This window comes from Ruegeria sp. SAZD011 (assembly GCF_059612545.1).
This window is the reverse complement of sequence record NZ_JBXWQU010000022.1, coordinates 1-54,303: the sequence shown is the minus strand read 5'-3', so window position 1 is coordinate 54,303 and position 54,303 is coordinate 1. Positions and strand designations below refer to the sequence as shown.

At 65.1% G+C, this 54,303-nt stretch carries 59 protein-coding genes and 1 pseudogene (1 of these 60 only partly in view); 38 read left to right on the top strand and 22 right to left on the bottom strand.

Annotated features, from left to right (window positions below; all coding sequences use genetic code 11):
- The 4 genes from AC2FLM_RS08915 to AC2FLM_RS08900 all read left to right on the top strand — a co-directional run.
- Window positions 1–515 carry the 3' portion of a F0F1 ATP synthase subunit gamma gene (locus tag AC2FLM_RS08915; protein ID WP_496857330.1) on the top strand. Its footprint begins 361 nt before the window's first position, so only the last 515 of its 876 coding nucleotides appear in the window; its start codon lies beyond the left edge, outside the window; the stop codon is at window positions 513–515.
- A gap of 19 nt (window positions 516–534) precedes the next feature.
- Window positions 535–1,959 (top strand): F0F1 ATP synthase subunit beta, encoded by a 1,425-nt coding sequence (gene atpD / locus AC2FLM_RS08910; RefSeq protein ID WP_234139803.1) that lies wholly within the window; start codon window positions 535–537, stop codon window positions 1,957–1,959.
- A gap of 12 nt (window positions 1,960–1,971) precedes the next feature.
- Entirely contained in the window at window positions 1,972–2,382 is a 411-nt protein-coding gene (locus AC2FLM_RS08905; RefSeq protein ID WP_234142965.1) for a F0F1 ATP synthase subunit epsilon, read from the top strand.
- A gap of 130 nt (window positions 2,383–2,512) precedes the next feature.
- Entirely contained in the window at window positions 2,513–2,863 is a 351-nt protein-coding gene (locus tag AC2FLM_RS08900) for an H-type lectin domain-containing protein (RefSeq protein WP_234142966.1), read from the top strand.
- Window positions 2,864–2,945: 82 nt separating this feature from the next.
- Here AC2FLM_RS08900 and AC2FLM_RS08895 read toward each other — a convergent pair whose 3' ends face one another.
- Window positions 2,946–3,965 (bottom strand): ribose-phosphate pyrophosphokinase, encoded by a 1,020-nt coding sequence (locus AC2FLM_RS08895; protein ID WP_234142967.1) that lies wholly within the window; start codon window positions 3,963–3,965, stop codon window positions 2,946–2,948.
- A 107-nt stretch (window positions 3,966–4,072) separates the two neighbouring features.
- On the opposite strand from AC2FLM_RS08895, the gene AC2FLM_RS08890 reads away from it, so the two are divergent.
- On the top strand, window positions 4,073–4,675 hold the full coding sequence (locus AC2FLM_RS08890) for a 2-hydroxychromene-2-carboxylate isomerase (RefSeq protein WP_496857327.1): 603 nt from the start codon (window positions 4,073–4,075) through the stop codon (window positions 4,673–4,675).
- Window positions 4,672–5,490 carry an alpha/beta fold hydrolase gene (locus tag AC2FLM_RS08885; protein WP_496857325.1) on the top strand — a complete coding sequence of 273 codons (819 nt, stop codon included), beginning with the start codon at window positions 4,672–4,674 and terminating at the stop codon, window positions 5,488–5,490. The genes AC2FLM_RS08890 and AC2FLM_RS08885 overlap by 4 nt, the downstream gene beginning before the upstream one ends.
- A gap of 89 nt (window positions 5,491–5,579) precedes the next feature.
- Here AC2FLM_RS08885 and AC2FLM_RS08880 read toward each other — a convergent pair whose 3' ends face one another.
- From AC2FLM_RS08880 to AC2FLM_RS08870, 3 genes are read right to left on the bottom strand one after another with little or no spacing between them, the layout of a single operon-like run.
- Window positions 5,580–6,617 (bottom strand): threonine aldolase family protein, encoded by a 1,038-nt coding sequence (locus AC2FLM_RS08880; protein WP_496857323.1) that lies wholly within the window; start codon window positions 6,615–6,617, stop codon window positions 5,580–5,582.
- Window positions 6,617–7,087 (bottom strand): YcgN family cysteine cluster protein, encoded by a 471-nt coding sequence (locus tag AC2FLM_RS08875; RefSeq protein ID WP_496857321.1) that lies wholly within the window; start codon window positions 7,085–7,087, stop codon window positions 6,617–6,619. The genes AC2FLM_RS08880 and AC2FLM_RS08875 overlap by 1 nt, the downstream gene beginning before the upstream one ends.
- Window positions 7,084–8,016: a bifunctional riboflavin kinase/FAD synthetase gene (locus AC2FLM_RS08870; RefSeq protein WP_496857319.1), complete on the bottom strand. Its 933-nt coding sequence runs from the start codon at window positions 8,014–8,016 to the stop codon at window positions 7,084–7,086. Before AC2FLM_RS08870 ends, AC2FLM_RS08875 begins: the two co-directional genes overlap by 4 nt.
- A 122-nt stretch (window positions 8,017–8,138) precedes the next feature.
- Between AC2FLM_RS08870 and AC2FLM_RS08865 the strand changes: the two genes are divergently transcribed.
- Entirely contained in the window at window positions 8,139–8,921 is a 783-nt protein-coding gene (locus AC2FLM_RS08865; RefSeq protein WP_496857317.1) for a bestrophin-like domain, read from the top strand.
- A gap of 70 nt (window positions 8,922–8,991) precedes the next feature.
- Here the strand turns inward: AC2FLM_RS08865 and AC2FLM_RS08860 are convergent, their stop codons facing one another.
- The 3 genes from AC2FLM_RS08860 to AC2FLM_RS08850 form a co-directional block, all read right to left on the bottom strand.
- Window positions 8,992–9,435 carry a MaoC family dehydratase gene (locus tag AC2FLM_RS08860; RefSeq protein WP_044028673.1) on the bottom strand — a complete coding sequence of 148 codons (444 nt, stop codon included), beginning with the start codon at window positions 9,433–9,435 and terminating at the stop codon, window positions 8,992–8,994.
- A gap of 102 nt (window positions 9,436–9,537) precedes the next feature.
- A complete protein-coding gene (locus AC2FLM_RS08855; RefSeq protein ID WP_496857315.1) occupies window positions 9,538–10,413 on the bottom strand; it encodes a TIGR01459 family HAD-type hydrolase in 876 nt (291 codons plus the stop codon).
- Window positions 10,414–10,492: 79 nt separating this feature from the next.
- Window positions 10,493–11,410, bottom strand: coding sequence for a GlxA family transcriptional regulator (locus AC2FLM_RS08850; RefSeq protein ID WP_496857313.1), 918 nt, complete (start codon window positions 11,408–11,410; stop codon window positions 10,493–10,495).
- Between the two features lie 102 nt (window positions 11,411–11,512).
- On the opposite strand from AC2FLM_RS08850, the gene AC2FLM_RS08845 reads away from it, so the two are divergent.
- On the top strand, window positions 11,513–11,920 hold the full coding sequence (locus tag AC2FLM_RS08845; RefSeq protein ID WP_496857311.1) for a GFA family protein: 408 nt from the start codon (window positions 11,513–11,515) through the stop codon (window positions 11,918–11,920).
- 56 nt (window positions 11,921–11,976) lie between these two features.
- Here the strand turns inward: AC2FLM_RS08845 and AC2FLM_RS08840 are convergent, their stop codons facing one another.
- The 3 genes from AC2FLM_RS08840 to AC2FLM_RS08830 all read right to left on the bottom strand — a co-directional run bounded on the left by AC2FLM_RS08840 (window position 11,977) and on the right by AC2FLM_RS08830 (window position 14,982).
- On the bottom strand, window positions 11,977–12,897 hold the full coding sequence (locus tag AC2FLM_RS08840) for a manganese-dependent inorganic pyrophosphatase (RefSeq protein WP_496857309.1): 921 nt from the start codon (window positions 12,895–12,897) through the stop codon (window positions 11,977–11,979).
- Between the two features lie 102 nt (window positions 12,898–12,999).
- Window positions 13,000–13,980 (bottom strand): TraB/GumN family protein, encoded by a 981-nt coding sequence (locus AC2FLM_RS08835; protein WP_496857307.1) that lies wholly within the window; start codon window positions 13,978–13,980, stop codon window positions 13,000–13,002.
- A gap of 18 nt (window positions 13,981–13,998) precedes the next feature.
- The gene (locus AC2FLM_RS08830) at window positions 13,999–14,982 is read right to left on the bottom strand and encodes a TraB/GumN family protein (RefSeq protein WP_234139787.1); all 984 of its coding nucleotides are present in this window, start codon (window positions 14,980–14,982) and stop codon (window positions 13,999–14,001) included.
- 115 nt (window positions 14,983–15,097) lie between these two features.
- Here AC2FLM_RS08830 and AC2FLM_RS08825 point away from each other — a divergent pair, with 115 nt between their 5' ends.
- Window positions 15,098–15,808 carry a DUF2161 domain-containing phosphodiesterase gene (locus AC2FLM_RS08825; protein ID WP_496857305.1) on the top strand — a complete coding sequence of 237 codons (711 nt, stop codon included), beginning with the start codon at window positions 15,098–15,100 and terminating at the stop codon, window positions 15,806–15,808.
- On the opposite strand, the gene truA is transcribed toward AC2FLM_RS08825, so the two are convergent.
- The gene (truA, locus tag AC2FLM_RS08820) at window positions 15,760–16,551 is read right to left on the bottom strand and encodes a tRNA pseudouridine(38-40) synthase TruA (protein WP_496857303.1); all 792 of its coding nucleotides are present in this window, start codon (window positions 16,549–16,551) and stop codon (window positions 15,760–15,762) included. The genes AC2FLM_RS08825 and truA overlap by 49 nt on opposite strands.
- A 233-nt stretch (window positions 16,552–16,784) precedes the next feature.
- Between truA and AC2FLM_RS08815 the strand changes: the two genes are divergently transcribed.
- From AC2FLM_RS08815 to AC2FLM_RS08805, 3 genes are read left to right on the top strand one after another with little or no spacing between them, the layout of a single operon-like run.
- A complete protein-coding gene (locus AC2FLM_RS08815; RefSeq protein WP_496857301.1) occupies window positions 16,785–18,200 on the top strand; it encodes a YcjX family GTP-binding protein in 1,416 nt (471 codons plus the stop codon).
- Window positions 18,197–18,637: a GNAT family N-acetyltransferase gene (locus tag AC2FLM_RS08810; protein WP_496857299.1), complete on the top strand. Its 441-nt coding sequence runs from the start codon at window positions 18,197–18,199 to the stop codon at window positions 18,635–18,637. Before AC2FLM_RS08815 ends, AC2FLM_RS08810 begins: the two co-directional genes overlap by 4 nt.
- On the top strand, window positions 18,634–19,632 hold the full coding sequence (locus tag AC2FLM_RS08805; protein ID WP_496857297.1) for a YcjF family protein: 999 nt from the start codon (window positions 18,634–18,636) through the stop codon (window positions 19,630–19,632). The genes AC2FLM_RS08810 and AC2FLM_RS08805 overlap by 4 nt, the downstream gene beginning before the upstream one ends.
- Window positions 19,633–19,725: 93 nt before the next feature.
- Here AC2FLM_RS08805 and AC2FLM_RS08800 read toward each other — a convergent pair whose 3' ends face one another.
- Window positions 19,726–20,133 carry a group III truncated hemoglobin gene (locus AC2FLM_RS08800; RefSeq protein ID WP_234216912.1) on the bottom strand — a complete coding sequence of 136 codons (408 nt, stop codon included), beginning with the start codon at window positions 20,131–20,133 and terminating at the stop codon, window positions 19,726–19,728.
- A 125-nt stretch (window positions 20,134–20,258) separates the two neighbouring features.
- Between AC2FLM_RS08800 and AC2FLM_RS08795 the strand changes: the two genes are divergently transcribed.
- A complete protein-coding gene (locus tag AC2FLM_RS08795) occupies window positions 20,259–20,969 on the top strand; it encodes a VIT1/CCC1 transporter family protein (RefSeq protein WP_234165875.1) in 711 nt (236 codons plus the stop codon).
- A gap of 17 nt (window positions 20,970–20,986) precedes the next feature.
- Here AC2FLM_RS08795 and AC2FLM_RS08790 read toward each other — a convergent pair whose 3' ends face one another.
- Complete coding sequence (locus AC2FLM_RS08790) at window positions 20,987–21,511, bottom strand: hypothetical protein (RefSeq protein ID WP_496857294.1); 525 nt, start codon at window positions 21,509–21,511, stop codon at window positions 20,987–20,989.
- Window positions 21,512–21,812: 301 nt separating this feature from the next.
- On the opposite strand from AC2FLM_RS08790, the gene ileS reads away from it, so the two are divergent.
- The 5 genes and pseudogenes from ileS to AC2FLM_RS08765 all read left to right on the top strand — a co-directional run bounded on the left by ileS (window position 21,813) and on the right by AC2FLM_RS08765 (window position 27,479).
- Window positions 21,813–24,776, top strand: coding sequence for an isoleucine--tRNA ligase (ileS, locus tag AC2FLM_RS08785; protein WP_496857292.1), 2,964 nt, complete (start codon window positions 21,813–21,815; stop codon window positions 24,774–24,776).
- Between the two features lies 1 nt (window position 24,777).
- On the top strand, window positions 24,778–25,740 hold the full coding sequence (locus tag AC2FLM_RS08780) for a P1 family peptidase (protein WP_496857290.1): 963 nt from the start codon (window positions 24,778–24,780) through the stop codon (window positions 25,738–25,740).
- A 140-nt stretch (window positions 25,741–25,880) separates the two neighbouring features.
- Window positions 25,881–26,333: pseudogene (locus AC2FLM_RS08775) on the top strand (methylated-DNA--[protein]-cysteine S-methyltransferase).
- A gap of 67 nt (window positions 26,334–26,400) precedes the next feature.
- Window positions 26,401–26,859 carry a hypothetical protein gene (locus AC2FLM_RS08770; RefSeq protein WP_496857288.1) on the top strand — a complete coding sequence of 153 codons (459 nt, stop codon included), beginning with the start codon at window positions 26,401–26,403 and terminating at the stop codon, window positions 26,857–26,859.
- Window positions 26,856–27,479 (top strand): class I SAM-dependent methyltransferase, encoded by a 624-nt coding sequence (locus tag AC2FLM_RS08765; protein WP_496857286.1) that lies wholly within the window; start codon window positions 26,856–26,858, stop codon window positions 27,477–27,479. The genes AC2FLM_RS08770 and AC2FLM_RS08765 overlap by 4 nt, the downstream gene beginning before the upstream one ends.
- On the opposite strand, the gene AC2FLM_RS08760 is transcribed toward AC2FLM_RS08765, so the two are convergent.
- The 4 genes from AC2FLM_RS08760 to fsa form a co-directional block, all read right to left on the bottom strand.
- Entirely contained in the window at window positions 27,445–28,152 is a 708-nt protein-coding gene (locus AC2FLM_RS08760) for a CDP-alcohol phosphatidyltransferase family protein (protein WP_234139774.1), read from the bottom strand. The two genes, AC2FLM_RS08765 and AC2FLM_RS08760, sit on opposite strands and share 35 nt — an antisense overlap.
- A 69-nt stretch (window positions 28,153–28,221) precedes the next feature.
- Window positions 28,222–29,142, bottom strand: coding sequence for a tyrosine recombinase XerC (locus AC2FLM_RS08755; protein WP_234142991.1), 921 nt, complete (start codon window positions 29,140–29,142; stop codon window positions 28,222–28,224).
- The gene (locus AC2FLM_RS08750; RefSeq protein WP_234139772.1) at window positions 29,139–29,846 is read right to left on the bottom strand and encodes a DUF484 family protein; all 708 of its coding nucleotides are present in this window, start codon (window positions 29,844–29,846) and stop codon (window positions 29,139–29,141) included. Before AC2FLM_RS08750 ends, AC2FLM_RS08755 begins: the two co-directional genes overlap by 4 nt.
- A gap of 215 nt (window positions 29,847–30,061) precedes the next feature.
- Window positions 30,062–30,715, bottom strand: a complete 654-nt coding sequence (fsa, locus tag AC2FLM_RS08745; protein ID WP_234139771.1) for a fructose-6-phosphate aldolase — start codon at window positions 30,713–30,715, stop codon at window positions 30,062–30,064.
- Between the two features lie 118 nt (window positions 30,716–30,833).
- On the opposite strand from fsa, the gene AC2FLM_RS08740 reads away from it, so the two are divergent.
- Window positions 30,834–33,044: a primosomal protein N' gene (locus tag AC2FLM_RS08740; RefSeq protein ID WP_496857283.1), complete on the top strand. Its 2,211-nt coding sequence runs from the start codon at window positions 30,834–30,836 to the stop codon at window positions 33,042–33,044.
- A gap of 149 nt (window positions 33,045–33,193) precedes the next feature.
- On the opposite strand, the gene AC2FLM_RS08735 is transcribed toward AC2FLM_RS08740, so the two are convergent.
- The 4 genes from AC2FLM_RS08735 to AC2FLM_RS08720 all read right to left on the bottom strand — a co-directional run bounded on the left by AC2FLM_RS08735 (window position 33,194) and on the right by AC2FLM_RS08720 (window position 36,027).
- On the bottom strand, window positions 33,194–33,949 hold the full coding sequence (locus AC2FLM_RS08735) for an anti-sigma factor family protein (RefSeq protein WP_496857281.1): 756 nt from the start codon (window positions 33,947–33,949) through the stop codon (window positions 33,194–33,196).
- The gene (locus AC2FLM_RS08730) at window positions 33,946–34,464 is read right to left on the bottom strand and encodes a sigma-70 family RNA polymerase sigma factor (protein ID WP_496857279.1); all 519 of its coding nucleotides are present in this window, start codon (window positions 34,462–34,464) and stop codon (window positions 33,946–33,948) included. The genes AC2FLM_RS08735 and AC2FLM_RS08730 overlap by 4 nt, the downstream gene beginning before the upstream one ends.
- 15 nt (window positions 34,465–34,479) lie before the next feature.
- Window positions 34,480–34,860: a COG4315 family predicted lipoprotein gene (locus AC2FLM_RS08725; protein WP_496857277.1), complete on the bottom strand. Its 381-nt coding sequence runs from the start codon at window positions 34,858–34,860 to the stop codon at window positions 34,480–34,482.
- A gap of 102 nt (window positions 34,861–34,962) precedes the next feature.
- The gene (locus tag AC2FLM_RS08720) at window positions 34,963–36,027 is read right to left on the bottom strand and encodes a YeeE/YedE family protein (protein ID WP_496857275.1); all 1,065 of its coding nucleotides are present in this window, start codon (window positions 36,025–36,027) and stop codon (window positions 34,963–34,965) included.
- A 169-nt stretch (window positions 36,028–36,196) separates the two neighbouring features.
- Between AC2FLM_RS08720 and AC2FLM_RS08715 the strand changes: the two genes are divergently transcribed.
- From AC2FLM_RS08715 to AC2FLM_RS08700, 4 genes are all read left to right on the top strand, one after another.
- The gene (locus AC2FLM_RS08715; RefSeq protein WP_234139766.1) at window positions 36,197–37,432 is read left to right on the top strand and encodes an MFS transporter; all 1,236 of its coding nucleotides are present in this window, start codon (window positions 36,197–36,199) and stop codon (window positions 37,430–37,432) included.
- A gap of 4 nt (window positions 37,433–37,436) precedes the next feature.
- The gene (locus AC2FLM_RS08710; protein WP_234184259.1) at window positions 37,437–38,831 is read left to right on the top strand and encodes an MATE family efflux transporter; all 1,395 of its coding nucleotides are present in this window, start codon (window positions 37,437–37,439) and stop codon (window positions 38,829–38,831) included.
- A complete protein-coding gene (locus AC2FLM_RS08705; RefSeq protein ID WP_496857272.1) occupies window positions 38,831–39,709 on the top strand; it encodes a 50S ribosomal protein L11 methyltransferase in 879 nt (292 codons plus the stop codon). Before AC2FLM_RS08710 ends, AC2FLM_RS08705 begins: the two co-directional genes overlap by 1 nt.
- Window positions 39,710–39,808: 99 nt before the next feature.
- On the top strand, window positions 39,809–40,153 hold the full coding sequence (locus AC2FLM_RS08700) for a hypothetical protein (protein ID WP_234220543.1): 345 nt from the start codon (window positions 39,809–39,811) through the stop codon (window positions 40,151–40,153).
- Between the two features lie 82 nt (window positions 40,154–40,235).
- Here AC2FLM_RS08700 and AC2FLM_RS08695 read toward each other — a convergent pair whose 3' ends face one another.
- A complete protein-coding gene (locus AC2FLM_RS08695) occupies window positions 40,236–40,454 on the bottom strand; it encodes a DUF1127 domain-containing protein (RefSeq protein ID WP_234172618.1) in 219 nt (72 codons plus the stop codon).
- Window positions 40,455–40,785: 331 nt separating this feature from the next.
- On the opposite strand from AC2FLM_RS08695, the gene ruvC reads away from it, so the two are divergent.
- From ruvC to AC2FLM_RS08620, 15 genes are all read left to right on the top strand, one after another.
- A complete protein-coding gene (ruvC, locus tag AC2FLM_RS08690; RefSeq protein ID WP_234139761.1) occupies window positions 40,786–41,283 on the top strand; it encodes a crossover junction endodeoxyribonuclease RuvC in 498 nt (165 codons plus the stop codon).
- A complete protein-coding gene (gene ruvA, locus AC2FLM_RS08685) occupies window positions 41,280–41,954 on the top strand; it encodes a Holliday junction branch migration protein RuvA (RefSeq protein ID WP_496857269.1) in 675 nt (224 codons plus the stop codon). Before ruvC ends, ruvA begins: the two co-directional genes overlap by 4 nt.
- 46 nt (window positions 41,955–42,000) lie before the next feature.
- Window positions 42,001–43,026, top strand: coding sequence for a Holliday junction branch migration DNA helicase RuvB (gene ruvB / locus AC2FLM_RS08680; RefSeq protein ID WP_234139759.1), 1,026 nt, complete (start codon window positions 42,001–42,003; stop codon window positions 43,024–43,026).
- A gap of 179 nt (window positions 43,027–43,205) precedes the next feature.
- Window positions 43,206–43,832, top strand: a complete 627-nt coding sequence (locus tag AC2FLM_RS08675; RefSeq protein ID WP_496857267.1) for a hypothetical protein — start codon at window positions 43,206–43,208, stop codon at window positions 43,830–43,832.
- A complete protein-coding gene (gene ybgC / locus AC2FLM_RS08670) occupies window positions 43,829–44,212 on the top strand; it encodes a tol-pal system-associated acyl-CoA thioesterase (RefSeq protein WP_234139757.1) in 384 nt (127 codons plus the stop codon). The genes AC2FLM_RS08675 and ybgC overlap by 4 nt, the downstream gene beginning before the upstream one ends.
- Before the next feature lie 107 nt (window positions 44,213–44,319).
- A complete protein-coding gene (gene tolQ, locus AC2FLM_RS08665) occupies window positions 44,320–45,015 on the top strand; it encodes a protein TolQ (protein WP_234139756.1) in 696 nt (231 codons plus the stop codon).
- 3 nt (window positions 45,016–45,018) lie between these two features.
- Window positions 45,019–45,498 (top strand): protein TolR, encoded by a 480-nt coding sequence (gene tolR / locus AC2FLM_RS08660; protein WP_234172621.1) that lies wholly within the window; start codon window positions 45,019–45,021, stop codon window positions 45,496–45,498.
- Between the two features lie 9 nt (window positions 45,499–45,507).
- Window positions 45,508–46,674, top strand: a complete 1,167-nt coding sequence (gene tolA, locus AC2FLM_RS08655; RefSeq protein WP_496857264.1) for a cell envelope integrity protein TolA — start codon at window positions 45,508–45,510, stop codon at window positions 46,672–46,674.
- Complete coding sequence (tolB, locus tag AC2FLM_RS08650; RefSeq protein ID WP_234172623.1) at window positions 46,671–47,990, top strand: Tol-Pal system beta propeller repeat protein TolB; 1,320 nt, start codon at window positions 46,671–46,673, stop codon at window positions 47,988–47,990. Before tolA ends, tolB begins: the two co-directional genes overlap by 4 nt.
- Before the next feature lie 91 nt (window positions 47,991–48,081).
- A complete protein-coding gene (gene pal / locus AC2FLM_RS08645) occupies window positions 48,082–48,594 on the top strand; it encodes a peptidoglycan-associated lipoprotein Pal (protein ID WP_234143004.1) in 513 nt (170 codons plus the stop codon).
- Window positions 48,595–48,598: 4 nt separating this feature from the next.
- Window positions 48,599–49,414: a tol-pal system protein YbgF gene (gene ybgF, locus AC2FLM_RS08640; RefSeq protein ID WP_234220530.1), complete on the top strand. Its 816-nt coding sequence runs from the start codon at window positions 48,599–48,601 to the stop codon at window positions 49,412–49,414.
- On the top strand, window positions 49,405–50,664 hold the full coding sequence (gene tilS, locus AC2FLM_RS08635; RefSeq protein WP_496857261.1) for a tRNA lysidine(34) synthetase TilS: 1,260 nt from the start codon (window positions 49,405–49,407) through the stop codon (window positions 50,662–50,664). Before ybgF ends, tilS begins: the two co-directional genes overlap by 10 nt.
- Window positions 50,665–50,742: 78 nt before the next feature.
- Window positions 50,743–52,656, top strand: a complete 1,914-nt coding sequence (gene ftsH / locus AC2FLM_RS08630; protein WP_496857259.1) for an ATP-dependent zinc metalloprotease FtsH — start codon at window positions 50,743–50,745, stop codon at window positions 52,654–52,656.
- A gap of 115 nt (window positions 52,657–52,771) precedes the next feature.
- Window positions 52,772–53,347, top strand: a complete 576-nt coding sequence (locus AC2FLM_RS08625) for an MOSC domain-containing protein (protein ID WP_496857257.1) — start codon at window positions 52,772–52,774, stop codon at window positions 53,345–53,347.
- 165 nt (window positions 53,348–53,512) lie between these two features.
- A partial coding sequence (locus AC2FLM_RS08620; RefSeq protein ID WP_496857255.1) for a formate--tetrahydrofolate ligase occupies window positions 53,513–54,303 on the top strand: 791 nt, incomplete at its 3' end.

The following is a 54,303-nucleotide window of genomic DNA, read 5'->3' as shown; positions in this document are numbered from 1 at the left end:
TCGGCAAGAAGGGCCGCGACGCGCTCAAGCGTGACTTCGCCAAGCATTCGGTGGGTCATGTCGATCTCAGCGGTATCAAGAGCTTGGGCTATGCCAATGCTCAGGATATCGCGCGTGATGTTCTGGCTCGGTTCGATGCCGGTGAATTCGACGTTGCCACGATCTTCTACGCGAAGTTCGAGAACGTCGTGACCCAGGTGCCGACCGCGCAACAGATCATCCCGGCGGCCTTCGAGACCGACGGCGAGGGCGACGAGGTTGCGCTGTTTGACTACGAGCCCAGCGAAGAGGCCATTCTGGCCGACCTGCTGCCGCGTGGTGTGGCGACGCAGATCTTCTCGGCGCTGCTTGAAAACGGGGCCTCGGAACAGGGTGCCCGGATGTCGGCGATGGACAACGCGACCCGCAACGCCGGCGAGATGATCGACAAGCTGACCATCGAATTCAACCGCTCGCGTCAGGCCGTCATCACCAACGAGCTGATCGAAATCATTTCCGGCGCCGAGGCGCTGTAAGAAAATCCGGAGACGAAACATGGCGAATGCAAAAGGCAAAGTCACGCAGATCATCGGGGCCGTCGTCGACGTCCAGTTCGATGACGCACTGCCTGAAATTCTGAACGCGCTGGAAACCGAGAACAACGGCAAGCGCCTCGTTCTCGAAGTGGCTCAGCACCTGGGCGAGAACACCGTCCGCACCATCGCGATGGACGCGACCGAAGGTCTGGTCCGTGGCGCTGTGGTGACCGACACCGGCGGCCCGATCTCGGTACCGGTTGGCTCGGCCACCCTGGGCCGCATCCTGAACGTGATCGGCGAGCCGGTGGACGAAAAGGGCCCGGTCAACGCGACCGAGACCCGCGCCATCCACCAGCCTGCCCCCGAGTTCGAAGAGCAGTCGACCGCGACCGACATCCTGGTCACCGGCATCAAGGTCATCGACCTGCTGGCCCCTTACTCCAAGGGCGGCAAGATCGGCCTGTTCGGCGGCGCCGGCGTGGGCAAGACCGTTCTCATCATGGAACTGATCAACAACATCGCAAAAGTGCACTCGGGTTTCTCGGTGTTCGCGGGTGTGGGTGAACGGACCCGTGAGGGCAACGACCTCTACCACGAGATGATCGAATCCAACGTTATCAAACCGGATAACCTGGAAGAGTCGCAGGTGGCGCTGGTCTACGGCCAGATGAACGAGCCTCCGGGAGCCCGTGCGCGCGTTGCACTGACCGGCCTGACCCTGGCCGAGCAGTTCCGCGACCAGTCCGGCACCGACGTTCTGTTCTTCGTCGACAACATCTTCCGCTTTACCCAGGCCGGTTCCGAAGTGTCCGCTCTGCTCGGCCGTATCCCCTCGGCCGTGGGTTACCAGCCGACGCTGGCCACCGACATGGGTGCGATGCAGGAGCGCATCACCTCGACCAAGGCAGGCTCGATCACTTCGATCCAGGCCGTCTACGTTCCCGCGGACGACCTTACCGACCCCGCGCCGGCAACCACCTTTGCGCACCTCGACGCAACCACCGTTCTGTCGCGTGCGATCTCGGAACTGGGCATCTACCCGGCCGTGGACCCGCTCGACTCGTCGTCGCGGATCCTCGATCCGCAGGTTGTCGGCGAAGAGCACTATCAGGTTGCCCGCGACGTTCAGGGTATCCTTCAGCGCTACAAGTCGCTTCAGGACATCATCGCCATTCTGGGCATGGACGAACTGAGCGAAGAGGACAAGCTGACCGTGGCCCGTGCCCGGAAAATCCAGCGTTTCCTCAGCCAGCCCTTCGACGTGGCAAAAGTGTTCACCGGCTCGGACGGTGTGCAGGTTCCGCTGGAAGACACCATCTCGTCGTTCAAGGCGGTTGTGGCCGGTGAATACGACCACCTGCCCGAAGGCGCCTTCTACATGGTTGGCGGCATCGACGAAGTGATCGCCAAAGCCGAGCGGATGGCCGCAGAAGCCGCCTAAGGAGTATCCCTGATGGCAAACACGATGCAATTCGACCTCGTCAGCCCGGAGCGCCGCCTCGCGTCGCTTCAGGTCAGCGCGGTCCAGATTCCCGGCGCGGACGGGGACATGACGGCAATGCCCGATCATGCCCCCACCATCACCACGCTGCGCCCCGGGGTGCTGAAGGTCGAAGGACCCGAAGGCACCAGCGAATACCTGGTTACGGGCGGCTTTGCCCAGATCGGCGCCGACACCCTGTCGGTGCTGGCCGAGAAAGCCATTCCGGTGACCGAGGTGACGCGGGCGCATCTGGACGAACTGATCGCCGAGGCGCGCAGCTCGCACGAGGCTGCCAAGGGGCAAGAGCATACCAGCGTCGTTGACGACGCAGCCAAGCTCTTGGCCGATATGGAGGCCCTGGGCACGCATATGGGGCTTTAAGCCTCTGTCGCGCACGGGAGATGAACAGGGGCCAGCCGGGCAACGGGCTGGCCCTTTTTGCGTCAAGCTTTGGCCCGATTGACAGGGTAAGACGCAGGTAACAAACCAAGACTGCCCGGATTTCGAGCCAATGAAGCTTCTTTCTTCCCATTCCGTCGCCATTCAGCAGGGCGACGAGGCGATGTTCTCTGATTTCGAGAATGGCGGCGACATGTGGACCGGCTCGGGCACCCGCGAAAGGCGCAAACCCATCGGTTTCGAGCAGCCCTTCCGGTCCGCCCCGGTGGTGATGGTCTCAATCTCGCTGTGGGATGTGGATACCGGTGCGGCGGTGCGGGCCGAGGTCAAGGCCGAGAATGTCACGCCCGAAGGCTTCGACCTCGTGTTCCGGACCTGGGCCGATACCCGCGTGGCGCGTCTGAGGCTGGGATGGACCGCGATCGGCGAGGTCCATAACGAGGACGACTGGGACGTGACCTGACCAGCCGCGGTGGCCCCAGAAAATTCGTCGAATTTTCTGGGGCGCCGACCGGTTTCCGGTTCATTTGAACCGGAAGCCGCTCTCAGTCCATGTGATAGAGCGACTCGTAGATCGGGCGCAGAGTCTTGTCTTCGAACAGCGACGAGACCGAAGTGCCGTTCCAGATGTTCAGGATCGCCTGGGTAAAGATCGGCGCGGTCGGGACCACGCGGATATTCGGCGCTGCCAGGATTTCAGCCGTCGGCTGGATGGAATCCGTGATCACCAGCGATTTCATCACCGAATTGCTGACCCGCTCGACAGCCGGCCCGCTCATCACCCCGTGCGAGATATAGGAGTGGACCTCGCGCGCGCCATTGTCCAGCAGCACCTGCGCTGCCTTGCACAGGGTTCCGGCCGTGTCGCAGATGTCGTCGACGATCAGGCAGATCTTGTCGGTCACATCGCCGATCACCGTCATCTCGGCGACTTCGCCCGGTTTCTCGCGGCGCTTGTCCACGATCGACAGCGGTGCATTGATCCGTTTGGCCAGTTCACGCGCGCGGGCGACGCCGCCAACATCGGGCGAGACCACCATCAGATCGCCCATTCGATCTTTGAACTGGGTGCGCACATCCAGTGCAAAGATCGGCGAGGCATAGAGGTTGTCGACCGGAATGTCGAAGAAACCCTGAATCTGGGCCGCGTGCAGGTCCATGGTCAGGATCCGTTCGATCCCGGCGCCGGTCAGCATGTTGGCCACCAGCTTGGCACTGATCGGAGTGCGTGCCTTGGTGCGGCGATCCTGCCGGGCATAGCCGAAATAGGGAATGACCGCGGTGATCCGGCTGGCCGACGACCGCCGCAGCGCATCGGCGATGATCAGCAGCTCCATCAGATTGTCATTCGCCGGGTTCGAGGTGGGCTGGATGATGAACATGTCCTCGCCGCGGACATTTTCGAACACTTCGACGAAAATTTCTCCGTCATTGAAACGCTCGACCCGGGCATTGACCAGCCCCTGATCGACCCCGCGATAGAGGCTCATACGGCGCGCGATGGAGCGGGCAAGCGGAAGGTTGGCGTTCCCAGCGATCAGCTTGGGCTCGGTGAGTGACGGCATGACGATTATCCCCAGGCAGCACTGTCTGTTGTGACAGATTCGTGATGTTGACACCGCTTAGCATGGGCGTACGGTCCCGCAAAGCGCAGGCAGCGGAGAAAACGAATATGGCTGATATCGACTACTATTTTGCGACACTTTCCCCCTTCTCCTATCTCGCCGGGCAGCGTCTGGAGGAAATCGCCGCCCGCCACGAGGTGAAAATCGCCTACAAGCCGATCGACATCATGGCGCTGTTTGCCCGCACCGGTGGCGTGCCGCCCAAGGATCGCCATCCTTCGCGTATCGAGTATCGCGCGCAAGAGTTGCAGCGCCAGACGCGCAAGACCGGCTTGCCGCTCAACATGAAACCGGCGTTCTGGCCAACCAATGCCGCGCCGTCCTCCTATGCGATCATCGCGGCGGGGCGGGCCGGGGGAGGTGATCTGGGCGCGCTTTGTCATGGCATCCTGCGCGCCTGCTGGGCAGAGGAGCGCGATATCGCTCAGGATGAAGTGATCCGTGACTGCCTGTCCAGCGCCGGGTTCGATCCGGGACTGGCCGATAGCGGCCTGCTGGCCGGGGCCGAAACCTATGCCGCCAATCTCGAAGAGGCGGTCGAGCGCGGTGTCTTTGGCGCACCTTTCTACATCACCGCCGACGGGCAGCGGTTCTGGGGACAGGACAGGCTCGACGATCTCGACGCCCATCTGGCGGAGATGAAAGGGTGAGGACGGCGCAGGTCCTGCCGCAAGCCGCCCATGTCAGCCATTTCGGCCATGGTCCACGCCCGGTGTTGGCTCTGCATTGCACCATCGCCCATTCCGGTGCCTGGAAGGGGCTGACACGCATCCTGGGGGAAGAGGCGCGCTTTACCGCCCCGGACATGCTCAGTCACGGGCGCAGCCCGGACTGGGACGGGCAGGGTTGTTTCCAGGACCGTATCCTGCGTATTGCCGAGACCTGCCTGACCGAGGGACCGATGGATGTGATCGGCCACTCCTTTGGTGCTACGGTGGCGCTGCGCCTGGCGGTGGAACATCCCGAGCGGGTGCGCAGCCTGACCCTGATTGAACCGGTCTTCTTTGCCGTGGCCGGCCAGGACGCGCCCGAGTTGATCGACAGCCACGCGAGCGACGCGCAGCCCTATCTCGATGCGCTATCGGCCGGAGACCGTGCGCTTGCCGCGCGGCTTTTCAACCGGATGTGGAGCACCGCCTCAAGCCCGCGCTGGCCCGATCTGCCCGAAGCGACCCGCGCTGCCATGATCCGGGGAATCCATGTAGTGCCGACGATGGATGCCGCGCTGTTCGACGATACCGCCGGGTTGCTGACGCCGGGGCGGCTCGACCGCGCGGCCATGCCGGTTCTGCTCTTGCGTGGCGCCTTGACCCATCCTGTGATGGAAGCGATCTCGAAGGGCCTCCAGCGCCGTTTGCCCGATGCAACGGAAGAGGTGATCGAGGGCGCCGGTCACATGCTGCCGATCACCCATCCAGAGGAGACGGCGACCCATATCCGCGCGCTCTGGTCGCGGGCAGGCTGAGCCCGCCTCTTCATTTCGCCAAAAATACTCCGGGGGAGGTGACAAAATTCTCCGAATTTTGCACCGGGGGCAGTGCCCCCTGCACCCCTTCAGAGTAAGGAAAGGAACTGGTCGATCTGATCCGTTCCGATAGACCAGTCGCAGACCATGCGACAGGCCAGCATCTCGCTCTCGTTCGCGCCCTCCAGTTCCGCACCCCACAGGTGATAGGACGCGCCCGCACCCATCAGGCGCCGATGGGTCGCGCGCGGGAAGCTGGCAAAGACGATGTTGGCCTGCGGTTCGTGCAGAAACGTAGCCCCCGACGCCTGCAGCCCCTCGACCAGGCGGGCGCAATTGTCATTGGCCCGACGCGCCGAGCGCAGCCAGAGATCATCACTCAGATAAGCGTCCATCTGTGCAGACAGATAGCGGTGTTTTGAAACGAGATGCGCGCCGCGCTTGCGGCGCAGCTCGAACTCCCAGGCATGTTTCGGATCGAAGAAGATCACCGCCTCGACCCCCATGCAGCCATTTTTGGTGCCGCCAAAACTGACCGCGTCAACACCCGCCTTCCAGGTCATCTCGGCGGGCGAGGCGTTGAGCGCCACCAGAGCATTGGCAAAGCGGGCGCCGTCCAGATGCACCGGCAGGCCGTACTCCTTGGCCACCGCACAAAGCGCCTGCAACTCGGCGATGGAATAGACGCCGCCGCGTTCGGTCACCTGGGTGATCGAGACCGGGCCGCGCTGTGGCCCGTGCACGCCACGGGTCTCCTCTCCGGTGATCGAGGAGCGCAGCGCCTCGGGCGTCATCCGGTCGCCGCCGGGCACAAGCGTCAGTTTGGCGCCGCCTGAGTAGAATTCGGGCGCGTTGCATTCGTCCTCGTGGATATGGGCCACGGGCGAGCAAAAGACTGTCTGCCAGGGCTGTGACAAGGTGGCCAGCGCCAGCGAGTTGGCCGCTGTCCCGGTTGCAACCAGATAGACCGCCGCGTCGGGCGCCTCGAAAATTCGACGAATTTTCTCCTGCACCGCCTGCATCTGTGTATCTGCCCCATAGGCCATGGCATAACCTTGGTTGGCCTCGGTCAGGGCAGCCAGGATTTCAGGGTGGACGGGACCTGAGTTGTCAGAGGCAAAGAACATCAGATTGGCTCCTCGATGATATGGTCTTCCCAGTCTTCTTCGGGGGTTTCAAACTCGGATACGGTGATGCCGCGCACCGAGACGCCCGCGCGATGCACGCTCTCAGGATCGCCCGAGATCAGCGGATGCCAGTCAAAAAGCGGCTTACCCTCCCACAGCAGCCGATAGGCGCAGGTGCGGGGCATCCAATAGGCGTGGCTGTCCAGATTGTCGGGGGTCAGCACGATGCAGTCGGGCACAAACTGGTGCCGGATCGGGTATTGGGTGCAATGGCAGCTCTCGTCATCCAGCAGTCGGCAGGCGACCCGGGTCAGCTCGACCTCGCCGGTATCCTCATCCTCGAGCTTGTTCAGGCAGCATTTGCCGCAACCGTCGCACAGCGCCTCCCATTCGGTCTTGTTCAGCCGCGCCAGCGGTTTGCGCTCCCAGAAACGCGGGCGCAGCCCGTTGCGGTCGATCGGATCTTTCATAGGGCGGCCAGGATGTCGCGGGCGCGGGCGCAATCGGCGTCCATCTGCGCGATCAGGGCGTCGAGCCCGTCAAAGGTCATCTCGGGGCGCAGGTAGTCGACCAGCCCAACGCTCAGGGTGGCGCCATAGAGATCGCCGGAGAAATCGAACAGGAAAGTTTCGATATTGGGTTGCTCGCCGTTGAACATCGGCCGTACCCCGACCGAAGCAGCACCGCGATAGCTGCCCTTGTGCGGCCCGTCCAGCACGTCGACCAGCACCGCATAGACGCCGAACCGGGGCGGATGCAGGCCGTCGATGGACATGTTTGCGGTGGGAAAGCCCAACTCGCGGCCGCGCTGCTCGCCACCGATCACTTCGCCCTCGATCCGGTGCCAATGGCCCAGCATGGCAGCGGCGTCGCGCGGGCGGCCCTCGCTCAGAGCGGTGCGGATCGCGGTCGACGAGATCACGCGCTCGGTCTGTTCAAGGAGCGGCGCGACGGTGACGCCGAAGCCCATTTCCTGACCAAACCGGACCATGTCGGCGGCGTTGCCGCTGCGGGCCTTGCCGAAACAGAAATCGGCACCGATCACGACATGAGCCAGGCCCAGCCCGTCGCAGATGACGCTGCGCGCGAACTCTTCGGGTGTCAGCCCGGCCAGCGCGGCGTTGAAAGGCAACTCATACAACCGTTCGACACCCAGTTTTTGCAGCCGATGCGCGCGTGCCGGGCCACGCATCAGGCGAAAGGGCGGACTGTCGGGGGCGAAATACTCGCGCGGATGTGGCTCGAAGGTCATCACGCCAAGCGGTACGTCGGGCGCGGCCTGCCGCGCCAGCTCGATCACCGAGCGATGCCCGATATGCACACCATCGAAATTGCCGATGGCGACACTGGCGCCCCGGTCGGCAGGTTCGACGAATTTGTAATCCCGAATGATCCGCATGGCAGCAGGCCTAGCGTCCCGCGACGGCGGGATCAAGCGCTGCTTGCCGGAACCGGATCGGCAACGCATACTCCGGGACCGGCGGGGGTGTTTTCGTCCCACCCGACAGGAGTTACAATCGGATGCAAACACTGTTCCAACTGCCGGTCCCGGTTGCGGCGTTCGTGTTCGTTGCGGCTACGCTGGTGCTGGCATTCTCGGCCTATGGGCTGACCCGGGCGATACTGTGCCGCTCGGGTGAGGCAAAGTCCGACCTTGCGGGCCCTATCTTTACCCGTGTCGGGGCGTTGCATGCACTGATCCTGGCGCTGGTTTTCGCACAGGAACTGATCAATGTGCGCGACATCAGCACCGCCAGCGCGCGCGAGGCGGTTCTGGTCGGGGACGCGTTCTATGATCTCAAGCGCTATGATCCGGAGGAAACGCTGCCGATCCGCAAGGATCTGGCGGGTTATGTGCGTCTTGTCCTCGAGCAGGAATGGGACAGCCTTGCAGAGGCGGATATCCTCTCTCCCGAGGCCTGGGCGGCCTGGGAAAGGGCCTATGTCGGGGCCTTGGAACTGGAACCCGCGACGGATCGGCAGAACGTGCTGAAGGGTATCGTGGTCGACCACCTGCGCGAGGTGTCCGGTTTGCGGCGATTGCGCGAGAACGCGGCGATCGCCAATGTACAGGACCTGTTCATGATGGCTGCGGTTGCCGGGCTGGTCCTGACATCTGCGGGCCTCTTCACCCATGCGCCGAACACGCACAACATCTTTCTGTTGTCGATCTTCGCGGCCTATACCGGCTTGATCGTGTTCTTTGTGGTCGCCTTTGCCAATCCCTATCACGCGCCGGGCATGGTGATGCCAACGGGATTTGAAAATCTGTTCATGGGAGAGCTGGCCGAGCTTGGCCGATGACGTAGCCGAGACGGGCTAGGCAACACCGCAGCCCCAGAGGTGCTGCGGTTTTAGTCGACAGCAGTCGGGTTCAGTCGAACTTGCGCGAGGGGGCCAGCACCATCGCCTCGCCCACCAACACCTTTTTGCCATCGACGGCGCAATGGCAATCCAGCTTGACCCGGCGCTTGGCAAAGTCGATGTCGATAACCTTGACCTCTGCATAGACCGTGTCGCCGGGGCGCACGGGGGCGAGGAATTTCAGCGACTGGCCCATGTAAACGGTGCCATGTCCCGGCAGTTGCTCGCCGATCACCGCCGAGATCAGCCCGGCGGTCAGCATGCCATGGGCGATGCGCCCCTCAAAGATGGTGTCGCGGGCATATTCGTCGTCCAGATGCACCGGATTGCGGTCGGTCGAGACCTGGGCGAACATCTCGATATCCTCGTCGGTGACCTGCTTGCGCAGGTACCGGGTCATGCCCATCTCGATATCTTCGATACAGATCGTTCCGCGCGGCAGATTGTCCAACATGTCACCCTCTCTATCCAGGCGATGGAGCAACTTTGAGCAAGTCTCCACCTGAGTTTGGCAACTTTATTACTTTGCAGGTGCAGAAAATCAAGTCCTTTCTGCTCAGCGCAGTTGTCCAATAGTATAGGTTGGGGTCCGGTTTTCCCTGTCCAGATAGGCTGTTAGCGCTTCGGGGTCGGGGCTGTGGCCAGTTTTGGTTTCCGATGCGGCCAGACCGCCCGAGATGAAGAGGGAATCAATCCCTTCGCCCATCGCCCCGGCGACATCGGTCTGGATGCCATCACCGATGGCCAGGATCTCGCCATCGCCCACATCCTGGCCCAGCGCGGTCAGCCGACGGCGGGCCAGATCATAGATCGGCGGGTGCGGTTTGCCGAAATAGAGGCTCTCGCCCCCCATCTCGGTGTAAAGCCGCGCCAGCGCCCCGGCGCACCATTCGCGGATTTCGCCGCGGTCGACCACGATATCGGGATTGGCGCAGAGCAGCTTCATCCCCTTGGTCTTGGCATAGAGGAAATCGGGTCGGTTCACCTCGGGGTCGGCCATCGGATCGAAGGGGCCGCAACAGACGATGCCCTCGGCCTCTTGCAGCGGTACACGAGTGATCTCGACCGGGTTGTCGAGCAGCTTGAGCGGCTCGAAGAACCCAGCGTCGCGGTCCCATTCGCCCATGAAATAGACCTTTTGCCCCACCGCGTCCCGGAACATGGCGGACCGGGCACTGTCGCCGCTGGTGGCGATGGTGTCATAGGCGTCCTGAGGCACGCCAAACTGGGTCAGCTGCGTCGCCACGCCCGCGCGGGGTTTGGGCGAGTTGGTGACCAGCACCACGATGCCGCCCGCCGCGCGATAGGTCTGCAACGCGGCGACCGCCTCGGGATAGGCAGTCACCCCGTTATGGACACAGCCCCACAGATCGACGAACAGCGCGCGATATCGGTCGGAGATGTCGGAGAGGGCGTTGATGATCTGGGTCATGTGGAGGTCCGGCTTTGTAACTGTCGCAGGCCGTGTATGCCGCATGTGCCGGACGATGACCATGGGCAAGCGCTGACCATCAGGTGCGAAAGCTTTCCAGCCGCCGCCCGGTGCGGCGCGTCATCACGCGGCGGAGTGCGGTGGCATCGCCATACCCGACCCGATGCGCGACCTGTTCCAGGCTCAGCCCGCCCGCACGATATAGGCGGATCGCTTCGGTCACCCGAAGGGTCTGGGCAAACTCGCTCGGGGTCATGCCCGCGACCCGCGACAGGCGGCGGGCAAAGGTGCGCGCGCCCAGCCCGGCGGCCTCGGCCAGTTCGGCCAGCGGCACCTGCCGGGCGATATGGCGGCGCAGGTACAACTCGACCCGTTGCAGCGCCGGATCACCCGCCACCAGCGTCGCCACCGACAGATAGGGCAGTTGGCTGGGGCGGCTGTCGGCCAGCAGAAAGCGGCGGCAATCCTCGGCCAGGGCATAGCCCGCCTGGGTCTCGATCAGATGCAGCATCAGGTCGATCTGGGCAAAGGAGGCCCCCGCCGTCACCAGCGCCCCATCGCTGCACAGCACCTCGCCCATCTCGACCCGGACCTTGGGGAACCATGATCGCAAAAGTGGCGCCAGCCACCAGGTGGTGGTGACACGTCGCCCATCCAGAAGTCCCGCCGCCGCCAGTGCAAAAACGCCGGAACAGGCGCTGGCGATGCGGGTGCCGGGCCGGGCAAGGTGGTGCAACGCATCCGTCAGTGTGGCAAAGCCCGACCCGTTCATCGCGGTGCGCAACTCCTGCGCCGAGGCAAGCCCCATGCCCGGCAGCACCACCAACTCGGGCTTGGGTGTTTCAGGGCTGACCGCCTCGGGTCGCAGGGTGCGCCAGCGAAATGGCGCCGGCTCGCCGCGCAACGCGGCCACGCGGTTGGCGCTGTCCAGCATGTCCTCGGCGATAGCCAGGCTCGACCGCTGGCAGGGGGTTGGATGCAGCAGAAGGACGTCCATGGCGAGTTGTCCATTTTAGCCTGAATAATGTCATTTGTGACACTAGCGACCTGTGAGACCCGCGTCCATCCTGTGCCGTGACACCGACACAAGGAGACCAGAATGACACTTACAGGCGGATGTTATTGCGGCGCGCTGCGCTACGAGGCCGAGGGCGCGCCGATGCTCAAGGCACAATGCCATTGCCGCGCCTGCCAGACCTACTCCGGTGGCGCGCCCAACCTGTTCATGGTGATGCCCGCCGCTGGCTTTCGTTATGTCAAAGGCACGCCCAAGAGTTTTCGGCTGGAGGACCGGCCCGACCGCGTGACCCGCGATTTCTGCGCCACCTGCGGCACCGGGGTCGCCTCGCATCGGCCCGGATTGCCGGCGGTGATCCTCAAGATCGGCACATTGGATGATCCGGCCCTGTTCAAGGGTCCCAAGGCGGCGGTGTTTGCCGCCGAGAAACAGGCCTTTCACATCATTCCCGAAGGCGTGCACGCCTTTGACGGGTTGCCTACCCAGTAAAGCCGCAACAAAAAAGGCGCCCGCGAGGGGCGCCTTTTTCATCGGTCGGGACCGGATCAGACCTTGAGTTTCGGGATGATCTGCTTCTTGCGGCTCATGATGCCGGGCAGGACAACCGTGTCGCCCGAGACCGAGGCGCCAAAGCTTTTTTCGGCCACTGCCTTGACCAGATCGTTGGGTACCAGCAGGGTGGCTTCCTCGTTCAGGATGTCGATCACGAACAGCAGCACCTGATCGGCGCCGTCTTCCTTGGCCACGTCGATCATCGAGGCCATCAGGCTGTCCTTGCGGTCCAGCAGCACCTTGGGCGCGGTGGTTTCCAGAACCGAGACCCGGAATTCCTTGCCGTCGACGTTGTACTCTTTCGAGTCCATCCGCAGCAGTTCGGCATCCGAGAAGGACGACACGTCCGACTTGGCCGCGAACATCTCGGCGGCATAAGAGGGGATGTCGATGCCCAGATCGGCGGCCAGCTTCTCGGCCACGGCGCGGTCGTGCTCGGTGGTGGTGGGCGAGCGGAACTCCAGCGTGTCCGACAGGATACAGGTCAGCGCCGCACCCTTGACCGCGTCGGGCATGCGCGTGGCATCGTCGCCCATCAGGTCGACCATGATGGTGGCGGTGCAGGCCAGCGGGCGCAGCGTGATGTCGATCGGGCCTTTGGTCTTCAGCCCGCCGATCAGCGCGTGATGGTCGATGATCTGGCGGATATCGGCGTCGTTGACGCTGGCCGGCAGTTCGGCGGGGTTGTTGGTGTCAACGATCACCACCGGGGCACCTGCGTCCACGTCCGAGATGATCTCGGGCTTGTCGAAACCCCAGCGGCTCAGCATGAAGGCCGCTTCGGTGTTGGGTTCGCCCAGCAGCACCGGTTTGGCGGCCTTACCCTTCACCTCGGTCAGATACCAGGCCCAGACGATGGGCGAGCCGGTGGAATCGGTGTCGGGGGATTTGTGGCCGAATACCTGAATGGTCATGTCTCTATCCTGCGCATGGTCGAATTTGCGCGCCTTATAGGGGCGCGGGCCGGGCTTGTCACGGGGCGCTGTGCGGGCTGCGACCCTTGGTCTGTCCCCGTATCAGAACGCCACCCGGTTCAGGCTGTAACCCGCCTCGGCCAACAGGTTCAGCAGACCCTGGTTTCCATGCAGATGCGCGGCCCCCACCGCGATCACGGCGGTCTGGTCGCGGATGTCCAGAATATGACGCATCCAGTTGCGGTTGCGCCCCTCGACCAGTTCCAGCATGAAACTGTCCCAGAGCGGGGCGAATTCCTCGGGCGTCAAACCGCTGCGCGCCATCGCGTCGCGGCGCGAGAACTCCATGAACTCGGCATGGCGCTCGTCGAAATAGATCGCGCTCAGTGTTGCCAGTTGGTCGGCATCGGCGCCCAGCATGGCCGAGAACATGTCCAGTTCGCGGGCCTGCTGTTCGATCGGGGTGGCGGTGAACAGCGCCAACAGCTCGGCCCCGGTCTCCAGCGAGTGTTGCGGCAGGCCATGGCTGTTGGCCAGGGCCGCAAGCCGGCGATCCATGCCTTGCCGCGCTTCGGGGTCGCGCAGCAGGCAGGGCGGCAGCGAAAGAATCGAGCCCAGCACCCAGGGTTGCATCTTGGCCCCCATCCAGGCGGGCACGTTCCGTTCGGCGAGGGCGCGGGCGATCCGGTTCCATCCCTCCTCGCTCATCAACTCGATCAGGGTGGGGCCTTCGGTGATCAGCGCCACCTTGGGGTTGCCCATCACCTCGCGCTCGAACGCGGCCAGATCGGAGCTGTTCAGTTCGAACCAGGCCGCATCGGCGCCTGCAATCACCGGTTTCAGCCTTTCGATGGCAGGCCCCATGCGCGGGTCGTTGACATGCAGGGTGCCGATCAGGTGCAGCACGGTATCGCCCCGGGTCGCGACCCAATGATTGCCCTCGGGATAGGGGATCGCGGCTGCGGCCTGCTCCATCTCGGCGCGGATCGCGGGCGACAGATCGTCCCGCAGGTCGTGGCCCTCGCAAGCGGCCTGCGCTGCCAATGGCATCAGGAGAAGCAGCAGCACAGAGAGAAAACGCATCCCAAGCCCCCGCAAAGGTCAGAAATCGGCCCGGCTGAGGCTGTAGCCCTGTCGTTTCAACAGGTTCAGAATACCGGTCTTGCCCGGCAGATGGGCAGCCCCCACCGCAACCACCAGAACCGGAACGTCCGCGCGCAGGATCACCGGCATCCAGGCCCGGTTGCGCCGGTCCAGGATATGAGCGTCGAACTGGCGCAGCAGACGCGCGACCTCGCTGCGCGACACCTTGAGGTCGCGGTAGAGTGTCCAGCTTTCGATCAGCATAGCCTCGGCCAGGCGCTGTTCGAAATAGGCATTGGCCATGGTGACGACCTGGTCGTCGTAGTTCAACTCGCTCTTGAGATCGAGCAGCAGCAGCTGGATCTGGTCACGGATCGGGATCGCCGAAAGTGCCCGCATTCCGTCGCCCACATTCTCGAGAGAACCGATCGGCACCTTGGCGCGGATCGCGGTCTTTTCGATGCGGTCATCCAGGCCCTGATAGGCGAACAACCCGCGCCCGCCGCAGCCCGAGGTAGACAGGCTCATCGAGATGAACCAGGGCTGCATCCGCGCCAGCACCCGCTCGTCGACCCCGTGCATGGCCATCTTGACGCTAAGCAGGCGCCAGTCCTCGGCGCGCATCATCTCGTTCAGGCCGGGACCCTTGGGAATGGTGAGAAGACCCGGCGTGCTGCGCAACACGCTGTCGAGCGTGGCCAGTTTCTGCTGCGTCACCTCCAGCAGTACCGCATCGGCCGAGCGGATCACCGGTGTCAGGCTGCGCATCGCCGCCCGCATCCGGCTGTCCCCTGTGTGCTGAGTGCCGATGACATGGATGCGGCGGTTGCCTTTGGTTGCGACCCAATGATTGCCGTAGGCAAAGGGAACCTGCTTGATCTCGCGCGCCAGCCGTGCCTCTGCCTCGGGCGTCAGCCTGTCGCGCATGTCAGTGCCGGTGCAGCGGGCTGCTGCCCCACCTGCGGCCAACAGGCAGAGGCAGATCAAAAACACGCGAAACATGACAAGGCTCCTGCAATTTCCGGCTGTCTCCACAGCTAGGCCGCCCGGGTCGGGGGGACAACCCCGGGGCAGGGGGACGATTGTATTGCCGCTGCGATGTGCCTAGCGTGCAACCATGCAACGCGAACAAGATCTCTACCCTCCGCTCAAGGCGGTGTTCGAGCGGCAGGGATATGTCGTCAAGGGCGAGGTGGGCGCGGCCGACCTGGTCGCGCGCCGGGGGGACGAGGTGCCGGTTATTGTCGAGATGAAGCTGCGGTTCTCGCTGTCGCTGTTTCATCAGGCTGTCTCACGGCTCGCGCTCAGCGACAGTGTCTATGTCGCCGTGCCGCGCCCGACCGGGCGCACGGCCCGGCGGGCATTGCGGGACAATCTGGCGCTGTGCCGGCGGCTGGGTCTTGGCCTGATCACCCTGCGTGCAGATGGCCGGGTCGAGGTGCATTGCGATCCCGGTCCTTATCGCCCGCGCAAGTCGAAGGCGCGCGAGGGACGGCTGCTGCGCGAGTTCGAAAGGCTTGAGGGAGACCCGAACGCGGGCGGCGCCACCCGCCACGGCATTGTCACCGCCTATCGCCAGGACGCGCTGCGTTGCGCGGCATGGCTGGCGGAACAGGGCGCGTCACGCGGCGCCGATGTGGCGCGCGCAACCGGTGTTTCCGCCGCGACGCGGCTGATGCGGGACAATCACTATGGCTGGTTCGCGCGGCTCGAAAAGGGGGTCTATGCCCTGACCGAGGCCGGCCGCGCCGGGCTGGTCCACTGGGCCTACAGCTGGGATCAGGAGGACGCGGCGGGCATGTCCGAGGCAAAGACCGGCTCGGGATAGCCCACCCGCGCCAGATAAAGGCCCTGCGGCGGGCAGACCGGCCCACAGGCGGCGCGATCGCGCGCCTCCAGCGCGCGGCGCACATCCTCGGGCGCCCAGGCCCCGGCGCCCACGCGCTCCAGCGTGCCCACGAAACTGCGCACCTGGTTGTGCAGGAACGAGCGCGCGCGCACTTGGAACCGGATCTCGGGACCGGAGAAGCTCTGGACCTCTTCGACGCGAAGCTCGTCCAGCGTCTTGACCGGGCTGGCGGCCTGGCAGATCGACGAGCGGAAGGTGGTGAAATCGTGCCGCCCCAGCAACAGGTCGGCGGCGGCCTGCATGGCGCGCGCGTCCAGCCGGTGCCCGACCTGCCAGACCAGCCCTGCATCATGGGTCGCCGGCGCCCGCCGCATCAGCAGGCGGAACAGATATTGCCGTTCGGTGGCCGAAAAGCGGGCATGCCAGTCCTCGGCCACCCGCGCGGCAGCGGTGATCGCCACCGGTTGCGGTTTCAGGTGCCAGTTCAGCGCCTCGGACAGGCGAAAGGGATCCCAGTCGCGGGTCAGGTCGCAATGGGCCACCTGGCCCAGCCCGTGCACGCCGGCATCGGTGCGCCCGGCGGCGGCGATGGTATGGGGGCCGGGTTCGAGCCGCGCCAGCGCCGCCTCGATGGCGCCCTGTACCGAAGGCAGATCCTTTTGCCGCTGCCAGCCGGCAAACGGGGCGCCCAGATATTCGACTTTCAATGCATAGCGTGGCATGGCCGCGCTGGTACCCCGCGCCCGCCGCCCTGTCCAGTGGGGGCGCTGCCCCCGCCGCCGCAAGCGGCGACTCCCCCGGAGTATTTCGGGCGGCTTGAAGCAAGGAGTGAATGGGCTTCTTTCTGGTCGAAAATACTCCGGAGCGCGAGGCGGAGCCTCGCAAAAAACATCGCGACCCTAGCAACCGGGCGGCGCGCTCTTTATCTTGGCAGGGAAACAGGCAGGGGCAGAACTTGGTCATCACCTCCTTCGCAGACCGTGTGGTGCGCGGCGTCGAGACCGTTTCGGATACGCTGAGCGAAGCGCTGTTCGAGCCGGTGATCCGGCTGGGCGTGACCGGGTTGGCGCGCTCGGGCAAGACCGTCTTCATCACCTCGCTGGTCGCCAACCTGCTCGACCGGGGCCGGATGCCCGGCCTTGTCGCGGCGCAGGAGGGACGGATCGAGGCCGCGTTCCTGCAACCCCAGCCTGACGACACCGTGCCGCGCTTTGACTACGAGGCGCATCTGGCGGCATTGACCGGCCCCGCGCCGCACTGGCCCGACAGCACCCGCGCGGTGAGCGAGCTGCGCCTGTCGCTCAGGGTGCGGCCCGGAGGTTTGCTGGGCGGCTTGCAGGGGCCGCGCACGGTGCATCTGGATATCGTGGATTATCCCGGTGAATGGCTGCTCGACCTGGGTCTGATGGACAAGAGCTATGAAGACTGGTCGGCCGAGGTGCTGGCGCGGATCGGGAGCCGGTCCCAGGCAAAGGCCTATCTCGCGGCGCTGGGTCCCGTGGACCCGGCCGCGCGCCATGACGAGCCCCTGGCGCAGGAGCTCGCACGGAGCTTTACTGCCTATCTGGAGGCGGCACGCGGCGCGGGGTTTTCCGACTGCACGCCGGGGCGCTTCCTGCTGCCCGGCGATCTGGCCGGCTCGCCGGTGCTGACCTTTGCGCCTTTGCCGGTGACGGGCGCCGCGCCGCGCCGTTCGCTGCACCGGGAAATGGCGCGCCGGTTCGAGGCCTACAAGGCGCGGGTGGTGCGCCCGTTCTTTCGCGATCATTTCGCTCGTATCGACCGGCAGGTGGTGCTGGTCGATGCGCTGGGCGCCATTCACAAGGGTCCGCAGGCGGTCGAGGACATGCGCCTTGCGATGGCCGATATCCTGGGTGCCTTCCGGCCTGGCCGCAATGCCTGGCTGAACCGGCTGCTGCTGGGCCGCCGGGTCGACCGGATCCTGTTTGCCGCCACCAAGGCGGATCACCTGCATCACAAGCAGCACCCGCAGTTGACCGCGATCATCGAGGCGCTGACCCGCGAGGCGCGCGACCGGGCGCAGTTCGCCGGAGCCGAGACCGCCGCACTGGCGCTTGCTTCTCTGCGCGTCACCACCGAGGAGATGCGCGCGCATGACGGGCGCGACTTGCCTTGCGTGCGGGGCACCCTGCTGGAGGATGGACGGCAGGCCGCCTTCTATCCCGGTGCCTTGCCCGAGGATCCGGGCCAGTTGCTGAGCCCGGCCCGTACCGGGGCCGAGGCCTGGTTGGGCGCGGGGTTCCAGGCGATGAGTTTTGCGCCGGCGTCGCTGCAGTTGAAGCCGGGCGATGGGCCGCCGCATATCCGGCTGGACCGGGCGGCGCAGTTCCTGTTCGGGGACCGGCTATGAACGCGGTGCTGCGCCCGGCCCGGCCCGGCGACGCCGAGGCGACCGGAGACATCCTCTATCGGTTTGCACAGGACACACCTTGGATGCCCAAGCTCTATGAGAGGGCCGAGACGGTGGGTTTCTGCGGGATCATGATCGCGCGCAGCTGGGTTACGGTTGCGGTTCTCGGCGGGCAGGTCGCCGGGTTCATCGCCCGTGACGGGCAGGAGATCTGTTCGCTCTACCTTGCAAAAGCGGCGCAAGGGCAGGGGCTGGGTGCGGCGCTGTTGGGGAATGCGATGGAGCGGAGCGACCGGTTGGAACTCTGGACATTCCAGCAAAATACCAGGGCGCAGCGTTTCTATGCCCGGCACGGCTTTGTCGAGGCCGCCCGTACCGATGGCGCGGGCAACGAAGAGCGCCTGCCCGATATCCGTTATGAATGGAGGCGGTCATGACCCAGGGTCCGGTCCTGTTCGACCTGAAGGACGAGAAAACGCCGCCACCCCCGGTGGCCGAGGCGCTGCCGGTGCCCGACACGGATCGCCCACAGGGTGCGGCCATGTTGGCCGCCGCCCGCGTGGCGGCGCGGCGTCCTTCGCGGCTGGCGCGTTGGTTCTGGGGTCTGGCCGCTGCGTTTCTGGGGGCGGTGATCTCGGTCGCGGCCTGGGATTTCGTCACCGGGCTGATGGACCGTGTCCCGGTTCTGGGTTGGGTCATGACTGCGCTGCTGGCGGGTTTTGTGCTGGTGGCGTTGCTGATCGCGCTGCGGGAGCTTGCGGCGATCGGGCGGCTGGGCCGGGTCGACGGGCTGCGCCGCGCCGCCGATGCGGCGCTGGCCGAGAACGATCTGGCGCAGGCGCGCGCGGTGTGCCGAAAACTCGACACCTTCTATCGCGGGCGTGAAGAAACCCGCTGGGGCCGCGAACGGCTGGCCGAGCGGGTAGAGGAACAGTTCGAGGCGCAAGACCTGCTGGCGCTGGCCGAGGACAGCCTGCTGGCCCCGCTGGACGCCGAGGCGCAGCGCGAGGTCGAGGCGGCGGCGCGCCGGGTGGCCACCGTCACCGCACTGGTGCCGCTGGCGCTGGCCGATGTGGTCGCCGCGCTTGCCTCTTCGCTCAGGATGATCCGGCGGGTGGCCGAGATTTATGGAGGTCGGTCCGGCGTGCTGGGCAGCTGGCGGCTGACCCGCGCAGTGATGGCGCATCTGGTGGCAACCGGCGCGGTTGCGGTAGGCGATGACCTGTTGGAACCGGTGCTGGGCGGTTCGGTCCTGAGTAAACTGTCGCGCCGGTTCGGCGAGGGTCTGGTGAACGGAGCGCTCACCGCGCGGGTGGGCGTCGCGGCGATGGAGGTTTGCCGACCCCTGCCGTTTTCGGCGCGGCGCCGGCCTTCGGTCCGGGGCGTGGTGCGCCGCGCCCTGACGGGAATTGTCAGCAAGGCCAATGGCTGACTTCAGGTGGTAAGGGGGCGCTGCCCCCGCCTACAAAATTCGTCGAATTTTGTAGGCCCCCCCGGAGTATTTGTAAGCGAAATGAAGACAGGCTCAGAGGAGCGAGGGCACGTCGTCCGGTTTCTGGCGCATCGAGGTCAGGCCCATTTTCAGCCCGTGGCCGATCCGGTCGGCCAGCGCCCCCCAGCGGGCGGCGGTGTCGGCGGCAAGCTCTTGGGTCAGAACCTCGTGAAAGAGTGAAAGCCAGAGCGGGAAATGATCGGGCCGGATATCGGGGCGCGCGACATGCACCCGCATCGGGTTGCCGTCATAGCAGCGCTCTTTCAGGATGGCATTGCGCCAGAAAGCGGCGATGCGCGCCTCGTGCGCGGGCCAGTCGCGCACATGGGCGGCAAAGACCGGGCCCAGTTCGCCATGGGCGCGGATGCGGGCATAGAAGACCCTCACGACGCGGTCGATCTGGGGGGCGGTGATCTGGAACAGGGGCAGGGGGCTGGGCATTGGCGTCTCTTTTCTGACTGTTAAAGTCGGATATAGGGTTCCGATCCGCAAGCGCCATACTGTCACAGGCGGGGGCTTGATCTGGGACAAGGACAGCCCATCGGGCAAACGGGAAGGCTGCTGGAATGAAAGAACATGGACATAGCCCCAACGAGGTCTCGCAGCGGATTGGAGCGCCGCCCGGGCGCGGCGTGTTGCGCGACGTTGTTTATGGCGGCATCGACGGGTCGGTGACCACTTTCGCCATCGTGGCGGGCGTGGCGGGGGCGGGCCTTTCGCCCTTTGTCATCGTGGCGCTGGGGCTGGCCAATGTTCTGGCTGACGGGTTTTCCATGGCGGCGGGCAACTACTCGGGGACCAAGGCCGATCTGGACAACGTTCGGCGCCTGCGCGTGGTCGAGGAGCGCCATATCGCCCGCTACCCCGAGGGAGAGCGGCTGGAGGTGCGCGAGATCCTGGCGCAGAAGGGGCTGTCGGGCGAGGTTCTGGAACAGGCCACAGATGCCATCACCGCTGATCGTGACAACTGGGTCGCGCTGATGATCGACGGTGAATACGGCCTCGGCAGCGTCGATCCCCACCCGATGCGGGCGGCGCTGGCAACATTCGCGGCCTTTCTGCTGGCGGGCATGATCCCGCTCTTGCCGTTCCTGTTCGGGGTGGACGGCGCGTTCACCGTTTCAGCCTGGATGACTGCTGCGGTATTCTTTGCCATCGGCGCGTTGAAAAGCCGCTGGTCGCTGGCGCCCTGGTGGCGGTCGGGGCTCGAGACGCTGGCAATAGGCGGGGCCGCTGCAGCCATCGCCTATGGGGTGGGAACGCTGTTTCACGCCTGAAACTCCGGTCACGCGCGTTATTGCAGCTCGATCTTCAGCGGATAGCCATAGATGTCTTGCGATTTGTCGCGCTGGCTGGCCTGGCTGGCGGTGACCGCGGCCCCGACCAGACCGTACCCCACCAGGACATGTGCGGCTGCCGCTGCTGAATAGGCCTGCTGCGTCAGATTCAGCGGCTTGATGGTTTCGTCGAATTCAAACTGCTCCGAGGTGCAGCGCACCCGCATCGGGGGTGTCTTGGTGCCATAAGAGGGCAGATTGACCTCGCCCGGAATTTTCACCTCGGCGGTGAAATGGCTGCTGGAAAGCTGGCAGGTCTTGGGCTGAAAGGCTGGCGGAACGGCAGAATAAGACCGGCTGTCGGGAAAGGTGATCCGCACCGGCGTGATCTTTTCCGGGGCGGTCGCCTTGCCGGCGGCAGTCAGTTGCACTGTCTTTGACAGGACAAGCGCGGTTTGCGCGCCGGAAGAGGTCGGTTCGGTACAACCGGCCAAGGTGCTTTTCAGGGCAAGGATGGAAAATATGGCGAGGGTTCTTTGCATCTTGGTCAACTTGGCTTGCGTCCGGGGGGGCCGGCTATTGCGCGATGCATGATGCTCTCTAACCTGCTTTGCAAGCCCGACTGACGCGGAGTCGCGTTAAGCAATCAGGGCTGTGTCATAACGGCGCTTTCCCCCCGCCCGCGAATTGCCTATAAGGCGCGCATGACCCACCGTGCGGCCATCATTATTCGAATTACCTCCCCGGCGCTCTGACCAGATCGAGACGCCGGGCAAAGGTGCTTGAGCCATCGCACCGAACCGAATATCCCCCAACCGACATGTTTGCCAGAGGACGCCCGAGATGTGCGCCGACACGACCGCTGAAACGCCCGAATACAAAGACACGCTGAACCTGCCGAAAACCGAATTCCCGATGCGCGCCGGATTGCCCGCGCGCGAGCCGCAGTGGCTGGAGCGCTGGGAGAAGATCGGCGTCTATGACCGCCTGCGCGAGAAAACGGGCCGCGCGCCGTTCACCCTGCATGACGGTCCTCCCTACGCCAACGGCCACCTGCATATCGGCCACGCGCTGAACAAGACCATCAAGGACATGATCGTGCGCAGCCACCAGATGATGGGGTTCGACGCGCGCTATGTGCCCGGCTGGGACTGTCACGGCCTGCCGATCGAATGGAAGATCGAGGAACAGTACCGCAAGAAGGGCAAGAGCAAGGATGACGTCAACGTCGTCGAGTTCCGCCAGGAATGCCGCCGCTTTGCCGAGGGCTGGATCGACATCCAGCGCGAAGAGTTCAAGCGCCTGGGCATCACCGGCAACTGGGCCGATCCCTATGTCACCATGGACTATCACGCCGAGGCGGTGATCGCCGACGAGTTCATGAAGTTCCTGATGAACGGCACTTTGTATCAGGGTTCCAAACCCGTGATGTGGTCGCCCATCGAACAGACGGCGCTGGCCGAGGCCGAGGTCGAGTATCACGACAAGGAAAGCTTCACCATCTGGGTGAAGTTTAAGGTGTTGGGAAATAGGCTCTTTGATGCTGCGGCACAAGATGAACCTCCTTACTTTAATATGGATCTTCAAAACGCCTATGTGGTGATCTGGACCACCACGCCCTGGACCATCCCGTCGAACAAGGCGGTGGTCTATGGCAAGGACATCGCCTATGGCCTCTATGAGGTCACCGGTACGCCCGAGGAATGCTGGGCGTCGGTGGGCGACAAGTACGTCCTTGCCGACAAACTAGCCGATGACGTGATGCGCCGTGCTCGCTTGGAGAACAACCAGTACCGGCGTGTTAGAGATGTGACAGCTGAAGAGTTGAGCCATATTGCGTTGGCTCATCCGCTCCGTAATTCCGAAGGCTCGGGTGGCGAATGGGACGATATCCGCGATTTCCGCGCCGCCGAGTTCGTGACCGATACCGAGGGCACCGGTTTCGTGCATTGTGCCCCCTCCCACGGGATGGAGGAATTCGAGCTTTATCGCGATCTGGGCATGCTGGAGCAGGTCATCACCTATAACGTGATGGACGATGGCTCGTTCCGGGCCGATCTGCCGTTTTTCGGCGGCAAGTACATCCTCAACCGCAAGGGCGGCGAGGGCGATGCCAACAAGACGGTGATCGACAAGCTGGTCGAGGTCGGCGGGCTGCTCGCGCGTGGCAAGATCAAGCACAGCTATCCGCATAGCTGGCGGTCCAAGGCGCCGATCATCTATCGCAACACGCCGCAATGGTTCGCCAGCGTCGACCGGCCCGTGAATGATGGGCAGGACAGCTATGGCAAAACCATCCGCGAACGCGCGCTCACCTCGATCGACCAGCTGGTGAAGTTCACGCCGCAAACCGGGCGCAACCGGCTCTATTCGATGATCGAGGCGCGGCCCGACTGGGTGCTGTCGCGCCAGCGTGCCTGGGGCGTGCCGCTGACCTGTTTCACCCGCAAGGGCGCGCTGCCGACGGACGCCGACTTCCTGCTGCGCGATCCGGCCGTCAATGCCCGCATCTTTGCCGCGTTCGAGGCCGAGGGCGCCGATTGCTGGTATGCCGAGGGCGCCAAGGAGCGTTTCTTGGGCAACGATTACAACGCCGACGAATGGGATCAGGTGTTCGACGTGCTCGACGTCTGGTTCGACTCTGGCTCGACCCATGCCTTTGTGTTGCGCGACCGAGCTGACGGCACCGAGGACGGCATCGCCGATGTCTATATGGAGGGCACCGACCAGCACCGTGGCTGGTTCCACTCCTCGCTGTTGCAGGCCTGCGGCACGCTGGGCCGCGCGCCCTATCGCAACGTGGTCACGCATGGCTTCACCCTCGACGAGAAGGGCATGAAAATGTCCAAGTCGCTGGGCAATACCATCGTGCCCGACGAGGTGGTCAAGCAATACGGCGCCGATATCCTGCGGCTTTGGGTGGCGCAGACCGACTATACCGCCGACCAGCGCATCGGGCCCGAGATCCTGAAAGGCGTAGCCGACAGCTATCGCCGGCTGCGCAACACCATGCGCTTCATGCTGGGCTCGCTCTCGGATTTCACCGAGGCCGACCGGATCGAGGATGTCTCCGAGATGCCGCCGCTTGAACGCTGGGTGCTGAGCCGCATGGCGGAACTGGATGAGCAGGTGCGCAAGGGCTATGCCGCCTTCGACTTCCAGGGCGTCTATAGCGCGGTGTTCAACTTTGCCACCGTGGATCTTTCGGCCTTCTACTTCGATATCCGCAAGGACGTGCTTTATTGCGACGGCGACACGACGCGCCGCCGGGCGGCGCGCACCGTGCTCGACCTGCTGTTCCACCGCCTGACCACCTGGCTGGCGCCGGTGCTGGTGTTCACCATGGAAGAGGTCTGGCTGGAGCGTTATCCGGGCGAGGACAGCTCGGTCCACCTGGTCGATTTCCCTGATACACCCGCCAGCTGGCGCGACGCCGAGTTGGAGGCGCGCGTTGCCCGCATCCGCCGCGTGCGCCGGGTGGTGACCTCGGCGTTGGAAATCCAGCGTCGCGACAAGGTGATCGGGTCGAGCCTTGAGGCGGCGCCGGTGGTGCATGTCGAAGACGCGGGCCTGCGCGAATTGCTCGCCGGCATCGACATGGACGATCTCTGCATCACTTCGGGCCTGACGGTGACTGGTGATCCGGCACCCTCCGAGGCCTTCCGCCTGCCCGAGGTCGAAGGAGTCGGCGTGGTGTTCGAAACCGCCGAGGGCGAGAAATGCCAGCGCTGCTGGAAGATCCTGCCCGATGTCGGCCGCCACGCCCATGCGGGCGTCTGCGGCCGTTGCGACGCGGCGCTGGGCTGAGATGCCCCGCGCCCGTGATCTGGGCCTTGCGATCGGGCGGTTCCCGCCCGGTCCGCAAAACGCGATCACCGATGTGGGGCAGGTGGCCGTCGGCCACGTGACCCTGATCGAAGGCGACCGCACCCGCACCGGCGTCACCGCAGTCCTGCCGCATCCGGGCAATGTCTTTGCCGACCGGCCCCGCGCGGGCCTGTCGGTGCTGAACGGGTTCGGCAAGTTCGCAGGCGCCACCCAGGTCCGTGAACTGGGCGAGATCGAAACGCCGATCCTGCTCACCAACACGCTGGCGGTGGGTCGCGGGGTCGAGGCGCTGGTGCGCCACACGCTGGCGCAGCCGGGCAACGCAGATGTCACCTCGATCAACGCGGTGGTGGGCGAGACCAATGACGGGCGTCTCAACGACATCCGCGCCGCCCGGCCCACGGTGGAAGAGATGTTGGAAGCACTTGCAAACGCCCGCCCCGGCCCGGTGGCCGAGGGCGCGGTGGGGGCAGGGACGGGTACCATCTGCTTTGGCCTCAAGGGCGGGATCGGCACCGCCTCGCGGTGGGTCGGTGAACATATGCTGGGCGTGCTGGTACAGTCGAATTTCGGCGGAACGCTGCGGGTGGACGGGCGGCCCGTTGCGGGCGTACCCGAGGCGGATGCCGATGGGTCCATCGTGCTGGTGATCGCCACCGACGCGCCGCTCTCGTCCCGCAACCTGACCCGGCTTGCCAGCCGCAGCTTTGCCGGGCTGGCGCGGATCGGTTCGTCCCTGTCGAACGGGTCGGGTGATTATGCGCTGGCCTTTTCGGTGGGGCCGGGCGCGTCCCTGGCCAACGACGCCTGCTCGCCCCTGTTCGAGGCGGTGATCGAGGCGGCGGAGGAAGCCATCCTGAACGCGCTCTTGATGGCGGGGGACATGGACGGATACGATGCGCGCCACGACCGGCCCAACCGGGTGGCGGGACTGATGCTGTGATCCCGTGTTTCGCCGCCTGACGGCGGCGACCGGGGCGAGGGGCGCTGCCCCTCGCGCTCCCCGGAGTATTTGTGGCGAAATGAAGTCGGAATGGCGCGTGGCATCTTGTGCGCCCTTTGCCGTGGGGCCATGGTCGGATCATGCCCAGCCTGACCGTCAATACACCGACCGGCGCCTTTGTCCTGACCGAGGAGAATGGCGCGATCACCCGCGCCACATGGGGGCAGAATGGTTCGGACCATACGCCTTTGCTGGACCTCGCGGCAGCGCAGGTCGCCGCCTATTTCCAGGGCGAGCTGGAGCAATTCGACCTGCCGCTGAGGGTGCGCGGGTAGGACTTGCAACGCGCCGTCTGCGATGCGATTGCCGCGATTCCCTATGGCTATACCCGCACCTATGGTGAAATCGCGCGAGAGCTCGGCTCCTCGGCGCAGGCCGTCGGGCAGTGCTGTGGTGGCAATCCGATTCCGGTGATCATCCCCTGTCACCGGGTGATGGGCGCCCGTGGCCTGACCGGGTTTTCCGGGCACGGTGGGGTGGAGACCAAGGTGGCTCTTTTGCGACTGGAAGGGGCTGCGGGCTTGCTCATCTGACCCAGATCAAGGCAAGCTGGGCGCCAAATCATTCAGATATCCTCTGGAACAGAGTCAGGAGATGCAGATGACAGACCGCGCCGCGCAGAAACAGGCCGTGCATGACAAGCTGATGTCGCTGGAGGCAGCGGAACTGGCCGCGGCCAAGGCGCATTACGAAGCCTTCCTGAAGGAGGCGCAACTGGGCGACCGTGAGGTGCATGACAAGGACGATCTGGTCGCGGCACGAGAGAACCGCGATCTGGCCGCCGCGTTCGACGCGCCGGTTCAGGCGCATCATGCCAAGATCGATGTCATCGAGAATACCGATTTCGCGCTGACCGACACGGTTGGGCCGGGCGCGGTGGTCTCGTTTGGCGGCCGCAATTTCGTGATCTGTGTCTCGACCACCCGGTTCGATGTGGATGGCAAAACCTATATGGGCATCTCGACCCAGAGTCCGATCTATCTGGCGATGAAGGACCTGCGGGCGGGAGAGAGCTTTGCCCATAACGGCCGGGACTTCGAGATCGAAGATATCATGTGAGCGGCTTGCGTGGCAGGTCGGTGCGGTGTGGCTATGCGGCCGAGGCCGAAGCGCTGATTGCCGCTTTCGAGGCGCTGGACAGTGCAGATGTGCTGGCTCCGGTCATTGATGAACTGCCTGAAAACCCCGGTCTTTGTCTGGATCTCGGGGCCGGCAGTGGGCGGGATGCGGCTTGGCTGGCAGCGCGCGGACATCGGGTCTGGGCGGTAGAGCCGGTGGCCGCCTTTCGCGCCGCGGGGCGGCAGCGTCATCGCGGCCACCCGATCACCTGGATCGATGACCGATTACCGAACCTGACCCGGCTTCGCGGGGTGGGACTGCGCTTTGACCTGATCCTGACGATCGGGGTGTTTCATCACATGTCGCCGCAAGCGCAGCAAGAGGGGTTGACCACCGCTTTGGCACGGTTGTCGCCGCGGGGCCGGATGATCCTGTCATTGCGCCATGGGCCGACCCCGGCAGCGCGGCCGGGCCATCCGGTCGACACCGATGCGCTGGCCGCGAGCGCCACGGCGCAGGGGATGCGGATCCGGCGCCTGATCCGGGGAGCGCCCTCGATTCAGCCCGGCAACCGGGCGGCTGGGGTCAGAAGGGACTGGCTATGTCTTTCTCGGGAATGACCATCTGGGCGATCCCCGCGAAAATCAGGTAGAGGCTGGTCACCACCAGGCCCCAATGCGCCCAGCTCTCGGGATGAAACCCGACCCAGGCGGCCCAGCCCGCGAAGAAGGTCCAGGCCAGCGCCATGGGCAGGGTCACCGCGCGCCAGCGTTGCGTTCTGACCGGATGAACGAATTTGAGCGGCAGGAACATCGACACCGCCAGCACGGTGACCAGCACCAGGCTGACCCAGAAATTTGGCTCGAGCGCGAATATCACCAGCACCACCATGTTCCAGCAACCCGGAAAACCCGAGAACGAATTGTCCTTGGTCTTCATCCTTGTGTCGGCGAAATACATGGCGCTGGCAAAGGTGATGATGATGATCGCGAACCAGCCGGTCCAGCCATCCATCAACCCGGATTTGAACAGGGCAAAGGCGGGTATGAACACATAGGTCAGATAGTCGATGATCAGATCCAGCAGCACCCCGTCGAATTCGGGCGCATAGGTCTTGACGTGATAACGGCGGGCCATCGGCCCGTCGAGCCCGTCGACAAAGAAGGCCACAACCAGCCACAGGAACATCAGGTCCCATTTGGCATCTACCGCCGCCAGCATCGCCAGCATGGCAAAGACAGCGCCGGTGGCGGTAAAGAGATGGACGAAGAGAGCGCGGAACTGAGGTGTCATCCGCCCCTCATGACGGAAAAATGACAGGGTTGCAATTCGTCTGCTGCAATCGGTTCCGGGGCGCGGGCGTCAGGCCTTGGGGTGGCTGCGGTTGTAGACTTCCATCAGGTGGGCGGTGTCGACGGCGGTATAGGCCTGTGTGGTCGACAAAGAGGCATGGCCCAGCAGCTCTTGAATCGCGCGCAGGTCGCCGCCGGCTTCGAGCAGGTGAGTGGCAAAGCTGTGGCGCATTGCATGCGGTGTGGCGGTGGCGGGCAGGCCCAGCTGCATCCGTGCCTTGGCCATCACCGCCTGGATGCTGCGGGCGTTCAGCGGACCGCCCCGGGCACCGCGAAACAGCGGTGCGTCAGGCTCCAACGGCCAGGGGCAGAGCCGCAGATAGGCATCGACCGATGCGCGGGCTACTGGGATCACCGGCACCAGACGTTCCTTGCCGCCCTTGCCGCGAATGCGCAGCGTGGCTGGCAGCGGCGCCGCGCGCCCGGTCAGCGACAGCGCCTCGGAGATGCGCAACCCGCAGCCATAAAGCAGGGTCACCACCGCCATGTCGCGGGCGGCGATCCAGGGTTTGGTCGATTGCAGCTCGACCGTGTCGATCATCGCGCGCGCCGCATCCTCGGCCAGTGGGCGGGGCAGTTTCCTCTGGAACTTGGGCGCCCGGGTCGACAGCACGGCGGTGGGCTCGAACCCCTCGCGTTCGGCCAGCCAGCGATAGAAGTTCTTGACCGCCGAAAGCTTGCGCGCCAGCGAGCGGGGTCCGATCCCGTCGGCGCGCATCTGGGCCATCCAGGCCCGCATGTCGGGAACCCCGATACGGGCCAGCGGTGCCAGCCCTTGCGTCGCACCAAAATGCACGGTCATGAAGGACATGAACTCGACCACATCGGTGCGATAGGCGGTGATGGTGTTGTCGGCCCGACCGGCCAGTGCCCGCTGCGTGTCCAGCCAATGCTGCAATGCATCGCGGCAGGCCGGCGAGATCAGGCTCACGACAGCCAGCGGCGCATCGTGCGTTCGAACACGCCGGCAAAGAAAGAAAGCAGGTCGGTACCCAATTGCGGGGTGAACTGATGCGGGTCCTCGGCTCCCATTGCCAGCATGCCGGGCAGGCGACCGGGGCCCAAGTCGAGTTTCAGGCAAGCCTCGGACCGGATCCAGTCGGCGCGGCGGCCATAGACCTGCGGGGTGGCCTGTTGAAGTTGGCGCAGCGTGACCTGACGCGCCACCGCGTTGCGCCCGGCGGTCAGGTAACTGTCGACAAATCCGGGCTGTGCCACGGTCAGAACATCGTCGAGCCGTTCCAGCGAGGCACCGCGCTCGGCCTGGCTGCTTTCCAGCACCAGCCGGATCGCATCGACGCGCAGAACCTCGGCCACTTCGGTGCCGAGATCGCGCAGGAAGGTTTCGAAATCCACCGGGTCGAGCAGCCGCAGGACCGCACGCTGCACCTGATTGGTGCCGGCAAGGTTCTCATAAGCGGCCGCGATGACCGAGCGATGGGTGTCCTCGAGCCGGTCCAGCCGGGCCTCGAGCCGCTCCATGGCGATGCCACGCAGATCGACGACATTGCCGCCCATCGCCCGCTCGTTCGCGGCGACAAGCGCATGCATGATGTCCTTGTCATCCAATACCACCTGCGGCTTGGCGATGATCGCCTCGCGCAAGGTTTCGTCCAGCTTCGGGCTGCTGCTCATTCACGCCTCGTTTTATGTTGGGACGTTTTATAACACGGGAATGCGATTTTTCTGCCGAAAAATCAACACTCGGGCGGAATTCTACCACCGGATGTGCTGCGACACGGTTTGGGCAAGAACGCTGCCGGTGCGGGGCGCCCAAGAAAATTCGTCGAATTTTCTTGGGCTTTCCCCCGGTTTTTCGCGGTGCGTGAGCGCGCCGCGAGGGCGATGCCTCAGAGGATCTTGATCCCGGCGGCCTTGATATCGGACAGGAACGCATCGAGCCCCTTGTCGGTCAGCGGGTGGTTGACCATCGCCTTGATCACCGCAGGCGGGGCGGTGATCACGTCGGCGCCGATCCGCGCGCTGTCGAGAATATGGTTCACCGAGCGGATCGAGGCCGCCAGGATCTGCGTCTCGAACCCATAATTGTCATAGATTGTGCGGATGTCCTGGATCAGGTCCATCCCGTCCAGGTTGATATCGTCGAGCCGCCCGATGAAGGGCGAGATGAAGGTCGCGCCCGCCTTGGCCGCCAGAAGCGCCTGGTTGGCCGAGAAGCACAGCGTCACGTTCACCATGTGACCATCGTCCGACAGCACCTTGCAGGCCTTCAGCCCGTCCCAGGTCAGCGGCACCTTGACCGCGATGTTCCCGGCGATCTCGACCAGCTTGCGGCCTTCGGCGATCATGGTCTCGGCATCGGTGGCGGTCACCTCGGCGGACACTGGCCCGTCGACCATGGCGCAGATCTCACGGGTGACCTCGATGATGTCGCGGCCCGATTTCTTGATCAGCGAGGGGTTGGTGGTGACGCCGTCCACCATGCCCAGGTCGTTCAACTCGGCGATGGCGTCGATCTCGGCGGTATCAACGAAGAATTTCATGGGGCAGTCCTTTGATGGGTTGGCCTCGGTCTGGCTTGCCTTTACCTCATGAGACAGGCGGCGCAAACCCCGAATGCCGGGCGGTGCCGGCACATGAGGTTTGACGGGAGCCATCAGCTTGGACACGGGCGGCTTGGACAGCGGCGGGTTTTTCGAAGAGGGGGCGCTTGTCTCGGTCCTGACCACGCAGCCGCTCGACCGGACGCTCGACTACAAGGCGCCCGAAGGGGGCTGCTTTTCAGGTGCCTTTGTCGAGGTACCGCTGGGCCCGCGCAAGGTGCTGGGCGTGGTCTGGGGGCCGGGGCGGGGTGACTTTGACCGGTCCAAGGTGCGCTCGGTGCTGAGGGTGATCGACGTGGCGCCAATGCGCGAGGAAATGCGCGCCTTTCTGGGCCGGACCGCCGACTACACGCTGACCCCGATGCCCGCGATGCTGCGCCTGGCCACCCGCGCGCCGGGTCTGGGCGACCCGCCTTCTATGCGCAAGATCTATCGGCTGGGCGCGGGGGACCCCGACCGCATGACCGATGCGCGCGCCCGTGTTCTTGCGGTGTTACGCGACTATGGTGGGCTCGCCTTCACCCTCAAGGAACTGGCCGAAATGGCGGGGGTGACCGCGTCGGTGGTCAAGGGGCTGGTCAAACAGGGGGCCGTGCGGGAAGAGGACAGCCCGCGCGATCTGCCTTATCCGCATCTCGACCCCGATCTGCCCGGCAAGGCGCTGACCGAGGATCAGTCCCGCGCCGCCGACAGCCTGCGGGCCGGGCTGCGCAGCGGGCGCTACGGCACCACGCTGCTCAAGGGGGTGACCGGTGCCGGCAAGACCGAGGTCTATCTGGAGGCGGTGGCCGAGGCGCTGCGCATGGGGCGACAGGCGCTGGTGTTGCTGCCGGAGATTGCGCTCACGGCCGAGTTCCTGACCCGGGTCGAGGCGCGGTTTGGCGCGCGGCCCGCCGAATGGCATTCGGGTGCCACAATGACCGAACGCCGCCGCGTCTGGCGCATGGTGGGGCAGGGCGAGGCACAGCTGGTGGTGGGCGCGCGCTCGGCGCTGTTCCTGCCGTTTCGGGATCTTGGCCTGATCATCGTCGATGAGGAACACGACACCTCTTACAAGCAGGAGGATGGCGTCCTCTATAATGCGCGTGACATGGCGGTGCTGCGGGCGGCGATCTGCGGCGCGCGGGTGGTGCTTGCCAGTGCCACGCCCTCGCTGGAAAGCTGGGCCAATGCGGATGCGGGTAAATACGAGCGGCTGGAGCTGACTTCGCGTTTCGGTGCGGCGGTGCTGCCGCAGATGCAGGCCATCGACATGCGGGCCGAGACGATGCAGCCTTCCAGTTGGATTTCGCCCAGCTTGCGTCGCGCGGTGATTGACCGATTGGGCAAAGGCGAACAATCGCTGCTTTTCCTCAACCGGCGCGGCTATGCCCCGGTCACGCTCTGCCGGGCCTGCGGCCAGCAGATCGGCTGTGACCATTGCGACGCACGCATGGTCGAACACCGGTTCCTGAAACGGCTGATGTGCCATCAATGCGGCGAGACCAAACCGATCCCCGACACCTGCCCCCATTGCGGCGCCGAAGGGCGGCTCGCCCCGGTGGGACCTGGCATCGAGCGGCTGGCCGAAGAGGCCGCCGCCAGCTTTCCCGAGGCCCGCATCGCGGTGCTCAGCTCGGACATGTTCGGCACCGCCCGGGCGTTGAAAGAACGGATCGAGGCCATCGCGGCAGGCGAGGCGGATATCGTCATCGGCACCCAACTCGTGGCCAAGGGGCACAATTTTCCCTTGCTGACGCTGGTGGGGGTGATCGATGCGGATCTCGGTTTGCAAGGCTCGGACCTGCGCGCCGCCGAGCGCACCTTTCAGCTGATGCGGCAGGTGGCGGGCCGGGCGGGGCGGGCCGAGAAGCCGGGACAGGCGCTGTTGCAGACCTATCAGCCGGAACACCCGGTGATCCGCGCCATTCTTGCCGGCGACGAGGAACGGTTCTGGCGGGCCGAGGCGGCAGAGCGTCAAGCCGCCGGAGTGCCGCCCTATGGGAGGATGGCCGGGATCATCCTGTCGGGCCCCGAGGCCGGACCGGTCTTCGATCTCGGCACCGCCATGGCGCGCAACGACGCGCCCCTGCGCCAGATCGGGGCGCAGGTCTTCGGCCCAGCGCCGGCGCCCATCGCCCGGGTCCGGGGCCGCCACCGGGTGCGGCTCCTGGTCAAGGCGCCCAAGGGCGCACCGCTGCAAGAGGCCATCGCCCGCTGGATCGCGCCGCTGCGGCTGAAGAGCGACCTGCGCCTCAGCGTCGATATCGACCCGCAGAGCTTTCTTTGAGTTTTTTGCGAGGCTCCGCCTCGCGCTCCGGAGTATTTCTAAACCAGGAAGAAGCAGTACCCGTATTCCGGCTTCTTTCTGGTCGGCAATACTCCGGGGGTGAGGCCAAAGGCCGAGGGGGCAGCGCCCCCTGTCCGGCCTCTCCGCTGCTACAGCAGCTGCTCATAGGCGCTTGTGGCCATCTGGCGCAGAGCGTCGCGGGGCAGGGCGCCGGTCAGGACAAATCCCAGCCCGCCCTCGCCCCAGTGCAGGCTTTCGGTCTGCCTGTCTCCACCAAAGCGAAAGGCGCTGTCGCCCGCCTCTTGCTGCGCCACATAGAGCGTAATCCGCAGACCTTGGGCGTTCTCGTACATGTAGAGCCCGGCCACCCGGTCGCCTGCTGGCAGGACACGCCCGCCCATCAGGGCAAACCCCGAGGCCGACAGGTCCGGCGGGCTGACCGGCGCGCCGATGCGCTTGGACATCCAGCTGTCCATATGGTCGCGCTGGCTGGCGGGTACCTCGACTGGATGCACAACCTCGACCACATAGGTGTTATGCGCGGTCAGCGCCGCATCGGCCAGCGCCGGGGCGGGGGCGGGGGCGCCCAGCCGGGCATGTCCGGCCCAGCCGCCTGCCAGACCCAGCGCCAGCAATGCCATGGCCGCCAGCGCCTGCCGCAACAGCGGCGCGCGCGGCGCAGGGGGCGGGCGCAGGGCCTCGCGCAGCCGCGCGGGCACCGGTTCGGCATCGGTCTCGCCGTAAAGCGCGCGGATCTCGGCATTCTGCCGCGTCCAATCCTCCAGCAGCGCCTGCGCGCGCGGATCCAGCGCCAGCCGCGCCTCGAGCGCGGCGCGCTCGGCGGGTGGCAGCGCATCCTCGAAATAGGCGATCAGCTCTTCGTCGCACAGCGGGTCCTGGGTCATACGCCTTTACCCCTTTGGGCCGGGCCGGCGGAGGGTTCCCCGCGCCCGGTCATGGTTCTCAGATTGGCCCGCGCGCGCGCCAGCCGCGACATCAGCGTGCCCTTGGGGATGTCGAGCGCCGCCGCCGCCTCGTCGAAACTGGCCCCTTCCAGCGCCACGAGCAAGAGCGCGCGGCGCTGATCCTCGGGCAGGCGGGCAATCGCGGCCTCGGTCTCGCGCAGGGCCATATGGCTGTCCTGACCGGCGGGATGGGCCGGTTCCACCACCAGATCCTCGACCGCCACCAGATGGCCCGCGCGCGCCGCGCGGCGGCGCAGGTCGCGATGCCGGTTGATCAGGATGCGAAACAGCCAGGCCCGGAGGGAGCCGTCCGGGCGGCGGCCAGCAAGACCCGCCACCGCCCGTTCCAGGCAATCCTGCACCAGGTCGTCACCCGCCTCGCGGTCCCGCATCAGCGCATGGGCATAGCGGCGCAAGTCGGGGATCAGGGCTTCGATCTGGTCGCGGACCGCCATTCAACCGCTCCGCCGTCAGGGACGGGCCAGATGCCAGACACCCTTGACCCCGTCACCAGTGATGTCACCGGCCTTGGCATCCTTGACCCAAGTGTAGAGCGGCATGCCCTTGTGGGTCCACTGGCGCGAGCCGTCGGCGCGCAGCACGATCCCGAAGGCGCCCTGCGGGCGGGCGGTATTGGCGGCCTCGAGCGGCGGCCATTTCGCCGCGCAATCGTCATAGCAGTTCGACACCGCGGGCATGTCCTTGTCAAAGGTATAAAGCGACAGGCCATTGCCATCGGTCAGCACCGCGCCCTTGGCGGTATCGCCAGTCTGGATTGCGTTGGCAGCGAGGGCGGATGTGGCAATGGCCAGCGACAGGGCGGCCAGGGCAAGGCTGGGTTTCAGGGTCATGTCGGGTGTCCTTCTGATCTCACTCAACCGGTGCCTCATGCAACCGGCAGAACAAAGGACGCCTCTGCGCCGCAAATAATCCCTAGCCTCGCGTTTTCGTGATCAGGCGACCCGGGCGCTTGCGGTGCGCTGGTCGATCAGGAAATCGGTGGCCATGGCCCCCACCCACATGAAGAACAGCGCAGCCCAGGCGGTGCCGACAAAGATCGAGCCGCCGGTCACGCCCGCACCGATGGCGCAGCCGCCCGCCAGCATGCCGCCGAACCCCATCAGCGCCGCGCCGATCATCGCCTTGCGCATGGTGACCGGCCCGTCGAAGGCCTGGATCTTCATCTCGCCCGCCAGCGCGGCCGCGATCATCGCGCCGATGAACACGCCCGGTACCAGTCCGACGTCGAATTCCAGAACCGCGTTGCGGTCGAGAAAGAACATCAGCGTATGCGCCGATGGCCCGGTAAAGGTGGCGCTTTCGATCTGCACCGGTTCAAAGGCCACCTGACTCAGCGCATAGGTCAGCACCCAGCCCAGCGCGACGGCAAAGCCCACGCCCGAGGCAAAGACCAGCCGCGCCGCGCCGATCCGGTGGCGCCGCGCGAGCACCAGCGCCAGCACCGCGCAGATCAGGCCCAGCACCAACCCGCCGTATTCCGGCAGGCCAAAGGTGGTGAGCAGGTTCATGTTGCGCCCGCCCTCGGTGATCCACAGCGCCGCCAGCTTGTCGCGCAGCGGTGATAGCAGGCCCGAAAGGCTCATCTGTGCGACAACTGCAAAGATCAGCCCGGATACCACCGAGCGCAGGTTGCCGGTGGCCGCCAGCACCAGCAAGCGCCCGGAACATCCGCGCGCCAGAACCATACCGGCGCCGAACATCAGCCCGCCGATGATCGCCCCCGACCAGCTGCCGGGCACCGCCATCATACGGGCATCGGCACCGTTCATCAGCCCCATCAACTGCGCCGCCTGCACCCAGACCAGCGCCGTGGAAAAGGTCAGCAGCCAGACCGCCACCTTGTCCTCCATCCGGCCACGGGCAAATTCGACCGTGGCCGCGCGCAGGCAGAATCGCGACCGCTGTGCCGCGACACCAAAGGTGATGCCGGTGATCAACCCGAACAGGGCGGCGGTGGGGGCTTCGCCGATGCGTTCGACAAGGCTGACAAGATCCATGACGCTCTCCGGGCTGCAAAAGTTGCGCCGTTATAGCGACACATTCCGATATGTGATTTGATTTAGGTCATGCGGCGACGCCGGACCGGGCTGCGCGCTGATGCAGAGCGATTGTGCAGTGCGGGCTTTGCTCTCGCCAAGGCGAGGGAATGGGCGTAAGGCATTTGCCATGTTCCGACCCGTTCCCCTGTCCCAGGCCGCCGGCCTGCCGTTCTGGCGCCGCCCCGTCACGCTGTTGTTCGCGATGGCCATTGCCATGCCCATCGCCTTCAACGCGTGGAGCGCGCTGCTCAACAACTTTGTCATCGAGGTGGCGAATTTCGACGGTGCCGATATCGGTCTGCTGCACACGGTGCGCGAGATACCCGGTTTTCTGGCCGTCGGCGTGATCGCGGTGATCCTGGTGATGCGCGAGCAGGTGCTGGGGTTGATCTCGCTGATGTTGCTGGGGGTGGCCACGGCGGTCACCGCCTGGTTTCCCAGCCTGGGTGGCCTCTTGATGGTGACCCTCTTCAGCTCGATCGGGTTTCACTATTACGAGACGGTGAATCAGTCGCTGCAACTGCAATGGCTGTCCAAGGACCGCGCGCCGCAGATGCTGGGCTGGCTGGTGGCCACCGGATCGGCCTCGACGCTGGTGATCTATGGGCTGATCGTGCTGACCTGGGACCGGTTCGAGCTGAGCTATAACACGGTGTTCATGGCGGCGGGCGGGTTGACCGTGGTGATCGCCCTCTTTTGCCTGCTGGCCTATCCGCAGTTCGATGCGCCGACGCCGCAGACCAAGAAACTGATCCTGCGCCGGCGCTACTGGCTTTACTACGCGCTGCAATTCATGGCGGGTGCAAGGCGGCAGATCTTTGTGGTCTTCGCAGGCTTCATGATGGTCGAGAAGTTCGGGTTCGACGTGCACGAACTGACCGGCCTCTACCTGATCAACCTGGTGATCAATATGGGGGTCGCACCGCTTTTGGGTCGGGCGGTGGCCCGGTTCGGGGAACGGCGCACGCTGATATTCGAGTATGCCGGCCTGGCGATGGTCTTTGCCGCCTATGGTGGCATCTACTGGTTCGGCTGGGGCGTAATGCTGGCGGCGATCCTTTACGTGATCGACCATATCCTGTTCGCCTTGGCGCTGGCGCTGAAGACCTATTTCCAGAAGATCGCCGACCCGGCCGATATCGCGCCGACCGCCGCCGTTGCCTTTACCATCAATCATATCGCGGCGGTGTTCCTGCCGGTGCTGCTGGGTCTGCTGTGGGTGGTGTCTCCTGCGGCGGTGTTCGGGCTGGCGGCCTGCATGGCGCTGATCTCGCTTGGCCTGTCGCTGCTGATTCCACGTCACCCCGAACCGGGCAACGAGACGGTGCTGTCGAAATACATGCCCGCCGCCCCGGCGGAATAGCCGGATGGAGCGGCGCGGGCGGTTCCTGAGCGGCTCGACCATGGGGCATGTGATCCGCATGACCCTGACCGGCGCGATGGGGATCACCTTTGTCTTTCTGGTCGATGCGGCCAATCTCTACTGGATTTCCCGGCTGGGGGATCCGCGCCTGATGGCGGCGATCGGCTTTTCCTTTGCCATCCAGTTCCTGTCGGTCAGCGTCGGTATCGGGCTGATGATCGGCGCGGTGGCGCTCATTTCTCGCGGGATCGGGCAGGGGCGGCGCGGGCTGGCACGGCGGCATGCCACGGCGGCGATGCTGCTGGCCTTTGCCATCCAGAGCCTTGTCGGCCTCGTCATCTTTGTTTTCCGTCATCAGATCGTTCAGCTATCGGGCGCCAGTGGCGAAACGGCGGAACTGGCGGCGCGCTATCTGGCGCTTTCGGTGCCCTCGCTGGGGGTAATGGCGGCGGGTATGGTCGCCAATGGCGCGCTCAGGGCCGAGGGGGACGGCATGCGCTCGATGTCGGTGACGCTGACATCGGGCGGGGTGGCGATGGTGATCGACCCGTTCCTGATCTACGGGCTGGAAATGGGGCTGGACGGCGCCGCGCTGGGCGTGGTGCTGTCGCGGTTCGTCATGCTGGCGATGGCGTTCCGCTTTGCCACGGGGCCGCATGACCTGCTGGCCCGGCCCCGGCGGCGCGACCTGCTGGCCACCTGGCGCCCGTTCATGGTGATCGCGGTGCCCGCCATCCTGACCCAGCTGGCCGCCCCGGTTGGCAATTACATCCTGACCTCGGTCATGGCGCAGTTCGGCGATCAGGCGATGGCGGGCTGGGCCGTGGTGGGGCGGCTGACGGTGGTGGCCTTTGGCGGCATCTTCTCGTTGGCGGGGGCCATCGGCGGTATCTTTGGTCAGAATTTCGGCGCCGGAGAACATGCGCGCCTGCGCAGCACCTATCGCGACGCGGTGCTGTTCGGCCTTGGCTATACGCTGGTGATGTGGGCGGTGCTGAGCCTTGCTGCCCCCGGTATCGGCTCGGTGTTCGACCTGCAAGGCCCCGCGCTCGAGGTGCTGCGCGCCTTTACCCATGTCGGCGCGGGCGGATTTGTCTTTGCCGCGCTGCTCTTTGTCTCGAACGCCGCGTTCAACGCGCTGGGCAAGGCGCGGCGGGCGACGCTGACCAACTGGCTGCGCGACGGGGCGCTGACGCTGCCCGCCGCGCTCTGGCTGGCGGGAGCCTACGGGGCAACCGGCGTGATCTATGCGCAGGCGCTGTGCAGCTTTCTGGTGGGGGTGGGGGCGTCGTTCTGGGGCTGGCGGTTCGTCGTTGGCCTGGGCCGCCGTCACCTGCCACGGCTTGACCTCGCGCCGCCACGGCCCTACGCGCATCCTGACAGATACAGGAGACGCTGATGCCCACCTTTACCGCGCTGACCACCCTGACCGGCAAATCCCAGGCCGAGGCGCTGGGCGAGGCGATGGAGAGCCTGACCCCCGAACCCACCGGTATCGGCGTGTTCGAGCTGGAGGACGGCTCGGGCCTGTGGGAAGTCGGCGGCTATTTCACCGAGACCCCCGACGATACCGCGCTGGCGCTGTTGGCGGCGGTGCATGGCGCCCAGCCCTTCGTGGTGTCGGAGCTGCCCGAAACCGATTGGGTCGCTCATGTCCGGCGCGAGTTGTCGCCGGTCGAGGCGGGGCGCTTCTTTGTCTATGGCAGCCACGATGCCGACAAGGTGCCAGCGGATCGCATCCCGCTGCTTATCGAGGCGTCGATGGCTTTTGGCACCGGCCACCACGGCACTACGCTGGGCTGTCTGCGCGCGCTGGACGGGCTGATCGAGCAGGGGTTCACTGCCGCCAAGGTGGCCGATATCGGCTGCGGCACCGCGGTGCTGGCGATGGCGGCGGCGCGGGTCTGGCAGGGCGATTTCCTGGCCTCGGATATCGACGCGGTCGCGGTCGAGGTGGCCGAAGCCAACCTCAAGGCCAACGGCATGGAGGGCGCGGTCACCTGCCTGGAGGCGGCGGGCTTCGACCATGACGAACTGGCGGCGCATGCGCCCTATGACCTGATCTTTGCCAACATCCTGAAAGGGCCGCTGGTGGCGTTGGCCCCCGATCTTGTGGCCCATCTGCGACCCGGCGGTTATGCGATTCTGTCCGGCATCCTGAACGAACAAGCCGATGATGTGATCGCGGTTTATGCGCAGGCCGGAACCAATCTTGTCGATCGCGGGGTGATTGGTGACTGGACCACGCTGTTGCTTCGCAAAATCGACGCAATTTAGGCCAGTTTTACAGGCATTTTAGGCATGGGCCTTGGTTTTGCCTCATTTCGACCGTAGCTTGGTTACAACGCTGGTGGGGGCCGGTGTATGGAGGCTGCCATGGTCGATAACAATGTCGACTTCGACCAACGCATTCGTCGACTGAACAAGAAACACGCGGCCCTGTCGCGCGGCTATACCGCCCGCATGCGCAAGGATGGGTTGATCGAGCTGAAGCCGCGCCGCAGCGGTGGTCGCTCGCCATTCAAGGCGTTGCTGATGCTGTGCATCGCGGTTCTCGCCTTCAAGGCATTTCTCTTGGCCAGCCTCGGCCCGGATAGCTATGACGCCCGCCTGTCGCGCTTGGCAGAAGGTACTCCGGTCGAACAGGCCGGAGCCTGGGTGATGCAGGCCGATCCGGCAAGCCGGTTCCTGGCCGAACAGATCGGACCCATTCTGCGCTGATTTCCCTCGGCAAAGAAAAAACGCCGCATGCATCTTAGGGTGCATGCGGCGTTTGCTGTTGTCCCGAGGGAGCGGGATGAACTTAGTAAACGGTCTTGCCTGCGGCGACGGTGTCGATGTCGGCGCGGCTCAGGCCGATATCTTCCAGCTCGCGGTCGCTCAGCGCGGTCAGCGCATTGCGGGTCGCGCGGGCGTCGTTCCAAGCGGCAAACGCGGTTGCGATGGTGGTGCCAAGAGCAGCGAAACGGCCAACGAGGCCGAAGGAGCCTTGAGCGAAGCGGGTGGTGTCCAGTGCGGCCATATCCGTGCGTCCTCTATAGGGTTGTGAGTAGTGGTCGTTGTTTCAGCCGGGCATCTAGGCGCCGAAAATCGACAACGCAAGCGCGCAAATTGCATGTTGGACATGCACTGTGCGCATAGGTCAAAATCGCCGAAACCCTTATGAAATATTGGGTAAATCGACTGTGAAAACCTGTCGTTTTCTGCGTCGCAGCATGTCGGTTTTGTGCAGGAAGTCGAAAACGGGATCCGAGGCGTCGGAATCATGCGTGAGCGTAAAGCGCTTGGAAAATGTTCCCCTTTCGTGCTAATTCGTGAAAAAAGTTACAACAACGGGCGGGCAGGGCAGACACATGCGTATACTTGGCATTGATCCAGGCTTGAGAACGCTGGGCTGGGGCGTGATCGAGTCGCGGGGCAGTCGGCTGTCGCATGTGGCCAACGGGCTGTGTCATTCCGATGGCGACGATCTGGGCGAGCGGTTGTTGTCGCTGCACAATCAGATCGTCGAGGTGATCGCCGCGCACCGGCCTGATCAGGCGGCGATCGAACAGACTTTCGTCAACAAGGACGGGGCGGGCACGCTGAAGCTGGGTCAGGCCCGCGGTGTGGCGCTGCTGACGCTGGCGCAGGCCGGCTTGCCTGTTGGCGAATACGCTCCGAACCGGGTAAAGAAGACGGTGGTGGGCGTAGGCCACGCGGAAAAGGAACAGGTCATTCACATGGTCAAGCTGCAATTGCCCGGCTGCCTGCCCAAGGGGGCGGATGCGGCGGACGCGCTGGCCATCGCCATCTGCCACGCCTATTACGGAGGCGCGAAGGCGCTGAGCCAGAGAGAGGTGCGGGCATGATCGGCAAGCTGACGGGGCGGCTCGATTATCGTGCGACCGACCATGTGCTGATCGACGTGCGCGGGGTCGGCTATATCGTCTATTGCTCGGATCGGACGCTGGCGGCGCTGCCGGGTGTGGGCGAGGCGGTGGCGCTGTACACCGATATGGTGGTGCGCGAGGATCTGATGCAGCTTTATGGCTTTTTGTCGCTGGCCGAGAAGGAATGGCACCGGCTGTTGTGCTCGGTCCAGGGGGTCGGGGCCAAGGTGTCGCTTGCCATTCTGGGCGCATTGGGGCCGGACGGGGTCAGCCGGGCGATTGCGCTGGGCGACTGGGCCTCGGTCAAGTCGGCCAAGGGCGTGGGCCCGAAAACGGCGCAACGCATCGTGCTCGACCTTAAGGACAAGGCGCCGGGGGTTATGGCGATGGGCGGCACGGTGGCTCAGGCAATGGAGGGCTCGGCAGAGGTGGTCGAGGTGATCGAACCCACCGCGTCGGCGCCGCGCAAGGCCGCGCCGCCCAGCGGTGCCGGTGCGGCGACCGCAGGTGCCCTGTCGGCGCTCTCGAATCTGGGTTATGGCCCCTCGGATGCCGCCGCCGCCGTGGCGCAGGCCGCCGCTGAGGCGCCGGAGGCGGGAGAGGCAGAGCTGATCCGCGCGGCGCTGCGCCTGCTCGCGCCCAAGACATGAGGCGCGCTCGATCCGCCCTGGCGGGCGTCCTTGCGGGAGATGACAGATGACCGACGCCGATCCAACCCTGCGGCCCGACCCGTTGCCCGAGGACAATGACCGCGCCCTGCGTCCGCAGGCGCTGGACGAATTCATCGGTCAGGCCGAGGCGCGGGCCAATCTGCGCATCTTCGTGCAATCGGCCCGCCAGCGCGGCGAAGCGATGGATCACACGCTGTTCCACGGCCCGCCTGGCCTGGGCAAGACCACGCTGGCACAGATCATGGCGCGCGAGCTGGGGGTGAATTTCCGCATGACCTCGGGGCCGGTTCTGGCCAAGGCGGGGGATCTGGCGGCGATCCTGACCAATCTCGAGGCGCGCGATGTGCTGTTCATCGACGAGATCCACCGGCTGAACCCGGCGGTTGAAGAGGTGCTCTATCCCGCGATGGAGGATTTCGAGCTGGACCTGGTGATCGGCGACGGGCCCGCCGCGCGTACCGTGCGGATCGAGTTGCAGCCCTTTACCCTGGTCGGGGCGACCACGCGGATGGGTCTGTTGACCACGCCGCTGCGCGACCGGTTCGGCATACCGACCCGGCTGCTGTTCTACACGGTGGATGAGCTGTTCGAGATCGTCAGCCGCAATGCGCGCAAGCTGGGCGCTCCTGCCGACGAGGCGGGCGCGCGCGAAATCGCGCGGCGTGCCCGCGGCACCCCGCGAATTGCCGGGCGCCTGCTGCGCCGGGTGGTCGACTTCGCCGTGGTCGAGGGCGACGGGCGCATCACCCGCGAACTGGCCGATCACGCGCTGACCCGGCTGGGGGTCGACCAGTTGGGCCTTGACGGCGCCGACCGCCGCTATCTGCGGCTCATCGCCGAGAATTACGGCGGTGGACCGGTGGGGATCGAGACCCTGTCAGCGGCTTTGAGCGAGAGCCGGGACTCGCTGGAAGAGGTGATCGAGCCCTATCTGTTGCAGCAGGGATTGATCCAGCGCACCCCGCGCGGGCGCATGCTGGCGCAGAAGGCCTGGACGCATCTGGGCCTGGACGCGCCGCGCCCGCCGGGGCAGAGCGACCTGTTCGGCTAGGGATGGGGATGTGCAAGGGGGCGCTGCCCCCACCTACAAAATTCGTCGAATTTTGTAGGCTCCCCCGGAGTAATTTTGGCAAAGTGAAGGGGCGAAGGCCGCATTTCTGCCCCGGCGGGGGTGGACCTTGGCGTCGGTTTCGACAAGAAACGGGGCGCCTTTTTGCGGAGCCGCCTGCCATGTTGACCCCCGAGACGATCGAGACCCTGTTCACCCGCGATGACGGCAGCTTTCAGTTTGCCCGCTGGGGGCGGCCTGTGGTGCCGATCGTGTTCGGGGTCGAGGATGAAACGCTCTCGGTCGTGAAGGGCGCTTTCGAGGCTGTGATGGCGCTGGCGGGCCACAAGATGGCCGAGACCGATCCTGAACTGGGGGCCAATTGCATGGTCTTCTTCTTTCGCGACTGGGAGGAACTGTTGGCGGTGCCCGATCTGGATCGGTTAATCCCGGATCTGGCGTCGCTGGTTGCGCGGTTGGTGGGCGCGGGCGCCAACCAGTATCGCGCCTTTCGCTTTGACGAGGCAGGTGCGATCAGGGCGGCCTTTGTCTTTGTGCGGATGGATGCGCAGATGGCGCAGCAGCCGGCCGAGACGTTGGCGCTGGTCCAGGTGGTGCAGGTGATGCTGCTCTGGTCCGAGGCGGCGTTTCGAGAACAATCACCGCTTGCGTTGGCCGGTGACGCAACGATCCTGCGCCCCGAGATTGCCGGGCTGATCCGTGCGGCCTATGATCCGATCCTGCCGGGGGCGGCGCGGGACGCCTCTCATGCGCTCAGACTTTTTGCCCGCATGGAGCGCCCGCAATGACGCATGTCTTTCCCGTTCGGGTCTATTACGAAGACACCGACATGGGCGGCATCGTCTATCATGCCAACTATTTGCGGTACATCGAGCGGGCGCGCTCGGACTGGGTGCGCAACCTGGGCAACGACCAGAACGCGATGCGCGAGGCCGGGCTGGTCTGGGTGGTGCGCAAGATCGAGGCCGAATACCTGGCGCCCGCGCGGTTCGAGGACGATTTGACGGTGCTGACCGAGGTGGTCGCACTGTCAGGGGTGCGATTGACCATGGCGCAGAGCGTCCGGCGCGGCGAGACCGAGATCTTTCGGGCCACCGTCACCGCCGTCTGCATGAACGGCGAGGGACGCCCGGTGCGTCTCCCGGCGGAGATTCGCGCATTGCTGTAACAATTTTCGGCGCCTCTGCTGTTCTGTTGGAAATCGCCGGGAATCTGCTATAGCGTCGTGCGAAACAAGGCCGGAAAACCGGTCATAGGGCAATAAAGAGCAGGTTCATGGAAACAGAAGCCCTGGCATTGGCGCAGGAAATCGATTTCTCGATGTGGGGGCTTTTTGCCCGCGCGACGCTGACGGTCAAACTGGTCATGCTGTTGCTGCTTCTGGCATCGTTCTGGGCCTGGGCCATTATCATTCAGAAACACATCCTGTATCGCGCGACCCGGCGCGAGGCGGACCGGTTTGATCGGTCTTTCTGGTCGGGCGAGCCGTTGGACGAGTTGTTTGAACAGATCGGGACGGATCCGGAGGGCAGTTCCGAGAAGATATTCGCCGCCGGCATGATCGAATGGCGTCGCTCGCATCGCAACGACGGCGGCCTGATCGCCGGGGCGCAGGCGCGCATTGACCGGTCGATGGACGTGGCCATCGCCAAGGAGGCCGAAGGGCTGCAACGCGGCCTGCCGGTGCTGGCGACGGTCGGGTCGACCGCACCCTTCGTGGGTCTTTTCGGCACCGTCTGGGGCATCATGACCGCCTTCATCGAGATTGCCGAGCAGCAGAACACCAACCTGGCCGTGGTGGCGCCGGGCATCGCCGAGGCGCTGCTGGCCACCGGTCTGGGCCTCTTGGCCGCGATCCCTGCGGTCATCTTCTACAACAAGCTCAGCGCCGACAGCGACCGGATCGTTGCGGGCTACGAGGCGTTTGCCGACGAGTTCGCCACCATCCTCTCGCGTCAGCTGGACAGCTGAGCCATGGGGGCCGCGGTTCAGCAATCCGAAGGCGGGTCAGGCGGGCGTCGGCGCGGGCGCCGTCGCGGACGCGCCCGGCCGATGTCCGAGATCAACGTCACCCCGTTTGTCGACGTGATGCTGGTGTTGCTGATCATCTTCATGGTGGCGGCGCCGTTGATGACCGTCGGGGTGCCGGTCGAACTGCCCAAGACCGCCGCCGGCGCGCTGCCCTCGGATGACGAGGAACCGCTGACCGTGACCGTCACGGCAGCGGGTGAGGTGCAGATCCAGACAACTGCCGTGCCGCGTGACGAACTGGTTGCGCGTCTGCGTGCCATTGCTGCCGAACGCAGCAGCGACCGCGTCTATCTGCGCGCCGATGGCGGTATTCCCTATGCCCAGGTCATGCAGGTGATGGGGGCGCTGAACGCGGGCGGATTTTCCAATGTCGGGTTGGTCACCGATACCGGCGGACCACGGCTCGACAGTGGCGGAGAGTGAGGCAGCGGTTTGCAGACCGGCACCAAGATTTCCGCGCTCGCCCATGTCACGTTGGTTGCATGGGCCTTTCTGGGCGGTGCCTTCCGCTCGGATCCTTTGCCTTTCGAGGTGCAGGAGGTTTCGGTCATTTCGGCCGAGGAGTTCGCGGCGCTGAGCGCGCCGCGCGAGGCGCCCGAGATCATTCCTCAGCCCGTCGAACCGGAACAGCCTACCGCGCCCATCGAACAGCCGGCGCCGGTGGAACCAGCGCCCGAGCCCGAGCCGGAACCGGTGCGCCCCGAGCCACAGCCGGTGGCCCGGCCCGAACCCGAGCCCGAACCTGCGCCGCAACCGGTGGAGCCCACACCGGAACCGCAGGTGCCCAGCGAGGCGCCCAGCCTGGAACGGCCAGAGCCTGAAACGGTGCTGTTGCCGGAACCGCCGGGAAAGCGCCCCAAACCGCGCCCGGTTGAGCGCGTCGCCCCGGAACCGGTGGCAGCACCGCCGCCCGATGCGCGCCCGGATCCAGTCGAAACCCCGCCCGTGAGTGCCGAGCAAGGGGCCGAGACGCCGCAGCCCGAGCAGCCCGCCACCGCACCCGAGGAGGCGACCGACCGGATTGAACCCGAGGCCGATCCGACGGCCGAGGTGGCGCCGTCGCGCTCGCCCCGCCCGAAGACGCGCCCGCAGCAGCCCACGCAGACAGCCGAGACCAAGCCCACGGCCACACCAGAGGCAAAACCCGCAGCAAAACCCGAGGCGAATCCGGCACCTGCCAGCCAGGCCGCCGAGACCCGCAGCGCGGTGAACGATGCCTTGGCCGAAGCGCTGGCCGCGACCGAGGAACCGGCCGCCGCACCGGCTCCCACCGGCCCGCCGTTGACCAGCGGCGAGAAGGACGCGCTGCGCGTGGCGGTGTCGCAATGCTGGAACGTGGGCTCGCTTTCCAGCGAGGCGCTGAGGACGACAGTGGTGGTTTCGGTGCGGATGAATGCCGACGGCACGCCCGATACCGGCTCGATCCGCATGATCGAAAGCTCTGGCGGATCGTCGGGGGCCGCGAAACAGGCCTACGAGGCCGCGCGCCGTGCTATCATCCGTTGCGGGGCAAAGGGCTATAAACTTCCCAGTGAAAAATATGATCACTGGCGTGATATCGAAATGACATTCAATCCCGAGAGGATGCGGATCAAATGATGAGATTTCTGACCAGCCTTGTTCTGGGTGCAGCGCTGCTGGCCGGAGCGGCCCAGGCGCAGAACCAACCGCTCAGGATCACCATCGATGAGGGGATCATCGAACCCTTGCCCTATGCAGCGCCGAATTTCGTGCCCGACAGCGCCGCCGCCGCCGAATACGCGGTCGAGATCGCGCGTGTCGTCGCCGCGGACCTGACCGGAAGCGGCCTGTTCCGCGAGATCCCGTCCAGTGCCTATATTAGCCAGGTCACGTCGTTCGATGCGCCGGTGCAATTTGCCGACTGGAAGGCGATCAACGCGCAGGCGCTGATCACCGGTGCGGTCAGCGTGTCGGGCAACCGGCTGACAGTGCGGTTCCGCCTGTGGGACGTGTTCGCCGGGGCCGAACTGGGCAGCGGCCTGCAATTTGCAGGCACGACCGACGGCTGGCGCCGCATGGCGCACAAGGTGGCCGATGCGGTCTATAGCCGGATCACCGGCGAAGGCGGCTATTTTGACAGTCGCGTCGCCTTCGTTTCGGAAAGCGGACCCAAGGACCAGCGCCGCAAGCGGCTGGCGATCATGGATTACGATGGCGCCAACGTGCAGTATCTGACCGACAGTTCGTCGATCGTGCTGGCGCCACGTTTCTCTCCCTCGGGCGACCGCGTGCTTTATACCAGCTATCAGGGTGGCTTTCCGCGCATCCACATCCTGGACGTCGGCCAGGTGCAACAGCGCGTCTTGCAAAGCCAGGACGGCACCATGAGCTTTGCGCCGCGCTTTTCGCCCGATGGTCAGACGGTGCTGTTCTCGCTGGCTCAGGGCGGCAATACCGACCTCTATGCGATGAATATCGCCTCGGGGCAGAGCACCCGGCTGACCAGCGCCCCCTCGATCGAGACCGCGCCCAGCTATTCCCCGGATGGCAGCCGTATCGTGTTCGAAAGCGACCGATCCGGCACGCCGCAGCTCTATGTCATGTCCGCCTCGGGCGGCGAGGCGACCCGGATCAGTTTCGGTCAGGGCCGCTATGGCACGCCGGTCTGGTCGCCGCGTGGCGACCTGATCGCATTCACCAAGCAGAGCAAGGGCCGGTTTCATATCGGCGTGATGCGCACCGATGGCAGCGAGGAACGTCTGTTGACCGCCTCGTTCCTGGATGAGGGGCCGACCTGGTCGCCCAATGGGCGCGTCATCATGTTCACCCGCGAGACGCAGGGCGCCAGCGGGCGCGCCGCGCTCTATTCCGTCGACATCTCGGGCCGCAATCTGCGCCCGGTCCGCACCCCCGATGGCGGCAGCGATCCTTCGTGGTCGCCGCTGCAAAAGTAAACCCCGGATTTCCCCACCTCGGTTCGCGTTCACATGGGCGAGCCGATGTGGTATGAAAGAGCCAACAAAAAGCATAGGCGAGGCACCTGAAATGAACGTATTGAGCAAGCTTGCCGCCCTGGGCGCGCTGGTGGCCTTGGCCGCCTGCACAAATCCCGAGGATCTGGGCGATGGGAATTCCGTCGATCTGAACGGCGCCGGCACGGGCGTCGGCAGCGGACTGGTGAGTGATCCGACCTCACCGGCCTATTTCAATCAGGCAATCGGTGATCGTGTCCTGTTTGCCGTCGATCAGTCGACACTCAGCGCCGAGGCGCAGGCAACACTGGGTGCGCAGGCGCAGTGGTTGCTGACCAACACCGACTATACGGCCACCATCGAAGGCCATGCCGACGAACAGGGCACCCGCGAATACAACCTCGCGCTCGGCGCCCGCCGCGCCAACGCGGCGCGCGAGTATCTGATCTCGCGCGGGGTGGCCGGCAGCCGGCTCAAGACTGTGAGCTATGGCAAGGAACGCCCGATCGAGATTTGCAGCGACGAGGCCTGCTATTCCAAGAACCGCCGTGCGGTGACGGTTCTGACGTCGGATCTGACGGGGTAAGCGGATGAGAGTTGCAGGCGCGGTTCTGGCGGTTTCACTTGCGTTTGCGGGGCAGGCCCCGGCGCAGGATCAGCAGACCCTGGCCGATATCCGGCAGGAACTGACCGTCCTGCATGTCGAGGTGCAGCGGCTAAAGCGCGAGTTTTCGACCACCGGATCGCCCTCGCCCTCGGCGGCGGGGGGCACGGTGTTGGAGCGGGTGGATGCCATCGAGGCCGAATTGCAGCGACTTACCCGGCTGACCGAACAGCTCAATGCCCGGATCGACCGGGTGGTGGCCGATGGCAGCAACCGGGTGGGCGATCTGGAATTCCGCCTGTGCGAACTGGAAGCCGATTGTGACATCTCGACCCTGTCCCAGGGCACAACCTTGGGCGGCGAAGCGCCGGCGACACCCGCTGCGGCGCCGCAACCCAGCCAACCACAGACCGAGCTTGCGGTGGGCGAACAGGCCGAGTTCGACAGCGCCAGCGAGGCACTCGCGGCGGGCGACTATGCAAAGGCGGCGGACCTTTTTGCCCAGTTCGAGGCCTCCTATCCCGGCAGTCCGCTGGCCGCCGAGGCGCATCTGAAACGCGGTAAGGCACTGGACGGAACGGGCGACACCCGCGAGGCGGCCCGCGCCTATCTGGCCAGTTTTACCGGTGACAGCACCGGGCCGCTTGCCGCCGAGGCGCTTTTCCAACTGGGGGCAGCGCTGGGTCGACTCGGCCAGACCAGCCAGGCTTGTATCACGCTTGGCGAAGTATCGGTCCGGTTCCCTTCGGCGGCTGCCGTCGCCGAGGCAAATCGGGAAATGTCCTCGCTGGGGTGCTCTTGAGGGCTGGCGGCCAGAACCTCGTCGATCATCTCAGGGCGCAGTTCTCCGCCCAGCCGCCCCGGCGGCTGGGCGTTGCCGTTTCCGGGGGCGGGGACTCGATTGCTCTGATGCATCTGCTGGCCCGCAGCTTCCCGGGTCGTGACGTCACGCTGCTGGTCGCGACGGTCGACCATGGCTTGCGGCCCGAGGCAGCCTCCGAGGCGGCGCTGGTCGCCCGCCAGGCCGCTGGCCTGGGTCTGTCGCATGAAACCCTGCGCTGGACCGGCTGGACCGGCGAGGGCAATCTTCAGGACCAGGCCCGCCGCGCCCGCTATACGCTGCTGACCGAATGGGCGCTGCGCAACCGTGTGACCACGCTTGCGCTGGCTCACACCGCCGACGATCAGGCGGAAACGCTGCTGATGCGGCTGAGCCGGTCCGCCGGTGTATCCGGGCTTGCTGCCATGGCGCCGCGACGCATGCAGAACGGGGTGGTGCTGGTGCGGCCCCTGTTGGGGATCACCCGCGACTCGCTGCGCAACTTTTTGCTTAGCGAAGGCATCGGTTGGGCCGACGACCCGTCGAACGAGGATGCCCGTTATGACCGCATCAAGGCGCGCCGGGCGCTGGCGGATTTGGCGCCCTTGGGCATCGACGCGCAGGGTCTGGCAGAGGTGGCCGCCAACATGGCCCGCGCGCGCGAGGCACTGGATTGGTACACCTTTCTGGCGGCGCGCGACCTGACCCGGATCGACGGCGGCGACGTCCTGCTGGAGCCGCGCGGTTTTCGAACCCTGCCCGATGAGATCGCGCGACGGATGCTGTTGCATATCGTCGGCTGGATCGGTGGCGGCGAATATCCGCCGCGCCGCGCCGCGGTGGCAGAGGCGCTTGCCGCGCTGCGCCACGAGCGTTCGGGCCAGTTGGGGGGGTGCCTGATCCTGGGGCAGGGGCGCCGTATCCGGTTTTGTCGTGAACACAAGGCGGTCGAAACCCTCACCACCCCGCAGGGCGAATTGTGGGATGGCCGCTGGGTGCTGCGCGGCCCGGTGGTCAAGAACGGAGAGCTGCGCGCTCTGGGCGCGGCGGGGTTGAAACTCTGCCCGGACTGGCGCCTGACCGGGCGCCCCCATGCGGCACTGATCGCCAGCCCGTCGGTCTGGAGCGGGGACACTCTGATCGCCGCGCCACTGGCCGGATTGACCAATGGTTGGACTGCCGAATTAGAAAGCGGCGAAGAAGACTTCTACGCGTCCCTTTTATCGCATTGAACCTCGCCCGATCCTCTCTATTTTAAGAAACAAGCTGGCTGCGGAGTTCCGCGGCCGGAAAGTATTGGGAGAATGTCCTTGGGCAACGCACGTAACATCGCCTTCTGGGTCGTCCTTTTCCTGTTGATTCTTGCCCTGTTCAACCTGTTCAGCGGGTCGGGCGGAACCTTGCAGAGCCAGGAAAAGACCTATTCCGAATTTGTCAGCGCCGTCGACGAAGGCAATGTGACAAAGGTGATCCTAGACGGTGAGCAGATCCGCTACCGCACCACTGACGGTCGCGATTTCGTCACCATCAAGCCTGGCGATGCCGAGGTGACGACCCTCTTGATCGACAAGAACATCCCGGTGCGCGCCGAAAAGCAGCAGCAATCGGGGTTCCAGTCCTTCCTCATCACGCTGTTGCCGTTCCTGCTGCTGATCGGGGTCTGGGTCTATTTCATGAACCGGATGCAGGGCGGCGGGCGCGGTGGCGCCATGGGCTTTGGCAAGTCCAAGGCCAAGATGCTGACCGAGAAGCATGGCCGCGTCACCTTTGACGATGTCGCGGGTATCGACGAGGCCAAGGAAGAGCTGGAAGAGATCGTCGAATTCCTGCGCAACCCGCAGAAATTCAGCCGTCTTGGTGGCAAGATTCCCAAAGGCGCGCTGCTGGTGGGCCCTCCGGGCACCGGTAAGACGCTCTTGGCGCGCGCCATCGCGGGCGAGGCGGGCGTGCCCTTCTTCACCATTTCCGGCTCGGACTTCGTGGAAATGTTCGTGGGGGTCGGTGCCAGCCGCGTGCGCGACATGTTCGAACAGGCCAAGAAGAACGCGCCCTGTATCGTGTTCATCGACGAGATCGACGCCGTGGGCCGTCATCGGGGCGCCGGTTATGGCGGCGGCAATGACGAGCGCGAACAGACGCTGAACCAGCTGCTGGTGGAAATGGACGGGTTCGAGGCCAACGAAGGCGTCATCATCCTGGCCGCCACCAACCGCAAGGACGTGCTGGACCCCGCGCTGCTGCGTCCGGGCCGGTTCGACCGTCAGGTCACCGTCGGCAACCCCGACATCAAGGGCCGCGAGAAAATCCTGGGCGTACACGCGCGCAAGACCCCGCTAGGCCCCGATGTCGATTTGCGCATCATCGCGCGCGGCACGCCCGGCTTCTCGGGCGCCGATCTGGCCAACCTCGTGAACGAAGCGGCGCTGATGGCCGCCCGCGTGGGCCGGCGTTTCGTGACCATGGAGGATTTCGAGAACGCCAAGGACAAGGTCATGATGGGGGCCGAGCGCCGCTCGATGGTGCTGACCCAGGACCAGAAGGAAAAGACCGCCTATCACGAGGCGGGCCACGCGGTGGTGGGGCTTGCCCTGCCGATGTGCGACCCGGTCTACAAGGCCACGATCATCCCGCGCGGCGGCGCGCTGGGCATGGTGGTCAGCCTGCCGGAAATGGACCGGCTGAACTGGCATCGTGACGAATGCCAGCAGAAACTGGCGATGACCATGGCGGGCAAGGCTGCCGAGATTCTCAAATACGGAGAGGATCACGTGTCCAACGGTCCGGCGGGCGACATCCAGCAGGCCAGCCAACTGGCCCGTGCGATGGTGATGCGCTGGGGCATGTCCGACAAGGTCGGCAATATCGACTATGCCGAGGCGCATGAGGGCTATTCCGGCAATACCGCCGGTTTCTCGGTCTCGGCCCATACCAAGGAGCTGATCGAGGAAGAGGTCAAACGCTTCATCCAGCAAGGCTATGATCAGGCCCATGCCATCCTGACCGAACGCCGCGACGACTGGGAACGTCTGGCCCAGGGTCTGTTGGAGTACGAGACCCTGACCGGCGACGAGATCAAGCGGGTTATGAAGGGCGAGCCTCCCCATGCCGACGACGACGAGGATCAGGGCAAGGATCAGGGCAACGCCGCCAGCGTTACCGCGATTCCCAAGACCAAGCCCAAGGCGCCGCCCACCGGCGGAATGGAACCTGAACCCACCGCCTGATTTCGATCAGACCAACATCAAAAGGCCCGGCATCCCCCCGGGCCTTTTCATTTCGGCTGGTCGCCGACAGCAAGGCGGCTAAGGTTGCGGCCGTTACAAATGGGAGAGTGTACGAATGCCGGTTCTTGAGAAAAGCGGTTATGTGGGCCGGGTCGATTGGCTGGGCTGGGTGCCTGCGGGCGGGGTGCTGCGAGCAGAACCAGTCGATATGCTGGAGCTGAGCTTTTCCGGGGTCACAGGCGAGCGGCACGAGGGCGCCACGCGTCCCTCCTGTGTACGGGTGCGCAACCTCTATGACCGCGATACCGAGATCCGCAATGTGCGTCAGCTGACCATTCTGTCGGCCGAGGAACTGGCCGCCATCGCCACTGAAATGGGGTTGGACCGGCTCGACCCGGCCTGGCTCGGCGCCTCGATCGTGGTCAGCGGCATTCCCGATTTCACCCATGTACCGCCCTCCTCGCGTTTGCAGAACGGGGAGGGAACCACGCTTACCATCGACATGGAAAACCGCCCCTGTGTCGTGCCGGGACGCGAAGTCGAGGCCGACAAGCCCGGTCATGGCGCTGCCTTCAAGCCCGCGGCACGGGATCGGCGCGGCGTCACCAGTTGGGTCGAACGCCCCGGTACTCTGCGGCTGGGCGATGAACTGACGCTGTTCATCCCTGATCAGCGTCCATGGATGCCATAAGCGGCACAGGTTTCCGAAACGTCACCCGCGAAATCGGCCCGCGACGTTTCGCGTCGCGAATATGTCGGAATCCACATCCTGCCGGTGCAAATGCGACGTTACTGCTGTCACCAGCCCGGCGCGTGTGCGCCGGTATACCAGGACATCAAGCGGGGGATCGCACCCATGGCGTATAAGAGTGACATTGAGATAGCGCGCGAGGCGCGGAAGTTGCCGATTTTGGAGATTGGCGCGAAGCTTGGGATCGGGTCTGAGGATCTGCTGCCTTATGGCCATGACAAGGCGAAGGTGAGCCAGGGGTTCATCGATTCGGTTCAGGACCGCGCCGATGGCAAGCTGATCCTGGTGACGGCGATCAACCCGACGCCCGCGGGCGAGGGCAAGACCACGACCACGGTGGGTCTGGGCGACGGTCTGAACCGGATCGGCAAGAACGCGATGATCTGTATCCGCGAGGCGTCCCTGGGGCCGAACTTCGGCATGAAGGGGGGGGCTGCCGGGGGCGGCTATGCGCAGATCGTGCCGATGGAAGAGATGAACCTGCATTTCACCGGCGATTTCCACGCGATCACCAGCGCCCACAGCCTGCTCAGCGCGATGATCGACAACCACATCTATTGGGGCAACGAGGCCGATATCGACACCCGCCGGGTGGTGTGGCGTCGTGTGGTGGACATGAACGACCGGGCGCTGCGGCAGATCACCTGCTCGCTGGGCGGGGTCTCGAACGGCTTCCCGCGCGAGGCGGGCTTCGACATCACCGTGGCCTCGGAAGTGATGGCGATCCTGTGCCTGGCCAAGGATCTGAAGGACCTGGAAAAGCGCCTGGGCGACATCATCGTGGCCTATCGCCGCGACAAGAGCCCGGTCTATTGCCGTGACATCAAGGCCGAGGGCGCGATGACCGTGCTGTTGAAGGACGCGATGCAGCCCAACCTGGTGCAGACGCTGGAGAA

Coding starts and splice junctions, on each gene's coding strand:
- atpD (WP_234139803.1), top strand. CDS start 535: ATGGCGAATGCAAAAGGCAAAGTCACGCAGATCATCGGGGCCGTCGTC.
- AC2FLM_RS08905 (WP_234142965.1), top strand. CDS start 1,972: ATGGCAAACACGATGCAATTCGACCTCGTCAGCCCGGAGCGCCGCCTC.
- AC2FLM_RS08900 (WP_234142966.1), top strand. CDS start 2,513: ATGAAGCTTCTTTCTTCCCATTCCGTCGCCATTCAGCAGGGCGACGAG.
- AC2FLM_RS08895 (WP_234142967.1), bottom strand. CDS start 3,965: ATGCCGTCACTCACCGAGCCCAAGCTGATCGCTGGGAACGCCAACCTT.
- AC2FLM_RS08890 (WP_496857327.1), top strand. CDS start 4,073: ATGGCTGATATCGACTACTATTTTGCGACACTTTCCCCCTTCTCCTAT.
- AC2FLM_RS08880 (WP_496857323.1), bottom strand. CDS start 6,617: ATGTTCTTTGCCTCTGACAACTCAGGTCCCGTCCACCCTGAAATCCTG.
- AC2FLM_RS08875 (WP_496857321.1), bottom strand. CDS start 7,087: ATGAAAGATCCGATCGACCGCAACGGGCTGCGCCCGCGTTTCTGGGAG.
- AC2FLM_RS08870 (WP_496857319.1), bottom strand. CDS start 8,016: ATGCGGATCATTCGGGATTACAAATTCGTCGAACCTGCCGACCGGGGC.
- AC2FLM_RS08865 (WP_496857317.1), top strand. CDS start 8,139: ATGCAAACACTGTTCCAACTGCCGGTCCCGGTTGCGGCGTTCGTGTTC.
- AC2FLM_RS08860 (WP_044028673.1), bottom strand. CDS start 9,435: ATGTTGGACAATCTGCCGCGCGGAACGATCTGTATCGAAGATATCGAG.
- AC2FLM_RS08855 (WP_496857315.1), bottom strand. CDS start 10,413: ATGACCCAGATCATCAACGCCCTCTCCGACATCTCCGACCGATATCGC.
- AC2FLM_RS08850 (WP_496857313.1), bottom strand. CDS start 11,410: ATGGACGTCCTTCTGCTGCATCCAACCCCCTGCCAGCGGTCGAGCCTG.
- AC2FLM_RS08845 (WP_496857311.1), top strand. CDS start 11,513: ATGACACTTACAGGCGGATGTTATTGCGGCGCGCTGCGCTACGAGGCC.
- AC2FLM_RS08840 (WP_496857309.1), bottom strand. CDS start 12,897: ATGACCATTCAGGTATTCGGCCACAAATCCCCCGACACCGATTCCACC.
- AC2FLM_RS08835 (WP_496857307.1), bottom strand. CDS start 13,980: ATGCGTTTTCTCTCTGTGCTGCTGCTTCTCCTGATGCCATTGGCAGCG.
- AC2FLM_RS08830 (WP_234139787.1), bottom strand. CDS start 14,982: ATGTTTCGCGTGTTTTTGATCTGCCTCTGCCTGTTGGCCGCAGGTGGG.
- AC2FLM_RS08825 (WP_496857305.1), top strand. CDS start 15,098: ATGCAACGCGAACAAGATCTCTACCCTCCGCTCAAGGCGGTGTTCGAG.
- truA (WP_496857303.1), bottom strand. CDS start 16,551: ATGCCACGCTATGCATTGAAAGTCGAATATCTGGGCGCCCCGTTTGCC.
- AC2FLM_RS08810 (WP_496857299.1), top strand. CDS start 18,197: ATGAACGCGGTGCTGCGCCCGGCCCGGCCCGGCGACGCCGAGGCGACC.
- AC2FLM_RS08805 (WP_496857297.1), top strand. CDS start 18,634: ATGACCCAGGGTCCGGTCCTGTTCGACCTGAAGGACGAGAAAACGCCG.
- AC2FLM_RS08800 (WP_234216912.1), bottom strand. CDS start 20,133: ATGCCCAGCCCCCTGCCCCTGTTCCAGATCACCGCCCCCCAGATCGAC.
- AC2FLM_RS08795 (WP_234165875.1), top strand. CDS start 20,259: ATGAAAGAACATGGACATAGCCCCAACGAGGTCTCGCAGCGGATTGGA.
- AC2FLM_RS08790 (WP_496857294.1), bottom strand. CDS start 21,511: ATGCAAAGAACCCTCGCCATATTTTCCATCCTTGCCCTGAAAAGCACC.
- ileS (WP_496857292.1), top strand. CDS start 21,813: ATGTGCGCCGACACGACCGCTGAAACGCCCGAATACAAAGACACGCTG.
- AC2FLM_RS08780 (WP_496857290.1), top strand. CDS start 24,778: ATGCCCCGCGCCCGTGATCTGGGCCTTGCGATCGGGCGGTTCCCGCCC.
- AC2FLM_RS08770 (WP_496857288.1), top strand. CDS start 26,401: ATGACAGACCGCGCCGCGCAGAAACAGGCCGTGCATGACAAGCTGATG.
- AC2FLM_RS08760 (WP_234139774.1), bottom strand. CDS start 28,152: ATGACACCTCAGTTCCGCGCTCTCTTCGTCCATCTCTTTACCGCCACC.
- AC2FLM_RS08750 (WP_234139772.1), bottom strand. CDS start 29,846: ATGAGCAGCAGCCCGAAGCTGGACGAAACCTTGCGCGAGGCGATCATC.
- fsa (WP_234139771.1), bottom strand. CDS start 30,715: ATGAAATTCTTCGTTGATACCGCCGAGATCGACGCCATCGCCGAGTTG.
- AC2FLM_RS08735 (WP_496857281.1), bottom strand. CDS start 33,949: ATGACCCAGGACCCGCTGTGCGACGAAGAGCTGATCGCCTATTTCGAG.
- AC2FLM_RS08730 (WP_496857279.1), bottom strand. CDS start 34,464: ATGGCGGTCCGCGACCAGATCGAAGCCCTGATCCCCGACTTGCGCCGC.
- AC2FLM_RS08725 (WP_496857277.1), bottom strand. CDS start 34,860: ATGACCCTGAAACCCAGCCTTGCCCTGGCCGCCCTGTCGCTGGCCATT.
- AC2FLM_RS08720 (WP_496857275.1), bottom strand. CDS start 36,027: ATGGATCTTGTCAGCCTTGTCGAACGCATCGGCGAAGCCCCCACCGCC.
- AC2FLM_RS08715 (WP_234139766.1), top strand. CDS start 36,197: ATGTTCCGACCCGTTCCCCTGTCCCAGGCCGCCGGCCTGCCGTTCTGG.
- AC2FLM_RS08710 (WP_234184259.1), top strand. CDS start 37,437: ATGGAGCGGCGCGGGCGGTTCCTGAGCGGCTCGACCATGGGGCATGTG.
- AC2FLM_RS08705 (WP_496857272.1), top strand. CDS start 38,831: ATGCCCACCTTTACCGCGCTGACCACCCTGACCGGCAAATCCCAGGCC.
- AC2FLM_RS08700 (WP_234220543.1), top strand. CDS start 39,809: ATGGTCGATAACAATGTCGACTTCGACCAACGCATTCGTCGACTGAAC.
- AC2FLM_RS08695 (WP_234172618.1), bottom strand. CDS start 40,454: ATGGCCGCACTGGACACCACCCGCTTCGCTCAAGGCTCCTTCGGCCTC.
- ruvC (WP_234139761.1), top strand. CDS start 40,786: ATGCGTATACTTGGCATTGATCCAGGCTTGAGAACGCTGGGCTGGGGC.
- ruvA (WP_496857269.1), top strand. CDS start 41,280: ATGATCGGCAAGCTGACGGGGCGGCTCGATTATCGTGCGACCGACCAT.
- ruvB (WP_234139759.1), top strand. CDS start 42,001: ATGACCGACGCCGATCCAACCCTGCGGCCCGACCCGTTGCCCGAGGAC.
- AC2FLM_RS08675 (WP_496857267.1), top strand. CDS start 43,206: ATGTTGACCCCCGAGACGATCGAGACCCTGTTCACCCGCGATGACGGC.
- ybgC (WP_234139757.1), top strand. CDS start 43,829: ATGACGCATGTCTTTCCCGTTCGGGTCTATTACGAAGACACCGACATG.
- tolQ (WP_234139756.1), top strand. CDS start 44,320: ATGGAAACAGAAGCCCTGGCATTGGCGCAGGAAATCGATTTCTCGATG.
- tolR (WP_234172621.1), top strand. CDS start 45,019: ATGGGGGCCGCGGTTCAGCAATCCGAAGGCGGGTCAGGCGGGCGTCGG.
- tolB (WP_234172623.1), top strand. CDS start 46,671: ATGATGAGATTTCTGACCAGCCTTGTTCTGGGTGCAGCGCTGCTGGCC.
- pal (WP_234143004.1), top strand. CDS start 48,082: ATGAACGTATTGAGCAAGCTTGCCGCCCTGGGCGCGCTGGTGGCCTTG.
- ybgF (WP_234220530.1), top strand. CDS start 48,599: ATGAGAGTTGCAGGCGCGGTTCTGGCGGTTTCACTTGCGTTTGCGGGG.
- AC2FLM_RS08625 (WP_496857257.1), top strand. CDS start 52,772: ATGCCGGTTCTTGAGAAAAGCGGTTATGTGGGCCGGGTCGATTGGCTG.